We start from the raw sequence: 57,671 nt of genomic DNA, 5'->3' as shown, positions 1-57,671 counted from the left end.
AAATTTCGAAACGACGTCGTGGCCATCTATAAGTTGGCGCACCAGGTCGGGGGGCAAAACCAGCAACACGGATGGCGTATGTGCCCGCGCTTTGGTCGCGGCCTTGCCGTCCTTTAGCAGGCCGCGCTCTCCGAACGAGTTTCGCAGGCCAAGATGGGACACGACCGCGTCGTTCTCATCGGTAATCTCAACTTGCCCCTCGTAGATCACAAAGACGCCGGGCAGGGTGTGCCCCAATTCGTATACAGGAAAGTCCTCGTCGACCTCCCATACCTCAATCTGCTTTGCGATCTGATCCAACGTTTCCGGGGGCAGGGCATCATAGGGATGTACGGACTTTAGAAACCGGGTGATCTGGTCATGGGACAGGGGCATCAATCACTCCTTGGTTTCTGGTTTAAAAATCCCGCCCGGTGGAGTGCCGGACGGGAAAAGTTGATCGAAAAACACGGCACAGGAAAGTTAACCATATGCCGCGTCATGCTCACTTACTCTGAGCTGCGCCCGCGCCACGGGGAATGCGCACGCTTTCGACCAATTCAACGATCTCCCTCGGAGTCTCTTTTGTCATTCCGGCGACAACAAATGCGACTGCAAAGTTGATCATTGCACCGATGGCGCCGAACGAGGTCGACTTGATCGGACCCAGAAGCGGGTCAGCATCAGTGAACGAGTTTGTGCCAGGAATGAACAACCAGCCCTTGTGCAGGAAGATGTAGACCAGAGTGACGGTCAGACCAGCCAACATGCCCGCAACCGCGCCGGTGTTGTTGATGCGGGTCGAGAAGATACCCATCATCAGTGCCGGGAAGATCGAGGCAGCCGCCAGACCAAAGGCCAAGGCCACGGTTTGCGCTGCAAAGCCCGGTGGGTTCAGACCCAGGTAGGTTGCAACGACGATGGCAACAGCCATGGCGATACGAGCGGCCAGCAGCTCTCCTTTTTCAGAGATTTGCGGGTTGATCGCACCTTTGACAAGGTCGTGGGACACCGCCGACGAGATCGCCAGCAACAGACCCGCAGCGGTCGACAGAGCAGCCGCAAGACCACCGGCAGCGACCAGACCGATCACCCAACCCGGCAGGTTGGCAATTTCGGGGTTGGCCAGAACCAGGATGTCGCGGTTGAACTTGGTCAGCTCGTTACCGACCCAGCCTTTTTCTTCGGCAAGTGCCTGCATGTCGGCATTCTTGTCGTTGTAGTACTGGATTTTACCGTCGCCGTTCTTGTCTTCCCAGTCCAGAAGACCGGTTTTCTGCCATGTCTGCATCCAGTCGTAACGCGGATCATTGTCGATATCTTCGACCGAAACAGCGCCGCCCTCGATGCCACCATTGGGCCACATCATGTCGGTGATGTTCAGACGCGCCATTGCGCCAACCGCAGGGGCGGTGAGGTACAGCAGAGCGATGAAGACCAGCGTCCAGCCAGCGGACCAGCGGGCGTCAGACACTTTAGGCACGGTGAAGAAGCGCATGATCACGTGCGGCAGACCAGCAGTACCGATCATCAGCGACAGCGTGAACAGCACCATGTTCAGCGTGTTCGAGTGGTGTGCCGTGTACTCGGCGAAGCCCAGCTCGGTCACGATCGCGTCCAGCTTGGTCAGCAGAGGCTCACCGCTTGCAGTGTCGCCGAACAGACCCAGTGCCGGAACGGGCGTACCGGTCAGCTGCAGAGAGATGAAGATCGCCGGAATGGTGTAGGCGGTGATCAGCACGCAGTACTGAGCGACCTGAGTGTAGGTCACGCCCTTCATCCCACCGAATACCGCGTAGGCAAACACAACACAGGCACCGATCAGAAGACCGGAAGTGTTCGAAACCTCAAGGAAACGACCAAAGGCCACGCCCACGCCGGTCATCTGACCAATCACGTAGGTCACCGACGCAACGATCAGACAGATCACCGCAACAACGCGTGCGGTCTGGCTGTAGAAACGGTCGCCGATGAATTCCGAGACGGTGTACTTGCCGAACTTACGCAGGTAGGGCGCAAGCAGCAGCGCCAGCAGCACGTAGCCACCGGTCCAACCCATCAGGAAGGTCGAGTTGTCATAGCCGGTGAAGGCAATCAGGCCCGCCATCGAGATGAACGAGGCTGCGGACATCCAGTCCGCTGCGGTCGCCATACCGTTTGTAACCGGGTGAACGCCGCGACCGGCGGCGTAGAATTCCGATGTGGAGCCCGCGCGGGCCCAGATCGCGATGCCGATGTACAGCGCAAACGACGCGCCGACAAAGAGCAGGTTGATGGTAAACTGGTCCATTCCGCTTACTCCTCATCCACGCCGTATTCGGCGTCCAGCTTGTTCATGCGCCAGGCGTAGTTGAAGATCAGCACCAGAAAGACCAGGATTGATCCCTGCTGAGCGAACCAAAAGCCCAGATCGGTGCCGCCAACGGCGATGCCAGACAGCAGCGGACGCAGCAATATGCCGAATCCAAAAGACACCAGCGCCCAGATCACGAGGCTGATGTAGATGAGACGCAGGTTCGCCTGCCAATAGCCCTTGTCGGCCTCGGCAGTCTGCGCGGAGTTTGTTGATTGATCCGCCATTGCGGGTTCCTCCTTCGCTTCTTCCATAGGCGGCCCGTTGTCCTAAACCTCCAATGCGCGGGGCCGCTTTTCGATATGCCGAATGCCAGGGTGGCATCAGGCAAGACTTCTCCGGTCCGCCAGGGCGGGTCCTTTGAAGTTTTTCTTTAGGAATTGGGCCCTTATTCAGGGCGGGCCGTCTTCCCTTAGTTCATCGCGTCGCTGACTATCCTTTCCAGATTGCCAGCGATGTTTTCGATATTTCCCATGGCGTTCAGACCTTTCAGAACACCGTGGTCTTGGTAATAGGTAATCAGCGGCGCGGTTTGCGCATGATAGGCCGCCAGACGTGAGGCGACGGTTTCGGCATTATCATCAGCGCGGCGCTTGAATTCCGTGCTGCCGCATTTGTCGCATTTGCCTTTAATGGCAGGGATCTTGAACGTGTCATGGAACCCTTCGCCACATCCGGCGCAGGTGTAGCGGCCCGAGATACGGATCACCATTTCACCATCTTCGACTTCAAGGCTGATGGCGGCGTTGATCTTCTGCCCAGTTTCCGACAGCAACCCGTCCAGCGCCTCGGCCTGAACCGTGGTGCGTGGAAAGCCGTCCAGAATGACGCCCTTGGCGCAATCCGGTTCAGCTAGGCGATCACGAAGGATGGCAATGACGATGTCGTCGCTGACCAGATCACCAGCTTCCATCACGGCCTTTGCGGCTTTGCCTGCATCGGTTTCTGCCGCGACTGCGGCGCGCAGCAGGTCGCCGGTGCTGAGTTGAACCAGCCCGAACTTATCCTCTAGCATACGGGCCTGTGTTCCCTTCCCGGCACCCGGAGGGCCGAGAAGGATCAGAACAGCGGGTGTGGTGATCGTGGCAGCGTCCATCACATCCTCACTTGTTTGCACGGTTTTCGATCAGGTCTTCGACCACCGATGGATCGGCAAGTGTCGAAGTGTCACCCAATGCGCCAAAGTCGTTCTCGGCAATTTTGCGCAGGATACGGCGCATGATCTTGCCTGAACGGGTCTTGGGCAGACCGGGTGCCCATTGGATCACGTCGGGCGACGCAATCGGGCCGATCTCGGTCCGGACCCAGGTGCGCAGCTCTTTCAGCAGCTCATCCGACGGCTCGCGGTCATTCATCAAAGTGACGTAGCAATAGATACCTTGTCCTTTGATTTCATGCGGATAGCCGACCACGGCAGCTTCGGCGACCGCGGCGTGCGCGACCAGAGCGCTTTCGACCTCGGCCGTGCCCATGCGGTGGCCCGAGACGTTGATTACGTCGTCGACACGACCGGTGATCCAGTAGTCGCCATCTTCATCACGGCGGCAACCGTCACCGGTAAAGTAGTAACCTTTGTAATCCGAGAAATAGGTCTTCTCGAACCGTTCATGATCACCCCAGACGGTGCGCATCTGACCCGGCCAGCTGTCTTTGATGCACAGAACGCCTTCGACACCGTTTCCGTTGATCTCGACACCAGATTGCGGGTCTAGCACGACCGGCTGAATGCCGAAGAATGGTTTCATCGCTGCGCCCGGCTTCATCGCGTGCGCGCCGGGCAGGGGAGTCATCAGATGACCACCAGTCTCGGTCTGCCACCATGTATCTACGATGGGGCAATTGCCTTTGCCGACTACCTCATTGTACCAGTTCCAGGCTTCGGGGTTGATCGGTTCACCAACGGTACCGAGGATTTTCAGATCGCTCAGATCGTGCTTCTCGACCCATTCATTACCTTGCCCCATCAAAGCGCGGATCGCGGTTGGTGCGGTATAGAACTGATTGACATTGTGCTTGGCGCAAACTTCCCAGAACCGGCCCGCATCAGGAAAGGTTGGGACGCCTTCGAACATCAGTGTCGTTGCGCCATTGGCCAATGGGCCATAGACGATATAGCTGTGGCCGGTGACCCAGCCCACATCCGCCGTGCACCAGTAGACGTCGCCCTCTTGGTAATCAAAGGTGATCTCGTGCGTCATTGCAGCATAGACCAGATATCCGCCGGTGGTATGTACCACACCCTTGGGTTGCCCAGTCGAGCCGGAGGTGTAGAGGATGAACAACGGATCCTCGGCGTTCATCTCCGTGGGCGCGCAGTAGTCATCCGCTTCAAGCGCCATTTCGTTGTAGTCATAGTCGCGACCGTCGATCCAGGTGGTCTGACCACCAGTGCGCTTGACGACCAGACATTTAACGGTGTCCTTGCAGTGCAGCAGGGCGGCGTCAGCGTTGGATTTCAGTGGGGTTTTGCGACCACCACGCGGGGCCTCATCGGCGGTGATCAGAACCTTTGCGTCGCAGCCATTTACACGAGCCGCCAGAGCATCAGGCGAGAACCCTGCAAAAACGATAGAGTGGATCGCGCCGATGCGCGCACAGGCCAACATGGCATAGGCGGCCTCGGGGATCATCGGCATATAGATCACGACCCGGTCGCCCTTACGCACGCCCATGGTCTCCAGAATATTGGCCATCCGGCACGTGCGGCGGTGCAGCTCAGCATAGGTGATGTGCTGGGCTTCGTCGTTTGGATCATCCGGCTCCCAGATGATCGCGGTTTGATCGCCGCGGGTTTTCAGGTGACGGTCCAGGCAGTTGGCCGAAACGTTCAGTGTCCCGTCTGCATACCAGTTGATTCCAACCGAGCCGAAATCATAGCTGACGTCCTTGACCTGGGTGTAGGGCTTGATCCAGTCGACACGTTTGCCTTGTTCGTCCCAGAAAGCGACGGGATCGTTGATCGAGGCCGCATACATTTCGTTGTATTTTTCAGCATTTACATGCGAGCGAGCTACGGTTTCGGCGGATGGCGGAAAGGTATTGGCTTCTGCCTGGGCAGCGGTTGTCATTCTGAGGCTCCTCCCTCTGGACCATATTGAATCAGATCGATTTTGCCTGCTGAACGGGCGATGTCGATCTGTTTCCTCCTTGTGCGCAATAATACGGAGAGGTGAAAACAAGGAAATAAATTACCGTTTTTTCACGATTAGTTTGTAAATTATTTTTTTGCCCCGGGATCAATTTGTAAACAAAGTAGCTTCGATCAGGAAAAACAATTATTTTACATACTTTTGAGTGTAACGAAAATTTCAGCAGAAATCCGTCGCCTGTTTCCATCTAATTTGAATCTGCGACTCACCTTTTGGTTGTTAGCGCTCAACGAAGTCGCGACTTGCTGGCCGCGAATGATGGCCGGGGGTTGGCACATACCCATGTTGGCGCTAGCTTTGATCGCAAGCGCCCCGGCAAGGGGGTGCAGCAATGGGAGAAATCAATATGAAAAAGATTCTGAGCGGCTCTGCTGTGGCCGCCCTGTGTGTTGCTTTCGTGTCCGAGGCAGCCGCAACTGAATGGAATGCCTCGGTGTGGGGCAAACGTCGGGCGTTTACTGAGCATGTCGAGAAACTGGCCGAACTGGTCAGCGAAAAGACAAACGGCGATTTCACCATCAATGTCAGCTATGGTGGCCTGTCCAAACCGCGCGAAAATCTGGATGGCATCGAAATCGGCGCGTTTGAAATGGCTCAATTCTGTGCCGGTTACCATCGCGACAAAAACCGCGCGATCACCGTTCTTGAACTGCCGTTCCTGGGCGTCGGTAATCTTGACGAGGAAGTTGCCGTCAGCCACGCGGTCTACGACCATCCCGCCGTTAAGGATGAGATGGCGCAGTGGAATGCGCGTATCATCATGACCTCGCCGATGCCTCAATACAATCTCGTTGGTACCGGTGATCCGCGCGATGAACTAGCCGAGTTTGAAGGGATGCGCGTCCGCGCTACGGGCGGTCTTGGCCAGGCATTCGAAGCCGTTGGTGGTGTGCCGACCTCGGTTCCCGCAACCGAGGCGTTCAATGCTATGGAATCGGGTGTTGTGGACACCGTCGCCTTTGCGCAGCACGCGCACCTGTCCTTTGGCACGATCAACGAAGCGGACTGGTGGACAGCCAACCTGAACCCTGGAACCGTGAACTGCCCGGTTGTTGTCAACATTAACGCCTATGAGGCACTACCTGCCGAGCATCGCGAAGCGTTGGACAGCTCGATCGATGAAGCAATTGATCACTATCTGGCCAACTACGGAACGCTGCTAGACCAGTGGGACAGTGTTTTGGATGAAAAGGGCGTCAAAAAAGTACAGATCGACGACGCCGTGATCGCCGAGTTCCGCACAAAGGCCGCTGACCCGATCCGCGAGCAATGGATTGCGGATATGTCCGCTCAGGGTCTGCCTGCGCAGGACCTGTACGACCTGGTCCAGTCCACGCTGGAACAGCAACGTAGCGGCAACTAAGCACTAAATCCGGGTGCCTATCAGGGCGCCCGGACACCAATAAAATACAGGGGAACACCGCAATGGCAGGACAGGCCACGGTGCTTGAGGACAGCAGCCTCCTGAGTTCTTTGGATCGTAAGTTGCTGAGGTTGGAACGGTTTCTGGCTCTGATCAGCGGTATCGCCGTGTTCAGCCTTATGGTTCTGGCAGTGGTCTCGGTCAGCGGACGCAATGCGATCAATGCACCTTTGCCCGGGTATGTCGACTGGATCGAACAGGCGATGCCATTGATAGCGTTTTTGGGCATTTCATATGTACAGCGCGATGGCGGTCACATCCGGATGGACATTGTCATCTCGCGTCTACATGGACGGGCGCTTTGGTTGTTCGAGCTTATCTCGGTTCTTCTGATCCTGCTGCTAATGCTGGCCTTAGTGTGGGGCAGCTGGTCCCATTTTGACCGCTCGTTTGATTTTGGAGCGCCAATGTGGAGCCGGGATAGTTCAATCGACATCGGTATCCCGCTTTGGCCGGCCAAACTGCTGGCACCTGTGGCGTTCTCGGTGCTTTGCCTGCGCCTGCTGCTTCAGGTTTGGGGATATGGTCGCGCGCTGATCGTAGGGGCGGAAAGCCCCGTAGCCGTTCCACTGATACAGGATGCGGCCGCTCAGGCCGCTGCCGAAGCCGAACAATTCGAAGGGCAGGATTAGCGCATGGACTCGATAGAGATTGGCCTGTGGGTCACGGGTGGCCTGCTGGTTCTGGTTGTGACGGGAATGCGCGTGGCCTTCGCGGCGGGGCTCGCGGGTCTTGTTGGGCTGGTTTGGATTTTCTGGGCCAAATTCGGTTACGACCCAGACCGCTTTGGCAAGGCAGTGACGGTTGCCGTTAAGACTGCCGGGCAGGTGCCTCATTCCAAGGTCGCCGCCCATACGCTCAGCCTGATCCCCACCTTCATTCTGATTGGCTATCTGGCCTATTACGCAGGCCTGACGCGCGCGTTGTTCGAGGCTGCAAAGCGTTGGGTTGCATGGGTGCCAGGGGGACTCGCGGTTTCGACTGTGTTCGCTACAGCCGGTTTTGCGGCCGTTTCCGGTGCTTCGGTCGCGACTTCGGCTGTGTTTGCCCGGATCGCAATCCCCGAGATGCTGAAGGTCGGTTACAACAAACAATTCGCGGCCGGAGTGGTCGCGGCAGGCGGTACCTTAGCGTCATTGATCCCGCCATCCGCAATCCTTGTGATATATGCAATCATCGTGGAACAGGATGTGGGGAAATTGCTGCTCGCCGGCTTTATCCCTGGTGCGTTCTCGGCTGTTGTTTACGGCCTGTTGATTGTCGGTATCGCGGTTGTTTTTAAATCCGTTGGTCCGCCGGTCACGGGATTCACCTGGAAGCAGCGATTTGCGTCGCTGCCCGGCGCGTTCCCGATTGTCGCGGTGATTTTGATCATCATCTGTTTTGTCTATAATCCGTTCGGAGACCAAGCCTGGGGTACGCCAACGGAAGGCGGGGCAATCGGCGCGTTCATCGTCTTCTGTTTTGCTCTGTTCCACGGAATGCGGTGGCCCGAGCTTAAGTCGGCCCTGCTGGAAACCGCCAAGCTGACCGCGATGATTTTTACCATCATCTGGGGCGTATTAATTTACGTGCGGTTTCTTGGGTTTGCCGATCTTCCGGGTGCGTTTTCAGACTGGATCACCTCATTGGAAATGTCACCGATGCTGATCCTGATCTGTATCCTGCTGGCCTACGCCGTCTTGGGCATGTTCATGGACGCCATCGGGATGCTGTTGCTAACGCTGCCAGTAGTCTACCCAGCGGTCATGGCCCTGAACGGGGGTGAGACGGTCAGTGCAGCAGAAAGCGCCTTTGGCATGTCAGGTCCGATGTGTGCGATTTGGTTCGGTATTCTGGTGGTGAAAATGGCCGAGTTTTGCCTGATCACGCCGCCTATTGGTCTGAACTGTTTCGTGGTGGCAGGTGTGCGTCCGGATCTGAGCGTTCAGGACGTGTTCAAAGGCGTAACCCCGTTCTTCATCGCCGATGGCGTGACGATCGCGCTGCTCGTGGCGTTTCCCGGTATCGTACTCTACCTACCGTCGCTCGCCGGATAGAAAAAACCCCCGGTGGTGAACCGGGGGTTAGTTGATGCGAAGTGCGGGTTCTTCAGCTCGCCCGCATCAGCATCCCATACAGATCCCGTGGATCATCCGGATCGGCCAGCATGTCCAAAGGTTCAAAGAAATCAGTGCCTTTGATGGCGGACTGGATGTAGCACAAGGCCGAGAAATCTTCGATCGCGAAGCCGACGCTGTCGAACAAGGTGATCTGGCGATCATCGCGTCGACCTTGGGCCTGACCGGTCATAACTTGCCACATCTCGGTCACCGGGTGGTCGTCTTCCAACGCCTGAATCTCGCCCTCGATGCGTGTTTGTTCGGGGTATTCGACGAAGATCTCAGACCGCAGAAGGATGTCTCGGTGCAACTCGGTCTTGCCGGGACAGTCTCCGCCAATGGCGTTGATATGCACGCCCGGTCCAACCATGTTGTCGGTCAGGATCGTTGCATATTTCTTATCCGCTGTGCAGGTGGTGATGATTTGCGCGCCTTCGATGGCGTCTTCGGGCGTTTTGCACAGCACGACCGTCAGTCCGGTGTTCTTGAGGTTCGCTGCACACTTCTCGGTCGCTGCGTGATCGGTGTCATACAGACGTACGGTGTCAATTCCACACATGGCCTTGAACGCCAAACATTGGAATTCAGACTGCGCGCCGTTGCCGATCATCGCCATGACGCGCGAGTTTTTCGGGGCCAGATAACTGCCCACCAACGCTGAAGTCGCGGCGGTGCGTAGCGCGGTCAACATTGTCATCTCGGTCAACAGGGTCGGGTAGCCGGTGTAAACGTCAGCCAGGAGGCCGAAGGCGGTGACGGTCTGCAGCCCCTCGGACGTGTTCTTTGGGTGGCCGTTGACGTACTTGAACCCGTAGGCCTCGCCATCCGAGGTCGGCATCAGCTCAATCACGCCATGGGGTGAGTGGGCCGGGATGCGGGGGGTTTTGTCAAAGCTCTCCCAGCGTTTGAAGTCGGATTCAATCTGAGCTGCGATCTGAGTGATCATCTTTTCAAGCCCGATGTGGTGCACCAGCCGCATCATGTTGTCGACGGATACAAAGGGCACAAGCGCCTTGTCAGAAGGTTGCATCATGGTCTCCTATCGGCGGGAAAGGTGGATGCCGGCGATCATGCAGCGTACTGACCCCCCGGCTGTTTCTATGGTTGGAACTGACAATGGCAGCAGAGTGGCGCTGTCTTCGATAATGTCGGTCTGTTGGGGTGTCAGCGCATCTTTGGCGCGGCTGGAAAGAGCCAGCACGAGCCCATCACGACCACTAAGCTCGATGGTGTTTCCGGCAAAGTCTGCGATCTGGTCATGGGACAGATCAATTACGGTGCGACCGGATTCTTCCAATCGCGCCTGTACGGTCGCGCGGCGTTCGGCATCGATGATCATGTCGAGGCAGATCAGTGCATAATGTGTGCCGATCCCCATCAGGACATTGGTGTGATAAACGTCTCGGCCTGCGTCGTCCCTAGCTTCGAACGCGATGGGTTCGTAGTTGAAGTTCGTGCAGAACCGCTCCAACAAAACGGGATCAGCGCGGTTTGACTTGACCGTGTAAGCGATGCGGCCGACGTGATCGAGAACCATTGCTCCGGTACCTTCCAGTGCGAGATCGTCCTGTTCCAGCCCCGAATAATCGATCACGTCCTGAACGCGGTATTCCTGTTTCAGCAACTCGATAACATCTGTGCGGCGTTCGCGTCGACGCGACGGAACAAACATAGGATAGATCGCAACGTGCCCGCCGGGATGTGTCGAGAACCAGTTGTTGGGAAAGACACTGTCCGGCGTGTTCTGTTGACCGTGATCATCGAATACATGAACTGTGACGCCTGCATCGCGCAGTTGCTCGACTGCGCGATCATGTTCATCGCGCGCGGCTGCTGAAGTCGCTTCAGCGGATCGGTGTGCCAGTGTCTGAAACGCATTGTCATGGCGAGTCTCTGGGTTCGACACAAACTCGTGCGGTCGAACCATGACGACAGCGGAAGGAGATTGCAGAGAATTCATCAGAAACTCCGGGTCGGGCGGTCGAAGATTCGGCGCCCAAGCAGAGATGCGGCCAGATCGACCATCAGTTTTGCAGTACGTCCACGCTCATCCAGAAACGGGTTCAGTTCGACCAGATCCAGTGAACAGACCAGACCGCTTTCGTGCAGCAGTTCCATCACCAGATGGGCTTCGCGTTCGGTTGCGCCGCCGGGAACGGTGGTGCCCACGGCAGGGGCAATGGAGGGATCAAGAAAATCGACATCAAGCGACACGTGCAAAATACCATTTGCTGCGCGAACGCGGTCAAGGAAGGCGATCAAGGGCGTTTTGATGCCGTGCTCGTCAATGCTGCGCATGTCAGCCAGCATGGCTTGATCCTGTTCCAGCCTTGCGCGTTCTGCAGGGTCCACCGATCGAAGGCCAATCATGCCCACGCGATCCGTTGGAACCGGGGCAGGTAAGGGCGGGAAGGCGTCAAAGCCCTGCTGCCCGGTGAAATATGCGACCGGCGTTCCGTGAAGATTGCCGCTGCCGGTGCTGTCGGGCGTGTGAAAGTCGCTATGAGCATCGAGCCAAAGTACAAATAGCGGTCGCCCGATCCGGTCGGCGTGCGCGGCCATGCCTGCAACCGTACCCATGGACAAGGCGTGGTCGCCGCCCATGAAAATCGGCAGACCCTTTGGCGCGGTTTCCTGCGCAGCGCGGCTCAGGGCGCTGGTCCAGCCGATGCACTCGGGCAGGGCTACTAGGTGGGGGTGTTCCGGTACATCTGACGGGTCGGCGCTGATATTGCCGATATCCGTCACTTGGTGCCCAAGATCTGTCAGAGCTTGTTCCAGACCGGCCACCCGATAGGCGTCCGGTCCCATGCGGCAGCCCTGGCGACGTTTGCCCGCATCCATCGGCGCGCCGACCAGTGTTATGTTTTGAGTATCCATATGATTATCTACCCATTCGTGATGGCTTGCGAAAAGGCAGCAAAATGTTCAAAATGGCATCCTGATAAACGAATTGAGAAGTAGTTATGGACGATTTGGATAGCAGGCTGCTCAGCGCCTTACATCGGGACGCGCGCGCATCGCTGTCTGAACTGGCCGAAACGTTGGGTGTGACACGCACCACTGTCCGCAGCCGCCTGCAGCGCCTCAAACAGTCCGGCGAGATTGTTGGCTTTACCGTTCTCACCCGCCAGGACGTGGCGCAAAGCCCTGTACGCGGGTTGATGATGCTGGAAATCGAAGGCCGCGGGACTGAGCGTACAATGGCCAGAGTAGCCGCCATGCGTCAGGTGCGCGCCGTGCATTCCACCAATGGAAGTTGGGATCTGATTGCGGAAATCTGGACAGAAACCTTGGCCGAGCTGGACGAGGTTCTGTTCCAGATCCGGCGTATGGAAGGGATTACCAAGTCCGAGACTAACCTATTGCTGTCCACGCGCAAAGGTCGGGTCTGACGCCCGTAGCGCTTTGAGCTTGAACGAAATTGTGCGAAAGTCGGCCTGCGCGTTTCTATCGTGCAGAGTGTGATCGCGCCTGAGAGCAGGGACAAAGCATGGCAACTCATGAAAACGCCGAAGAACTCTGGGCTGTGCGCCTGGCCGAGCGGGTATCGGGATTTCTTGAAAAGCCCGTAGTCCGAATCGCGATACCGATTCTGGTAACCCTTATTGCCCTGACTGTCCTTCATGAACTGTCTTCGCACGTCAAATGGGCCGATGTAAAAACGGACGTCGCGAACACATCGTGGAAGCTGATGTTTTTCGCCCTGTGCTGGACGGCTGTCAGCTTTTTGTCCCTGTCACTTTACGATGTATTTGCCGTTCAAAGCGTGGCGGATGGCGAAGTCCCTTTGCCTGTTGCCGGTATGGCGGGAGCCTGCGGTTATGCCGTGTCCAATTGCCTGGGTTTTTCATACATCACTGGCACGGCAATCCGGTACCGGATCTATGCGTCTCTGGGCCTTGATCTGGGGCGTGTCGCAGGAGTGATCGCCACATCGTGGATCGCATTTTGGTCGGGTTTCATTCTACTGCTTGGCGGGTTGCTGACCTTTCACCCAGACGGGGTGTCCAAGGTTCTGCCGATAAGTGACACCGTCGAAACCGTTATTGGGCTGTGCCTGCTTGTAGGTTTTTCAACTTTGTTCATTTGGCTGTCCAAGGGGGGGCGCAGGCTGGCCACCGGTGGATTGGGGTTTAACCTACCGGGCGGCAAGTTGCCCGGATTGCTGACGCTGGCCGCGGTGGGTGACCTGTTTGGCGCATCAATGACGCTGTATGTGTTGATGCCGGATGATCTGGGGATCGGGTTCCCGTTCTTCTTCACAATCTACATTGGCGCAATTGCAGTCGGAATCCTCAGCCACGCTCCGGGCGGGATTGGTGCGTTCGAGGCCACTCTGATCGCCGGGCTAGGGGCCTCGGGTCGGTCTGACGTGATCGCGGCCCTGTTGCTTTACCGGTTGATCTATACCTTCCTGCCATTTGCAATCGCGACGTTATCCATCGCAGTGGCCTCGGCCCTGACGCACCGGCATCACATCAGCGGAGCTGCCACGTGGGTTTATCGTGTGATCCGTCCGATTGTGCCGATGGTCGCGGCCGGTGTCGCAGCTGTGGCGGGCGTCATTCTGCTGGTGTCCGGGGCGTTGCCTGCAGGCAGCGAGAACCTTAGCGCACTACGGGACTTTCTGCCTTTGTCCTTCGTCGAAGCTTCGCATCTTGCCGGAAGCGCTGTCGGCGTCCTACTGATCCTTGTTTCTCGCGGCCTGTTCCGCAAGCTGTACCGCGCATGGATAGTGGCGATGCTGCTGATGGTTGCCGGGTTCGTCGCGTCGCTGACCAAGGGCCTCGATACCCATGAGGCGATTAGCATGTTGGCGACGATCGGTTTGCTAGCCACGTTTCGCGGGGCGTTTTACCGGGTCAGCGGGGCGTCGATTTTCCGTCTGAACATCCCGTGGTTGGTCAGCGTAGTCGCCTTGCTGCTGGTCGTCTTCTGGATCGGGCTGTTTTCCTATTCACATGTCGAATATCAGAACGCCTTATGGTGGGAATTCGCTTGGAACGGCGACGCCTCGCGCTTTTTGCGATCCAGCCTTGTGGTGGCGGTTATCCTTGGCGTGGTGGCGGTGAACTCGCTCTTTGGACGCGAAGTTCCGGAACCGGTCCGGACTGAAATACCCGAAGTTGTTGAGCGCCTGGTCATGGAAAGCGAAGACACCGAGGCGCAGATTTCACTGACTGGCGACAAACAGTTCCTGATCTCGCCAGATGATGATGCATTTCTGGCCTATGCCGACACAGGCAATGCGCTAATCACCAAGGGTGAACCTGTTGGAGATGAAGCAGCCGGAAAGCAACTGATCTGGCAACTGCGTGAAATGGCGGATCGCGAAGGCAAGTTGTGCGCGTTCTACAGCGTCTCGACCAAATACCTTCCGACGTTTCTGGATCTGGGCCTGTCCATTCTGAAAATCGGAGAGGTCGCGCGCGTGCCTCTGAAAGATTTCTCTCTGGACGGCAAATCCCGCAAACGGTTTCGTCAGGCCAAGAACCGGGCCGAACGCGAAGGGTATGTGTTCGAGGTCATTCCCAAGGACAAAGTGGGCCCTTTGTTACCCGAACTGCGCAAGATTTCGGACGACTGGTTGGAGCACAAGGCGGGCGAGGAAAAGGGTTTCGCGTTGGGCGGGTTTGACGATGAGTACCTGTCTTACTTCGATTTTGCGGTCCTGAAAAAAGCGGATACCGGAAAGATCGTGGCCTTTGCCAATCTCTTTCAGGGTGGGCATAAGTCCGAGCTCTCGCTGGACCTGATGCGGTATGAGCCTGACGGTTCGAACTTTATCATGGACGCTCTGTTTGCCGAGATGATGACTTGGGGCGCAGAGCAAGGGTTCCATTGGTTCTCATTGGGTGCAGCACCGTTTTCGGGGATTGAGAACCGGCAGCTGGCGTCATTCTGGAACCGTGTCGGCGGGTTCGTGTATGAACACGGCGAGCAGTTTTATCACTTTGAAGGACTGAGGTCTTTCAAGCAGAAGTTCGATCCGGAATGGAGCCCGAACTATCTGGCGAGCCCCGGCGGTCTTGCGGCGCCGCGAATCCTGTATGAGGTTAACATCCTGATTTCCGGCGGCTTGCGCGGGTTGACGAAGTAAAAGTCAGTTCAAGCTGGCGCGGGTTGGTGTTTTTTCCAGCAAATCGCCCCAATCTGTGCGGTACGCCATTTCGGCCAGAACGGTTTCGGGCAGGAATTCCTGATTCTGCCGGATCTGCCATCCGCCACCCAATCCCTTATAAACAGCGACCAGATTACTGGACACCTGCTGGCGCGCCTGGATCAGGTTCGCCTGCGACCGCAGCAGGGCCGTTTGTGTGTTCAGAATTCGGGAATAACTGGCGATGCCGTCCCGGTACTGGTCAATGGCGATTTCCGCCGCCTTGCGCGACGCGGCCACACTGTTTTCATAAAACCCGACCTGTTTGCGGGACTGCGCATAAGCGACCATCGCACTTTCGACTTCGGAATAGGCGGTAAGAACTGTGTTCTGGTAATTGGCGATCAGCGCCTGATAGGCCGCATCCTGCGAGCGCACATTGTTCTTGATCCGGCCATAGTTCAGTACGTTCCAGACAACGCCGGCATTTGCCAGTCCCGTGGTGCTGCCCGAGGAAAACAGATCCTGCCCGCCGGAGGCTTGCAGACCAATTGCACCGGACAGGACGAACTGAGGGTATAGGTCGGCCAAGGCGATCCCAACCTGCGCCGATTGCGTAGCCGCTGCCAACTCGGCCGCGCGTACGTCCGGACGGCGACGCAGAAGCTCCGCAGGGACACCTACGGAGACGTTCGAACGCGCAGACGGTATGCGCCCGGAATTGCCGAGCAGGCTGGTCATGCGGGACGGCGTGGTTCCCAGCAACACGGCCAAAGCGTTCTTGGCTTGCTGAAGATCACTTTCAATCTCTGGGACCAAAGCCTTGGTGTTGTTCAACAAGGCCAGCGATTCCTGAACGTCCAGTTCGGTCGTGACGCCGTTGTTAAACCGCAATTGGGTCAGATCCGCTGATTCCTGTTGCAGTTTGATGTTGTCGCGCGCCACGGCCAGCGACTCCTGCAAAGCACGGATGTTGACATACAGGGCGGCAACATCGCCGGTCAGAGTAACAAGCGCGTCGTCATAGTTGGCCACTTGCAAAGCCAGATTGGACCGGGCGGCCTGAACACCGCGACGTTGCTGGCCCCAGACATCCAATTCCCATTGGGCATCAAACCCGACCTGCGAGGTCGAAAACTCGGTATCCAGCGGGATGATCCGACGGATATCGGAAATCGGCCCGAGGTTATCGCTGACCTGACGGCGTTCAATAGAGGCACCAATGGCTTGTGATTGAGGATAAAGCTCGCCGAACGCGATGCCCAACTGCGCGCGCGCCTGCAAAACGCGGGCACCGGCGACCTGTAGGTCAAGGTTCTGGGCATAAGCCTCAGCGATCAGCTTGTTGAGGGTGGGGTCGTTGAAGGTCTCCCACCATTTTACCACAGGCGCGCTGCGCGAAGTCAGTCCGCTTTGACCCGCACTTGGGCTGTTGACCTCGATCCACTGTTTTACGACCGGAGAGTTCGGGCGCACGAAATCCGGGCCAACTGGCGTGCAGCCAACCAACAGGGCGGCGCATAGGGCCGCTCCCATCAGTCGGCGGTATAGTCTGGCCCGGGTCATCGCAATTGTCCTTAGATATCCAGTGGTCGAATGAAGTTGGCGAAGGAATACAGCCGGATGTTGATCCGCCTCAGGAACTCAAAACTTTTCCCCTGCCCAGTATAGATCGCCACGGCTGCGTGGCCACCGGCGGGAAAGGTATGCCCGTCCGGGATGTCGACCGAAATCTGGACCGCGATGCGTCCGGGCAGTTTGGGCAGTTCAAAACCGGGCAGGCGGCCCGATGGCAGGTACTGACCCTGTCGGGTTGCCCACCAGATAGCCTCGACCTTGCCGGTCAGAATTTCTCCAGGATACAGATCAAGGGCAACCTCAACGGGTTGGCCGACCTCGACAAATTTCAGGTTCTGCTGTCGGTACGTGGCCAGAATGTACGGATTGTCCTTGGTGACAAAGCTGGCGATGGCGCCCAGACGGATATCGCCGACGACCAGACCGGGACGCGCCTGTTGAGACACGATCATCCCGTCTTCGGGGGCGTAGATTGTTGTGTTGTCCAGAAAGTACTGGGCTTTGTCCAATTGCGCTTGCGCCTGAAGAATACCCGTGTTCACCCCGTCAATCTGAGAATCCAGCGCCAGTTGCGCCTTTTCCAGATTTGCCGTGGCCTCTTTGACCTGAGCCTGATCCTCGGTGACCTGTTCATTCCAGCGATCCAGCTCGTCCTGACGGGCACCGCCAGCGGGTACAAGGTTTTCGTATCGGGCCTTTTGAGTTCTTGCATATGCCAGCTGCGCGTTGGCACGTTCAATCGCTTCGGCCGCGGCAATAACGTCCTGTTCGAGTATCTTGGCGTTCTGCTCTGCCGCCACAAGTTGCGCTGTGGCTTCCTCAACCTCCAGCGCGAACACCGTGTCATCAAAGCGGTACAACGGATCACCCTTCTTGACCTCGGCATTGGGTTCAACCAGCACCTCGGTCAGGATGGTTGGTTCCGTCAGACGGGGCACGATCTGGATGGTCGAACGCACAACATGGCTATCGATGGAAAACGGCTGAAAGAACCGAAGGGCAACCAGAAATATCAGCAGCAGATGCGCGCCCACCCAGAAGGATACGATGCCCCACATGATGTTGAACTTCAGCCACTGGAACTTGAAGAAGATAAGCCAGACAAAAATGATGTAGAAAAGCGTAATGCCTAGGGCGACAAACATATTCGGTAGTTTCCTTTGGCCTTAGCTCTTTTTCGTCTCTTCCGGATCAAGCGGGTCGCGGTATTCTTCCGTCAACTCACCGCCCAAGCGTTTGATTTCTTTGCGAACAGCTTCACGTTCATCATCGGGCATCCGGCGGATATCGACTACCGTGCCGTCGTGGAAAGCCCAGATAAACGCATGCACCCATGGCACTATGGCCAGAAACCCCATCCATCCCATTATTTTTATGGCTTCGGCATGCGGGTGATTGCGTTTAATCGCGATGCGGCCTGGCAGGCCCATCACAAACAGAAACAGCGCCATTACGGCGGCCAATAACAAAATCAGCGCAACAAATGTCAGGTAGTCATAGTAGCCCAGCGGCTGCCCAAGTAGCCCCATCTTCGTGCCTCCGTTCGGGAAGGTTTCCCCATCCTCAGTTGTTGGTGCCCAGTTCGTCAATCAATTTGTAGCTGGTTGGCGGGTCGGCGCAAATGCCTGGACCACACTCAAGCAGAGTTGAGCCGGCATTTAGAACCGCCAGGCCCAGCATGACGAAAAAGGCCGTTTTGGCCAGAGTGCTTCCACCAAAACGCGGCTGATCTGAGGTATCGTCAGCGTATTGGCGATCAAACAGCAGCATGACCGCAGTTCCCAATAGGATCAGGAAAAAGCAGATAGCCGCCCAGGTGTAGTAATGCAGTCCCAATACGGGTGAACCGTAATGGCCGGTGCCCGGAACGATATGCAGAAGGATCTGACGCACAGATACGCTTCCGCCGTAAAGCGCAGCGATCAACATCAAGGCATAGTGCTGCGGCCGCGCGCCGTAGAGCAGATTCAATCCCAGACCAACCCCCACGGCAACAAAACCAACGCGCTGCAGTAGGCAAAGCGGGCAGGGCAACTCGTAAAGCGAGAGTTGGTAAATATAGGCCAACAGCAGCACGAGGCTGACGGCCAGCATGCCGATGGCATTCAGGGTTCTGGACAGTTCCGGTGTCATCATCACCCCTACAGTTGGATTGTCAGTTGGGAAGTGGCGTGGAATTTCAGCCAGTACACACTCAACGCCAGCGTGATAAAAAACAGCGCATTGGCTGCAGTTTTTTGTCGAAAATAATTCAGCCCCATGACGGCTGTAAGTAACGCAAATAAAAGCGCTATCATGGCCCGGTTCTCCCATTCCATGCTACGAACGCAATACAGGGATACTGTCAGGCACAAGGAAGGCTGGCAAGAAAAGTTTCACCAAGTTCGCCTTTTGCGCGAAACACTTAGAAGGCTATTTGCAAACGCGCAGGGTAGTCTTCCACTCCTGACACCTGTTGCTCAAACGGTCCGGCAAAGGCTGGTCTGTGTAGAACGTGTCGATCTCAGCCAATGAGGTGATACGGGCCGGCGCGGCACGCTGGAACTTTGAGTGGTCGGCTACAAGAAAAGTGCGCCGCGTCTGAGCTAGGATCGTTTGGCTGACATGCACCTCTTGAAAATCGAAGTCTAGCAGATCGCCGTCAGCATCCAGTGCGGAGCAGCCAACGATTGCATAATCGAATTTGAATTGCCGGATGGTCGAGACCGTCAGATTACCGATTAGCCCGCCATCCGACCGCCGCAACACACCACCGGCGACCACGATTTCGCATTCGACGTTCTCTGCCAGAATATTGGCGACGTTCATATTGTTTGTGACGACCATCAGGTCCTTATGTTTCATCAACTGGCGCGCGACAGCTTCGGTCGAGGTGCCGATGTTCATAAAAACGGATGCACCATCGGGGATGTCTTTTGCACAGGTCGAGGCAATGCGCGCCTTGGCTTCATCGTTCAGGGCGCGACGGTCCTCATAGCCAATATTCGACACACCCGAGCGTATGACGGCGCCGCCGTGAACCCGATCCAGTTTGCCCATATCGGCCAGTTCGGACAGATCGCGACGAATAGTCTGAACAGTGACCCCGAATTGTGCAGCCAGCTCTTCTACCATGACGCGGCCATCCTGTTTGGCGATGTTCAAAATGTCTGACTGACGGAAGGAAAGGGACATGGTGAGCTCCGAAGCGAAGATTGTGTTCGTTTTTGTTCTAAAATTCAGCTTTCTCCAAGAGCGTTGTTCGAAAATCCCTATAAAATAATTAGATGTGTGGCGCCAAAGCGAAAAAAAACGAAAGAATACGTTGACGAAACGCGGGTTCATCGGGTTAATGAACCCGTTTTTTTCAACAAAGAGAATCATCCGGACATGGAACGGCACACGGACAAGGTCACGGACCTCTTCATCATTGGCGGCGGGATCAACGGTTGCGGTATCGCGCGCGACGCTGCCGGTCGCGGATTGTCCGTGACATTGGCAGAGATGAACGATCTTGCCTCGGCGACCTCATCGGCTTCGACCAAGCTGTTTCACGGCGGCTTGAGGTATCTGGAATACTTCGAGTTCCGCCTTGTGCGTGAGGCGCTGATCGAGCGTGAAACACTCTTGCGGGCAATGCCGCATATCAGTTGGCCAATGCGTTTTGTGTTGCCCTATCACAAGGATATGAGGTTCGATTCTGAAACGCCGACTTCTCGTCTTCTCAGCACGGTGATGCCGTGGATGCGTGGACGCCGCCCGGCTTGGCTGATCCGTTTGGGCTTGTTCCTGTATGACAATCTGGGTGGACGTAAGATCTTGCCAGGGACAACCTCTCTGAATTTGCAAAATGCACCGGAAGGTGGGCCGCTGCAGGACAAGTTCCACACAGCTTACGAATACTCGGACTGCTGGATCGAGGATTCCCGGCTGGTGGTGCTAAACGCCCGCGACGCCGAGGCACGCGGAGCACTTGTCCTTGTTCAGACCGAAGTACTGTCGGCTAAGCGTGCGGACGATCTGTGGGAGATCACGATCCGCGATAAGCAGACCGGTGACACGCAGATGGTGCAGGCTAAAATGCTGATCAACGCTGGTGGGCCTTGGGTTGGGGACATCATCCAGAACAAGATCCACGTTGACTCTCGCGAGGGCGTGCGACTTGTGCGCGGCAGCCATATCGTGACGCCCAAGCTTTTTGATCACGACAAATGCTATTTCTTTCAGGGCGAAGATGGGCGGATCATTTTCGCCATCCCCTATGAACGGGATTTTACACTGATCGGAACAACAGATCAGGACCACCCGGACGCCGATGCGCCGCCGACCTGTACAGAGGCAGAGCAGGACTATCTTTGTGCCTTTGCTTCGAAGTACTTCGAAAAACCGGTCACCCGCGATGACATTGTGTGGACTTACTCCGGGGTGCGCCCATTGTATGACGACGGGGCCAGCAGCGCCACGGCCGCGACGCGTGATTATACGCTGAAAGTTGACGCACAGGGTGGGGCGCCCGTGCTGAATGTCTTTGGTGGTAAGATCACCACGTATCGTCGTCTGGCCGAAAGCGCGATGGATAAAGTGTCGGAACATTTTCCTGATCTTCCCGGTCCCTGGACCGCAGGTGTATCACTTCCGGGCGGGGACTTTCCTGTAGGCGGTGTGCAGGGCTTGGTTGAGGCACTTTTGACCAACTACACCTTCCTGGATCGCGGTTGGGCAGAACGTCTGGTGCGTGCCTATGGCACTGAGGCCAAAGTGATTTTGGGTGATGCCAAATCGGCATCCGATCTGGGAGAGGATTTCGGTGCTACGCTGACGGCGCAGGAATTGGAGTGGCTGATGGACAAGGAATATGCGCGTTCGGCTGAGGATGTTGTTTGGCGCAGAAACAAGATGGGCCTGCGGCTAAACGCCGATCAGATCGCGCGCATTCAAAGCTGGATGGATCACCGCCAAGTCCCTGCCGCGGCGACAGCCTGACCCAAGAAAAAAGCCCCGCCAGATTGGCGGGGCTTTTTGTTTCAATCAGGCCGCTTCTTCTGAAGGACCCGGATCGTCCTTGGTTCCTTTGATCCATTCCCGGAACCCTTGCAGCAGGGCGTAGAGAACCGGCACGAGGATCACGCCCACCAGAGTGGCCGCCAACATCCCGCCGAACACGGCGACACCAATGGCTTTTTGGCTGGCTGCGCCCGCGCCGCTGGCCGCCAACAATGGAACAACACCCAGCAGGAAGGACAAGGCCGTCATCATCACCGCGCGGAAACGCTGGAAGGCGGCCTCGGCAGCGGCATCTTTGACCGACAACCCCTTGGCACGTTGCTCCATCGCGAATTCAACGATCAGGATGCCGTTCTTCGATGCCAACCCCACAAGCATGATCATCCCGATCTGCGTATACAGGTTGATATCACTACCCACGATGGCCACGGCCGCCACCGCCCCGAACAGGGCGACGATCACGGATAGCAGAATCGAGACGGGTAAGGTCCAGCTTTCGTATTGCCCAACAAGGAACAAGTAACCGAACAGGATCGCGAGCCCCAGGATGATGACCACAAGACCACCGGTTGCCAATTGTTGCTGCGCGGTTCCGGTCCACTCAAAGGCATAGCCCGGCGGTAGGGCGGTCGTGGATTCCTCGGTCATTACGTTGATCGCGTCACCGGTGGAAAGCCCCGGAGCGGGAACCGCCGTCACGGTTGCTGAACGGAACAGGTTGTGACGTTTCAGCAAGACCGGACCCAGTACGTTTTCAACGTCGATGAGCGTGCCCAGAGGCACCATCTCACCCTTGGTCGATCGCACATACAGGTTCGCGATATCCTCGACATTGTCACGATAAGACCCGTCGGCCTGGATCATCACGCGATAGACCCGACCAAAAAGGTTGAAGTCGTTCACGTAGTATGAGCCCAACTGTGCTTGCATAGTCTGGAACACCTCGGCCACCGACACCTGTAGCGTCTTGGCCTTTTCCCGGTCCAGATCCACGAAAAGCTGCGGAACGTTGGCCCGGAATGTGGTGTAGGCTTGCCCGATTTCCGCCCGTTGATTTGCCGAATATACAAAGGAACCGACCGCAGAAGCCAAATCCTGAGGCGAGCCGCCGCCCGTCTGCTGAACCTCCATCTCAACACCGGCTGACATACCGAGACCCTGAATGGGTGGTGGGTTGAAGGCCACGATCGAGGCCGCGGATTCGCCATTTGCAATGGCCAAAACCTTGGCGAGGATGGCGTTTGCACTCAGGTCGTCTTCCTGCCGCAGATCCCAGTTGTCGAGGTTGACAAAGATCGCCGCGCCGTTGGTGGTTGTGCCGTTCAACAACGAGAAGCCGTTGATCAGAACGGTACTGGACACGCCTGGGATCTGTTGAATCTGTTCGTCGACCCGGGCTGAAACGGCCTCGGTCCGCTCCAGGGTCGCCGCGTCGGGCAACTGGATGTCAACAAACAGATAGCCGTTATCCTCAAGAGGAAGAAATCCGCTTGAGGTGTTGGACATAATTGTGCCTGTACCTACGGCGAAGGCCGCAATCATACCCAGCCCGACAATGGGAAGTATAAGCAGCTTACGCACAATGGCGACATAACCGCTGCGGATGGTGCCGATAAAGCTCTCGAACACGGCCAACAGTCCTTTGGGCGGGCCGGAACGGGCTTTCAGAACCAATCCGCACAACGCCGGCGACAAAGTCAACGCGTTGATCGACGAGATCACCACCGCGGTCGAGATCGTCACGGCGAACTGTGAGTACAATCGCCCCGAGATGCCGGGCATGAATGTCACGGGGACGAACACCGCCAGCAGAACCAGCGTGGTGGCAATCACCGGACCGGTGATTTGCCCCATGGCTTTGCGCGTCGCCTCGGCAGGGGGCAACCCTTCGTCCGCGATGATCCGTTCGACGTTTTCAACCACAACGATGGCGTCATCCACCACGATCCCGATAGCCAAAACCAGGGCGAACAGCGAAATCGTGTTCAACGACATGCCGAACAGCAGCAGGAAGGCGAATGTCCCGATCAATGAGACCGGGATCGCAACCGCCGGAATGATCGTTGCGCGCCAGCTTCCAAGGAAAACGAAGACGACAGAGATAACTAGGATAAAGGTCAGGATCAGGGTCGAGACCACATCATTCAGCGACTGCTCAACAAAGTCCGTTGTGTTGAAGGGAACATCATATTCCACATCTGTCGGGAAGGAACGAGACAAACGTTCCAGCTCGGCCTCCACTCGGTCCGACACGGCCAGCGCGTTCGCACCGGGTGCCTGATAGATGCCAATAACAGTTGCAGGGACGCTATCAAAGTAACCCGAGGCCGCATAGTACTCGGCACCCAGCTCGACCCGCGCAATGTCCTTGATGCGCACGATTGAACCCGCATCTCCGGTACGGATAACAATGTCGCCGAATTCGGCGGCCGAGGTCAGGCGGCCTTTGGTCTTGATCGTGTACTGAAAGGTCTGCCCCTCCGGCACCGGAGGCGCCCCGATTGAACCGGCCGAAACTTCGACGTTTTGTTCCCGAATTGCGTTGATCACGTCACCCGGAGTGATGGACAAAGCGGCCATTTGGTCCGGGTCCATCCAGATCCGCATTGCGTATTCCAGATTGGTCAGAACGTCCGCTTTACCTACACCCTGAACACGTGCCAGAGCGTCTTTCAGGTTGATCGACGCATAGTTCGACAGGAAGACACTATCATACGTCTCGTTCGGTGAGGTCAGCGTTACCAGCAACAGCATGTTTGTTGAGGCTTTTTGTGTGACCACACCAGAAGATGTCACTTCGGCGGGCAGGGATGACATGGCCTGTGCCACGCGGTTCTGCACGTTGACTGACGCGATATCCGGGTCGGTCCCAACTTCGAACGTGACATTCAGTGAATAGGACCCGTTGTCGGACGACGTTGACGTCATGTAGATCATGTCGTCCACACCGTTGACCTGCGCCTCAATCGGGGCGGCGACGGTGTTTTCCACGGTTTCGGCGTTCGCGCCGGTATAGGTGGTCGTCACACTGACGACGGGTGGAGTGATGTCAGGGAACTGGGCGACTGGCAGAACTAAATAGCCGATGCCGCCCATGATCGTAAGGACCAGCGAAATGACAAGTGCCAGCTTTGGCCGGCTGATAAACAGGGCAGAGAACATCTGTTACTCTCCCGGCTGCTCAGATGCGACAACGGCATCCACCGCAACACCGGGACGAACCCGCTGCAGACCTTCGACGATAACGCTTTCTCCTTCGCGAAGCCCATCCAGTACAATTATCGCCGTGCCGACCACGTCACCGGTTGTGATATAGCGCTGTTCGACCATTTGCTTGTCATTCACCACCAGCACAAATTCACCACGCTGGTCACGCTGCAATGCGGCCTGTGGGATTAGCACCTGAAGCGTCGGCTCCAAGGCTTCGATCTGAACACTCAGGAATTGGCCGTCAATAATATAGCGGTCCGCGTTGGGAAACTCGGCGCGAAGGGTTATCGCACCTGTCAGCGGATCAATGCGGTTGTCCACGAAAACAATCTCACCAGTTTCGTCCAGCTTGGTTCCGTTGGGCAGGGTCAGGTGCACATTCGGGCTTTTGTTGCTTTCAGCCAGTGACGCTGCACTCTCTCCAACCTGTTCGAGGACCGAGGTGAATTGTTTTTCGTTTAACGAGAAATTCACATAAATCGGAGCTTCGCTGACCAGGTTGACAAGCGGGGGGTTTGTGGGCCCGACAACGTCACCTACGCTGGTTTCTACACGCCCAATCCGCCCGTCAAACGGAGCGTGAATCTCTGTGTAGCTTAGATCCAGGTTAGCTTGCTGAATGGCAGCATTGGCCGCCTTCACCTCGGCTTCGGCAACCAGTTCGTTGGCGCGCGCGGTGTCACGCTCAGCTTCCGGCGTCGCATCGCGCTGATAAAGCTCTTCCTTCCGGGCCAGATCAATCTTGGCCAGTTCCAGATTAGCCTCAGCACGTTCGAGATCGGCTTTGCGTGCTTCTACGTTCGCCTGATAGAGGTCGGGCTCAATCGTAAATAACAGGTCGTCTTTCTTGACCAGTGCGCCGTCTTCTACGTCCTTAGTTTCAAGAAAGCCATTTACGCGGGCGACGATGTCGACCTTGTTAATAGCCTCGGCACGCCCGATGAAGACGGCCTGATCGGTGATTTCTTCGGTATAGGCGGCTGCGATCGAAACTTTTGGTGGTGGTGCATCGCTTTGGTCCTGCGCCAGCGCCGCATATGAGACGCCCAAACTGGTCAGTGCTGCAATGGCCAGGACCGGACCGCTGTGGCGAAAAAAGGAATTCTTGATTGCAAGGGACATGGCAGGCGCCTCGTTAAACTTATGGATATTGCGCCGGGGCAGGTCGGTTGCCGCGACGAGTCGTGCAAATTCCTAAGCAGGATGGCCGTTTTGAAACTTTATCTCAAGCTTCTTGAATGCGTCAGTCGGTTGACTTGCTCGGAAATTTTCCCGTTCGCAGGCGGACTTACGCGCAGGAGCCTGAACGGATTGTGAGGCAAAGCTAGGATTTTCCCTCGTTTCAAACGAAAACGGAGGCCACAGGGCCTCCGTTGCAATGGCATATCGATCTGATGATCAATCGCGGATTCCAGCGAACCGGCATTGCCAGTCTTCGCGTTGCTCGTCAGTGATTTTGGCGAACAAAACGTCCGGTACCGTGAATTCGTGACCGGCGGGCAGGGCGTCTAGCGCGGCTGCAACATCTTCGGGCCAGCCCGTGTCCAATGTGTTCATCGCGCTTAGCATTTTGGCCGAGGCTTCAGGGATGAAAGGCGCGCTGAGCACTGCATAGAGACGGATCAGGTTCAGGCCCAGGCGCACCTGCGCGGCAGCCTGCTCTGGTTCTTCCTTGAAAGTCGACCATGGCGCGGCGGCTTGAAGGTATTCATTTCCGGCAACCCAGATCGCACGCAATTCTTGCGCGGACTTTCGAACTTCCATCGCCTCCATATGCCCCTCATAGGCCCGAACGCGTTTGGTCAATTCATTAATCAGCGCCTTTTCGCGTTCGCCATAAGCGCCGCCATCGGGCACAGCCTCGCCGAATTTCGAACGGCAGAACTTAGTGATGCGGCTGACGAAGTTACCCAGAACGTCCGCGAGGTCCTTGTTCACCGACTGCTGGAAGTTTTCCCACGTGAACTCACTGTCGCTACTTTCCGGCGCATGGCTCAGCAGCCACCAGCGCCAGTAATCGGCAGGCAGGATTTCCAGCGCCTGATCCATGAACACGCCACGGCCTTGCGAAGTCGAGAACTGACCGCCGTCATAGTTCAGATAGTTGAACGATTTCAGGTGGTCGACCATTTTCCACGGCTCACCCGAGCCAAGAATGGTCGCGGGGAAGCTCAGCGTGTGGAAGGGCACGTTGTCTTTACCCATAAACTGGACATAGCGTACATCGTCGGCGCCTTTGTCAGTGCGCCACCAGCGTTCCCAGTCTGCGTCGGTCTTGCCGTTGGCATCCGCCCACTCCTTGGCGCAGGCGATGTACTCGATCGGCGCATCGAACCAAACGTAAAAGACCTTGCCCTCCATGCCGGGCCAGTCCTGATCGCCTTTCTTGACCGGAACGCCCCAATCCAAATCGCGGGTGATGCCGCGGTCTTGCAGGCCGTCGCCGTCATGCAACCACTTCTTGGCAATCGAAGTGGTCAGGATTGGCCAGTCTTTCTTGCTGTCGATCCATGCGTCCAGCTGATCCTTCATCGCCGATTGACGCAGATACAGGTGCTTGGTCTCGCGCACCTCCAGATCGGTCGAACCGGAAATGGCCGAGCGCGGATTGATCAGGTCGGTCGGATCCAACTGCTTGGTGCAGTTTTCACACTGGTCGCCCCGCGCGCGCTCATAACCACAGTTGGGGCAGGTACCTTCAATGTAACGGTCAGGGAGGAAACGACCGTCGGCGTTGGAATAAACCTGTTTTTCCGTGACCTCACGGATCAACCCGGCCTCATCCAGTTTACCTGCGAAATGCTGGGTCAGCTTTTTGTTCTGTTCGCTGGATGAGCGGCCAAAGTGATCAAAGCTCATTCCAAAACGCTTGGCGATGTCGGCCTGAACTTCGTACATGTCCGCGCAGTATTCAGCCACTGGCTTACCGGCTTTCGCAGCAGCCAGTTCGGCCGGCGTGCCGTGCTCGTCGGTGGCGCACAGGAACATGACCTCGTTCCCCCGGCCACGCAGGTAGCGTGCGTACAGATCAGCCGGCAATTGCGAACCGATCAGGTTGCCGAGGTGTTTGATCCCGTTGATGTAAGGGATCGCCGAAGTGATGAGAATTCGAGCCATGTTCCGTTTCCGCGTAACTGTCTGCGCGCCCGTCTACATTATGTTACCCGCCAGCAAAACCCCGGCTTTCGTCAGGATGTCATTTTAGGTACGGCCAGGCGGGAAAATTGACCTGAGTTGCAGCCTTGGATTGCGTGTCCTTCAATTCCTGCAATACCCCTGAGTTGTAAATTAGAATCACAACCTCTTGAATTTTCGCAATGACTCCCCATCTAGTATGTATACCAAAGTATACAATAACGAGGGCAAACAACTGATGTTCGACTTTCTGCTCGAGGGTGCATTTGCACCCTTTACCTTGGCGCTCGCGCTTCTGTTCGGCCTGTTAGGGCTGGAACTGATTGCGCTGGTTCTGGGTGGAAGCCTGATGACGGGCGAGGGCGAGGTTGATCTGGACGTTGTTGACGCCCCGGATCTCGACGTTGGTGATTTCGATCTGGATATCGATGCCGATGTGGACCTAGGTGACTTTGAGTTGGCCGAGGTCGAAGCGGACGCGCCTGGCGCAGCCCCTTCGGGACCCTTGGCGTGGCTTGGGATCGGCAAAGTGCCGTTCATGATCTGGCTGGTCGTTCTGCTGGCGGGTTTTGGCCTGTCTGGTATGGGCCTGCAGTTGGCGCTGCGCGATCTGCTGGGCTTCGACCTGCCTGCTTGGGTGGCCGCTATCCCTGCAGGTGCCTTCGGCCTTTGGTTTGCTCGTGGCTTTGGCGGGGTCTTTGCCCGCTTGCTGCCCAAGACCGAGACCGAGGCAACGTCGGAACGGCTGCTTGCCCGCCGTCGCGGCGTAATCACCCAGGGTACCGCATCGCGCGGACGTCCCGCCGAGGTGCGTGTCATGGATCGGTTCGGCAACACCCACTACCTGCGCGCAGAGCCGTTGCAGGACAAGGACGCGCTGAAACAAGGCACCGATGTGCTGGTGCTGCGCGACCGACGGCGCGACCGGTTCGTTCTGGTCGGTTTGTCTGAATAACCAAAATTTCTAACCCCATCATGGAGGATATTGCATGGAACTTCCATTCCTTGCCGTCACAGTTGTGACCATTTTAGCAGTAGTCTTGTTTATTGGCCTTGTGCTTGGCCGTCTCTATAAACGCGCGACCCGAGAGATCAGCCTTGTGAAAACCGGTGCGGGCGGCAAGAAAGTCATCATGGATGGCGGCGTCATCATCGTGCCGCTGCTGCATGAGGTCAGCCCGGTCAACATGAAGACTTTGCGCCTAGAGGTTCAGCGCAGCGGCGAGGCCGCGCTGATCACCAAGGACCGGATGCGTGTCGATGTGGGCGTCGAGTTCTACGTCTCGGTCATGGCGACCGAAGAGGGCATCGCGCGCGCCGCCCAAACACTGGGTGATCGCACTTTCGACGTCGAGCAACTGCGCGAGATGATCGAAGGTAAGCTGATCGACGGTCTGCGCGCTGTTGCTGCTCAGATGACGATGGACGGTCTGCACGAAAATCGAGCTGACTTTGTGCAAGAGGTGCAGAATGCGGTATCCGAGGACCTTCTGAAAAACGGTCTGTCTCTGGAATCCGTCTCGCTGACGGCGCTGGACCAGACACCGTTTGAGGCGCTGGACGAGAACAACGCATTTAACGCCGTCGGTATGCGCAAACTGGCCGAGGTGATTGCGACCTCAAAGAAAGAACGCGCGCAGATTGATGCAGACGCCGAGGTTGAGGTGCGTCGTGCGTCGATGGAGGCCCAGCGTCAGAAACTGTTGATTGAAAAGGACGAGGAACAGGCGCGCATCGAACAGGCGCAACAGGTCGAAACTCTGCGCGTCGCACAAGAGGCCGAGATCGCCGCACGGACCGAGGACTCAGTTCGTGAAACCGAGCGGGCCCGGATTGCACGGGAAGAAGCGATCCGTTCGGCGGACATTGAGCGTGAGCGCAAAATCCGCGAAGCCGAAATCTCGAAAGAACGTGAACTGGAAGTGGCTGAACAAGAGCGCCAGATCATCATCGCGCAGAAATCGGAAGAGGAAAGCCGCGCGCGTGCATCAGCCGATCTGGCCCGCGCCGAGGCGACCAAGGCGACCGAAGCCGTGGCCACAGCGCAGAAGGTTGCCGAGGCCGAGCGTATCAAGCAGATCGCCCTGATCGAAGCCACCCGCGAGGCCGAGCGTCAGGCGACCGCAATCCGTCTGGCCGCGCAGGCCGAGAAAGAGGCTGCCGCTGATCGTGCCGAAGCCCGCCGTGAGGAAGCGCAGGCTGAGGCTGACGCACTTAACATCCGGGCCGAGGCTAAGAAGAACGACATGTTGGCTGAAGCCGAAGGTAAGCGTGCAATCGTCGAAGCAGACAATGCGTTGTCGGTGGATCAGATCCGCATGAAGGTTGATCTGGCACGGATTGAGACCATGCCGTCGATCATCTCGGAAATGGTCAAGCCGGCTGAGAAGATTGACTCGATCAAAATCCACCAAGTTGGTGGCATTGGCGGCGGCAACGGCGGTACTGCGTCAAGCGGTGACAAGCCGGTCGTCAATCAGGCTCTGGACTCGATCATGGGTATGGCCGTGCAGATGCCCGCGCTCAAGAAGCTGGGCGAAGAACTGGGCTTGTCGATGGAGAACGGCGTTGGCGGTGTCGTGAACGGCGCGCTGGAACCGACGGTCGAACCAGTGGAAGAGGCTGAGGTGGTCGAACAAGAACCCCGCACTGAACACTAACCAGAAGGGCCGGGTGTTTCCCGGCCTTTTTTCTATTTCCCCTCGCGGGACCGTTTGAGCAAACGGCCAATCGTGAACGATGTGCGTGGCGCGTAGACATAGTTGGTTCTTTCTTCCGGCGTCGGGCGCGACCGCATTCGGGCAAGACCAAAGATGATCAGGAAAATATGCCCCAGTGCAACGAACGCGAAGAGGGCTCCGGGCCCGAACTGTTGGATCAAAGTCGATGAAATATAAGGCGAGGCAATCGCGCCCAGGGCGTACCAGAACATCAGTGCGGCTGATAACTCGACGCGCTGTTCGGTTGTTGCGAAGTCATTCGCGTGCGCCGATGACACCGAAAAGATCGGGAAGGTTGTAAATCCGAACAAACCTGCGGCAAGCATAACCCCGACCGTTCCGGTTCCGCTGGCAGCCATCGTTATTCCGCAACTCAGAACCGCTGCAATCGAGAGCCAGATTAAGACCCAGCGTCGGTCGTATTTGTCGGCAAGCCAGCCCATCGGATACTGAGCAAGCGCGCCACCCAGAACAAAAGAGGCCAGGAAGAAAGCAATCTGGTCCACGGCAAGGCCAACTTCTTGACCGTAAACGGGGCCAACCATCCGGAATGACGCTGAACTCAACGCAGCCACAATCACACCGGCTACTGCCAGCGGCGAACTGCGCCATGCGAGTTTCGGGCGCAGGCGTGGAGCGTCCGGTGTTTTAGGCTGGCTGGCGCGTGTTAATGTCAGCGGCAACAGCGAAGCACAGCACAGAATGGCCAATAGGTTGTACGAAACGTACGACGCAGGCGGAAGAACTGCGATAATCAGCTGAGCCCCGAGTGATGCCCCCATATCGACAATGCGATAGGTTCCCATCGCTCGGCCACGTGTTTCATTGGTGACTTTGGCATTTAGCCAAGCCTCGATAACGGTGTAACTTCCGGCCACACACGTTCCGGATGCGATACGCAAGGCGGCCCAGATATATGGATTGTCTGTCAGTGTGTGTCCGATTAGCCCCATCGCGCCCAAAGCAGTGCAAACGGCAAAAGCACGCGAGTGTCCTACAGTTCCCATAAGACGAGGGGCCCACCAGCAGCCAACAAAGAAACCTATGAAGTGTGCCGAACCTAAGAGACCGATCTGTTCCGTCGAGAAATCAAGCGTAATGCCGGAAATGGCATCCAATGGTCCGACGCCGCCCGTCGAGAGCTGCAGAAGAATGACAGAAAGAAACAGGGCGGCAAAAGAAATGATCGTGCGCATAGTGCGCCCAGCATTACCGCATCAGCCAGCGCTGCGCGTGATAATTCGACCTCTATGCGTCGTTTTTTGTCCTTTGGCATTCAGGTCATGCGGATCAGTTCGGCCCGGATGTTCAGCGAGACCATGTCGGCAACCAGTTCGGGATAGCCAGAGGCGCCGAAGTCATTGCGGTTCAGCGCACCGGACAGCCGAATGGACAGCGCGTTCAAATCGTCTGCTTCGGATCCGGGTTCGCGGTACAGATTAGCCTGCAGAGTCACGGGGCGTGTGACGCCGCGAACCGTCAGATCACCGGTAATGGTTGCGCCTTCTGAAATACGACCGGTCGGGCCAAGCTGTATCCGGGTGGATTTGAACGTGATGGTCGGAAACTCCTTCGCGTTCAGTACGCTTTCGCTAAGCATCGGGCCGCGGGCAAATGGTAGCCGGGTGCGCGCTGCGGCGACGTTCAAAACGACGGTGACACGGCTGTTTTGCAACTGATCCGTGTCGACCTGGATATCTGCCGATTGGATCGGCATCTTGCCTGACTGTGCGACCCCCGAAAGCACGAAGGAAAACCCGACGGAGGTTCCAGCCCCTGACAGAATATACTGGACCAATGCAGCTTTCGTTGGCCGTGCCAATGGAATGGCCGCCAGGCTCGCAATCAGAAAGCGTCGCGTTAGCGTTTTCATACCGGAACCTCTTGTTTGCGGAGGCGCGATCGGCTGAGAAGGAACAGCAGAATTCCGATGTTCAGGCCGTTCCACAGGATGCCATTCACGAAAGCCAGTTGATAATTGCCGGTGACGTCGTAAATCCATCCCGACATCCATCCCCCCAGCGCCATACCCATGATCGTCATCATCATGACAAACCCAACGCGCGCACCGGCTTCCTGCGGGGGCATGTACTCGCGGACGACAACTGCATAGCCCGGCACGATGCCGCCTTGTGACAAGCCAAACAGCAGGCTTATCACATAGAGTGACACCATCCCGTCATATGGCAGGAACAATAGCAGCGCGAGGCATTGCAGGACCGAGCCGATCAGAACCGTCGGAACGCCGCCCAGTTGGTCGGCAACAAGGCCCGAGATTACGCGGCTGATTACACCTCCGAACAGCATCAGCGACAGCATTTCCGCTCCGACGGTGGGTCCATATCCCAACCCGACGCAATAGGGCACGATGTGTACCTGAGGCATCGACATTGCAACGCAGCACGCAATCCCGGCCAGACCGAGAATGTATTGAAGCGAACGGGGGGAAATGCCAACACTGCGCGCCTTGATTTGTGCCGCAGTGGCGGCGGTTCTGTGTGCCTCGGCCGGAACCTGTCGGCGCAGAAGCAGGGACAGGGGGATAACGACAAGCAGCGTGATAACCGCCAGCGTAAGGTAAACCTGCTGCCAGCCTTCGCGCGCAAGTATGCCGGACAGCAATGTCGGCCAGATAGCCCCTGACAGGTAGTTTCCGCTTGCCACCAGCCCCACGGCGATCCCGCGGCGTTTCATGAACCAGTGCGAGATGTCAGCGATCAGCGGTCCAAATCCTATTGATGCGCCGAGACCCAAGGAAAGATGTGCGACGGACAACGTCATAATGCTGGGTGCCAGTGTGGCCATAAGGTAGCTGATGGCGCTGAGAGTTGCCGCCCCGATCAAAGCTTTGGTGACACCCAGTCGATCCACCAATTGCCCCATCCACAGGTTGCCGAGGGCGAATCCGATCATGGCCAGCGTATAAGGCATTGCGGCCTCGGCGCGACTGGCACCGAATTGCGCCTCGACGGCAGGCATTACAACAATGACGGCCCACATTCCCACATTTGCAACGGTTGCGATGATCAAGGTGATCGCAAGCCGCAGCCAGGAGTATCGACTATCATGGATCGCGTGGCTCATCCCGGAACGCTAGGGCTCGTCCCTGGTTTTGGCCAGTCACAAACCCCGTGAGGAGGGGATGATCACACGGGTGTGTCCTCTGTGGCGATCTGCTGCAGGTTCAGACCGGCGCGCGGTTTGGTCTGCGTGGCGTGCCAGCTGACCGGGGGCAGGGCGCGGGCACGGCGGCGGGTCAGGGTCCAGCGTCGGGCCTCTGCCTGATGGTCTGCGGCCATGTGCCAGCGCGTCTCGACCCCTTGCGCGCCACCGTCACCAGGGGTCAGCAGCACCCCAAGCGGAGCCCGCCCCATCGCACCACCTTGTTCGGCAGCCAGATGCATGCGCCGTACCGGCGTCAACCCCGGCGCACCCGGCAGATCACCGATGACCAACGGGATGGCCCCGCTGCGTAGCGCCTCTTCGATGCACCATAACAGGTCTTCGGATCGGGTTGGGCGAACAAAGATGAACCGGGCGGGATCGGCAAAGGCCATCATACCATCGGGGTTGAGTTGGCCGGGCTCCCATGCGGGTGCGATCCATAGCACGGGACCCTGCGCCTGACCCGCCAGCCACATGGCAAAGCTGCGCCGGGCGGGGCCGCAGGCCTCGTGCACGCGGGCCAGTTGCAGTCTGATCTGCGGATGAAGATCTATTCCCGGCACTTCACGCGCGGGTTTGCGACCAAGAAGATGTGTAGACATGCTGTCAGATTAGCATGTTCCTATTTTGTTCTCAATTGGGGAGTTGTAGAAAAAGATGCCTTAACGCGACAAAAGCAGGCGACCGTTGGCGAATTGAATGTTCGAAAACCGATGCAGGTAATCCATACCCAGCAAGGATTTGTCCAACTCTCCCTCATTGACCCAGGCCGGGACGTTACTATCGGCGATTGGTCCCAATTCCATCGTGTCCAGGCGCACAGGCGCGGTCCGAACAACCCCATTGGCCGTGTTTGCCCGGCCGAAATAGTTCAACTGATCGGGGTCGATGCCAAGACGTTCAGCGTCACTTGAGCTTAGGACAATCTGGCTTGCGCCGGTATCGACCAGAAAAGAGATCGGTTCTCCGTTAACCTGCACCGGCAGGTAATAATGGCCGTCGGCGGCACGCGGAACTTCGACCGTTTGCCCTGTGACAGTCATCTGCGGGGCTGGGCCAACGGTGGTGCGGATGTCTTCCCACAGGCCGACAACAGCAATGACACCGATAAAGATAAAAACCCATGCCATGGCCTGTTGCATGGTTTTATTCAGAGACTGCCGGTTCTGTGCGACAAACCACGCGACAACGGCCGTACCAAGCACAGCCAGATATACCAAACGTCCAATGCTGTCGCCGTCCATAGCGTTCCTCACCATATCTACTGAGAGGTATATGGGGATTTACGACGCAAAACCAAAGGCCTTGAGGCCGTCCAGGATGAATTGAACGGACAGCGCCGCCAGCAACATGCCCAGCAACCGGGTCAATACGTTCAGACCGGTTTTACCCAACAGGCGGGCTATCAAGCCGCCGGACAGGAATAAGGTCAAAACAACTGCCATGACCGCCAGCATGACGATGCAGGCCTCGACAATGCCAAGAATACCGGGGTGCTGTCCGGCCAGCAGGATAATGGTCGCGATTGATCCCGGACCGGCAACCAGCGGAATGGCCAGCGGAAACACAGACGGGTCGTGGTGTTCTTCTTCTTCCTCGACCCGGTCTTCGCGGCGTTTGGTGCGGCGTTCGAACAGCATATCAAGCGCGGTCAAAAACAGTAGTGCGCCACCGGCGACCTTGAAGGCCTCCATCGAGATTCCGACAAAGCCCAGCACCGCCTCGCCAAAGGCGGCAAATGCAATCAGGATCCCAGACGCCGTAGCGCAGGTGCGCAAAGCAACCTTGCGGCGCGCGCGGGCATCCATGCCCTGTGTCAATGCGACGAAGATCGGCGTCGTGCCGAACGGGTCAATCACCACGAAAAGGGTGGTGAAAGCGGTGATGAAAAAGGCGATGTCGATCATTTTCCAGCACCTTGTTGTAGGTCTAACAGAACGGACACAGCTGTTTCCGCCAGATTGCTGGGAACGTAAACATGATCATGGTGAAACCCTGCGACCACATTCGCCGGAATGTTGCTTTGGGCCAGAGCGCCTGACACAGCAGCAGTAAGACCGATGCCTTCCAGCGAAGAGTGAACTTGCAAGGTGATGCACTTCATGCTGACTGCATCAACTGGCGCGGCTTCGATCGGCACGATGAGGGAGAGACCTTCGGCTTCCACACAGCTTGCGCGCGTTCCTTTGGGCCAATCGCGTCCCTTCGGCCAGACGACAAAGGCGAATTCGCCGTCCTGCAGTTGCGGCCTCATGCCTTGGATCATGGCATTGGTTTCGACCACGGGTATCGTCATGTCGTTTCAGCCTCTTCCAGACGTTCGGCGGCAGTGACCCACAGGGCCTCGGCCTTTTGCATGGCTTCAACGACTTCGGTAAATTTCCGATTCCATGTCTCAAGATCGTTGATCTTGTCGTCCTCGTAAAGCGCAGGATCCGCCAGTTTGGCTGAAAGTTTGTCGTGCATATCCGTCAGCTTTTCGATCCGGTCTTCGCATTTTCGAAGGTCTGCCCGAAGGGCCAGCACTGCCTCGCGCGATGGTCGCTTGGGCTTGATCTGCTGCGATTTCACTTTGACCGGCTTGTCGCGGGCCAGAAGCATGGCCCGATAGGATTCGAGGTCGCCGTCGAAGGGCTTCACAGTGCCGTTCGAGACCAGCCACAGCCGATCCGCAACCAGCGACAAAAGGTGCATATCGTGGCTGACCAGAACCACTGCGCCGGAATAGGCGGTCAACGCCTCGACCAGGGCCTCGCGACTTTCGATGTCCAGGTGGTTGGTCGGTTCGTCCAGGATCAGCATATGCGGCGCGTCGATGGTGGCTAGCAGCAGCGACAGCCGCGCTTTCTGCCCCCCCGACAAGCGCCCAACCCGTGTCTCGGCCTGATCCGAGTTCAATCCGAACCCCGCCAGACGCGACCGCCATTTGCCCGGCGCCTCATTCGGGCGCAGGCGGCGCAAGTGGTCCAGCGGTGTTTCGTCCACATACAGCTCATCCACCTGATGCTGTGCGAAATAGCCAATCCTCAGCTTGTTGCTGCGGGTCATCTTGCCCGCCATCAAAGGCAGGCGGTCGGACAGCAACTTGGACAGGGTTGATTTGCCCTGACCGTTCTTGCCCAGCAACGCGATCCGGTCGTCCTGATCGATACGCAGATTCAGACGGCGCAGTACTTCTGTTTCGCCATAGCCGGTCACGCCGCCTTCGATCTGGATGATCGGGGGTGACAGTTCCTCGGGTTCGGGGAAGGAGAATGCGCGTAGCGCGGCTTCTTGCGGGGTCGAAACCAGTTGGATGCGTTCGATCATTTTCAGGCGCGACTGCGCCTGAACGGCTTTAGAGGCTTTGTACCGGAACCGGTCCACGAAGCTTTGCAGGTGGGCGATGCGAGCCTTGGCCTTGGCGTTCTCAGATTCCGCTTGTGCCAGCCGCTCGGCGCGACGTTCAGCAAATTTGTCGTAGGGCACCGCGTAATAGGTCAGCTTGCGGTCTTCCAGATGTAGGATTGAACCTACCGCACGGTTCAGCAGCCCGCGGTCGTGGCTGATGATGATCACCGTGTGGGGATATTTCGCCAGATAGCTTTCCAGCCACAGCGCGCCTTCGAGGTCAAGGTAGTTGGTCGGTTCGTCGAGCAGCAGCAGATCGGGCTGGGAAAACAGTACCGCCGCCAAGGCCACGCGCATCCGCCAGCCGCCCGAGAAGTCTGAGCAGGGGCGCAGTTGGTCTTCGTCGTCAAACCCCAGGCCTTTGAGGATCGAAGCTGCGCGCGCCTCGGCCGACCAGGCGTCGATGTCGGCCAGCCGGGTCTGGATTTCGGCGATGCGGGAGGGGTCGGTCGCGCTGTCGGCTTCGGCCATCAACGCGCTGCGCTCGGTATCGGCGGCCAGAACCGTGTTTATCAGCGAGACATCGGACGAGGGCACCTCTTGTGCGACCCCGCCAATGCGTGCGCGTTTAGGGACCGTGATATTGCCCGATTCCAGGGCCAATTCGCCCCGGATCAGCCGGAATAGGGTGGTCTTCCCCGTACCGTTTCGCCCCACGAGGCCAACCTTGTGCCCATCAGGAATGGTGGCACTGGCCCCATCGAACAGGGGACGGCCTTCAACCGCATATGTTATGTCTTCGATCCGTAGCATGACGCGCTCTTAGCAGAGCCGAGATGCCGCCGCCAGCGGCTTGGCATGTTCAATATCCAAGCAATGTGTTAGCGCTGGCCGGGTAGGCATTTTTCGACGGTTTTTATCATGCGCGCGGCACAGACGCCCCCCTCACTAATTACATTGATCTTCGCCACGGCGTTATCGGTGCTGTCGCTGAATATGTTTCTGCCGTCGCTGGCACGGATGGCTGAGGGATTTCAGGTCGATTATGGCCTGATTAATCTGTCTGTCGCCGGGTATCTGGCGGTATCCGCCGTTTTACAGCTGATCGTAGGACCATTATCGGACAGGTTTGGTCGCAGGCCGATCATATTGATTTGTATGGGTATTTTCGCTATTTCCTCGGTCGGTTGCGTACTGGCCGAGTCGATCTGGATGTTCCTTGGCTTCCGTTTGCTGCAAGCCGCGGTGGTGGCCGGACCCGTGCTGTCCAGTGCCTCGATCCGGGATCTCTATGCTCCGAACGAGGCCGCTAGCAAATTGGGATATGTCGCAATGGCAATGGCATTGGCGCCGATGCTTGGCCCGATGCTGGGCGGTGCGTTGGATATGCTGTTTGGCTGGCGGGCCGGGTTCGTCCTGTACTCGGTGCTTGGGGCGGGAATGCTGGCGCTGCTATGGGCCGATATGGGTGAAACGAATACGAACCGGTCGGCAACCTTTTCGGCTCAGCTAAAGGAATATCCCCACCTGCTGCGCGCGCGTCGGTTCTGGGGCTACGCGCTGTGCGCGGCATTTTCGATCGGCGGTTTTTTCAGCTTCATCACCGGCGCGCCGCTTGTCGCTGCAGAGTGGTTCGATCTGAGCCCCGCCATGCTGGGGTTGGGGATCGGGATTATCACCGGTGGTTTCATGGTGGGCAACTTCATCACCGGGCGCATCGCGGCGCATACACAGCTGACGACGATGATCCTGATCGGGCGGGTTGTCGCCTCAACCGGGCCTTTGTGCGGATTGCTACTGTTCATAGCGGGTCTGGGCTCGGTCTGGGTATTCTTTGGGTCTGCTATTTGCGTGGGTTTCGGCAACGGTTTGACCAACGCCAACGCCTCTGCAGGGGTCATGTCCGTGCGGCCCAAACTGGCGGGCAGCGCGGCTGGATTGTCCGGTGCGATGATCGTCGCCTTGGGAGCAGTTCTGACCTTAATGACTGGCGCGTTTGTCAGCCCCGAAAATGGACCGTATCTGGTGCTGGGCATGATGTTCGTCTGTGGTTTTGTCGGTCTGCTCGCCGTGGTTTATGTTCGCCGGGTCGACGCGTCGGAGCCATTGCCGGACACAATCTGATCGCCAAATCCCAAACGGTGCAATCATTCCACTTTTCATGAGGCTGATACCATGTTAGGCGGCGCGCGATGGATTTCGGCGCGGACCCCGCGCCATATAGTAAGGAGAGGCCGACATGGCACTGGAACGCACATTCTCGATCATCAAACCCGATGCAACCCGCCGCAACCTGACTGGCAAAATCAATGCCAAGTTTGAAGAAGCCGGCCTGCGCATCGTTGCGCAAAAGCGCATCCACATGACCAAAGCTCAGGCTGGCAAGTTCTATGACGTGCACGCCGAGCGTCCGTTCTATGACGAGCTGTGCGAATTCATGTCGTCGGCACCGGTTGTTGTTCAGGTTCTGGAAGGCGAAGGCGCCATTGCCAAGAACCGCGAAGTCATGGGCGCAACCAACCCTGCAGACGCAGCCGCCGGTACCATCCGCGCCGAGTTCGCTGAATCGGTTGGAGAAAACTCTGTCCACGGTTCGGACGCGCCGGAAACGGCAGCTGTTGAGATCGCATACTTCTTCTCGGGTATCGAACTGGTCGGCTAAACCGCCACTGGACGAACTTTAGGGCCGTATCCCATCGGGGTGCGGCCTTTTTCGTTTCAGACCTGTTTTAGGTCTTTCGGTGCGATCCTTACGCCTATCGCATCCAGATCAGAAATCAGCTGGTTTTCTGGGGCGATGCTGACACTGGATTTGATCGCGTCAAACGTTTTGCGTAAAGCCTTCTTTTCCTCGCCCTTGCAATCGTTCCAAGGGCGCCCCTGCAATCCCATCACCAAAACGTAGTATCCGATGAAATGCGGCCGGGTACCGGCCTGCAGCAACCGTGCATAGGCTTCATCCGCCCCCAGTGCGCGCAATTCCTGCGCAGAGTGAATGCCTGCGCGTGCGCAGGATTGTTCAAAGGCCGGGCCGAGATTGCGGATTGATGAAACGGGATCGGACATTCCCTTGTATTAGCCAAATGGCCTGGCAGAGTCATTCGGTTGTTGGTGCAAAGTCTGACGTTTGCGCCATAGCGGTTGATCAGCAGAGTTAGTCGTTGATTGGATTGAAGGAATATGAATTCATTATGACATACTGGATACTCCGTGAAAGGGACGCGCTTAATGGTTCGGGTCAAAAGCTGTTTTGTCATCCGGGGCGCGTTTGATGGGGCGAGGTTTGCACAGTCTCTGAAAGGACTGGCGTTGCGGTTTGACGCCGCTGAACCTGCCAGACGTTTTGGTATTCTGGATTGCCACGATCAATCCCTTCGGGCATCTGGCAGGGCTTTGATCCAGATCGATGGGTCCTTGATCTTGTTGTGCGGCAGAAAATCCCAGATCCAAGGATGCAGAGGAGAGGGAAAGTTCGTTCAGGACTTACCGGACGGTCCCGTCAAAGTTGCACTGGCTGGATTTCCCAAGTTGCGGGCGCTGATGAATGTCGGGTCAGGCAGGGTCGAACACCGCTCATTTGTGGTTCTGGGTGACCAGCAAAAAACGCAGGTGCGCGGCACGATGATGCTCTTGTCGTCGGATCAGGGGCAGGTATCGGTTGTAACGGTTCGGCACATGCGCGGATATGACCGGGCGTTCAAGTCAATTTGTCAAAAGCTGAAGAAAATGGACGCTGCTGCAAGCAGCACGGAACCAGTGTTTGACGGACTGTTTCCCAAGGCGACCATTTACAAGGCGAAGCCACAGATCAGGATCGAAACCCATGAACCTTCGATCGAAGTCGCCACGGACATCATCCGCACCTATCTGGCGGTCGCGCGCCAGAATGAAGCCGGTGTGATCGATGATATCGACACCGAGTTTCTGCATGATTATCGCGTTTCATTGCGCCGTGTGCGATCGGTGATCAGCCTGTTCAAAGACGTGTTTTCGCTCGAACAAACCGCCGAACTAAAGCGTGAGTTTTCGGGTTTGATGGAACCAACTGGCCGAGTGCGAGATTTGGATGTCTATCTGTTGGAAAAAGATAGTTACTTCAATCTGATACCGGTCAACCTTCATGACGGCGTCAGGGCCATGTTTACGCAATTCGAAAACGAACGCGCCCAAGCACTTGGCCGCCTGTCCCGTCGCTTTTTGACGCAAGGCTATGACACGCAGATGCGAAAGCTGACCGAACTTTTCGCAGATCCGGCCAATCTGCGGCCTGGTCCAAATGCGGATCGGCCGGCCTATGATTTTGCATGTTCTCTGATTTGGAAACGCTACCGTAAAACCTGCAAACTGGCGCGGCGGATCACGCCGCACACGCCTGACGAAGTTGTGCATAATCTGCGGATCGACTGTAAGAAGCTGCGTTACCTTATGGAGTACTTTGCACCGTTGTTCGACGCCAAGGCGTTCAAAACGATCATCAAGCCGTTAAAAAAGCTGCAGGATAATTTGGGTCTGTTCAACGATTTCTCGGTACAGCAAGAAGCACTGCAAAACTTCGTTAAACAGAACAGCAATACCCAAGGCCGCGCTGACGCGCAGATGGCTTTGTCGGTTGGCGGTCTGATTGCGGTTCTGGATCAACGCCAAAGGGCGGAACGTGACTGCGTCATAGCAAAATTCAAACAATTCGACAGCCCGGATATCCGGCACCTGTTTCGGAAGTTGTTTCACCACAAGGAGGGCTGAGGAATGAAAATCATTGCCTGTTACAGCAACAAGGGCGGTGTGGGTAAAACCGCGACCTCGGTCAATTTAGCCCATGCCTACGCGGTGGCGGGGCACAAAGTTCTGTTGTGCGATTTGGATCCGCAGGGCGCGTCTGGGTTTTATCTGCGCGTTAAGCCATCCAAAAAGCTGACAGATGCGCGGTTTTTTGATGATGTCGCGCGCTTTACCAAGTCCATTCGCGCCAGCGATTTCGAAGGGCTGGACGTGCTCCCGGCAAACATGACATTCCGGGATTTTGACGTCTTCCTGTCGCGGATGCGGAACAAACGATCCAGGCTGAAAAAGGCGCTGATTGCAGCAGGCAGCGATTACGACGTGATCATACTGGATTGCCCACCCAACTTTTCGACCCTGTCGGAAAACGTCTTTAAAGCCGCGGATCAGATCGTGGTTCCGGTGATCCCGACGACGCTGTCGGAAAGAAGTTTCGATCAGTTGGTCGGGTTTTTTGATGCCAACAAGTTGTCGAAGAAGAAGCTGAACGCATTCTTTTCCATGGTGCAGCAACGCAAGACCCTGCACCATGAGACGATGGATGAGATGCGAAAGCGTCATCGCAAGCGGTTCCTGCAAAGCTCAATCCCGTTTGCGGCGGATATTGAAAGGATGGGGCAAAACCGTGCGCCGGTCAGTGAATACGCCCCACGCAGCGCTGCCAGCACGGCCTATCAAAAATTGTATGACGAGATAGAAAACAGATCGGCTTCAAAGCAATGAGCACAGAAATTGAACGCAAATTTCTGGTGGCGGAACTGCCAGACCTGAGTGACGCGGGTAAGGCCGTCGTCCGCCAAGGCTATTTGACGGCTCCGGACGATTCCACCGAACTGCGTCTGCGGCAGAAGAATGACCGCCATTTCCTCACTCTAAAAGGGGCGGGTTCGCTGGTGCGCGTGGAACGCGAGGCCGAGATCACCGTCGAGCAGTTCGAGACCTTCTGGCCGGAAACCGAAGGGCGCCGGGTCGAGAAGGAACGCTATACCGGGACGCTGCCGGATGGTCGGGTGTTTGAGCTGGACATATTTCTGGGGGACCTTGCACCGTTGCGGCTAGTCGAGGTTGAGTTCGACACTGAGGCCGAGGCAAGGGCATATTTGCCGCCGGCTTGGTTCGGAGCGGATGTGACGGCGGATAAACGCTATAAAAACAAGATGATGGCGATCAATGGCTTGCCCAACTAGGGCTTGCGGGCCAGTTTGATTATGGCCTCAAGGCCCGGATCGCAATTGCGCGCTTCGAATGCGCCGTCATGCATGTGGGAAATCGCTGCGACCAAAGCCAAACCCAACCCCGAGTTTCGCTCGGTCCTCGCGGGGTCGAGCGTGACAAAGGGCACCTGAAGGCGTGGTAAGTCCTCTTCTGGGACACCCGGGCCCCGGTCACGTACGCTCAGGCAGGTGAAGGGACCGCTTTCTGACAGGGTGATCGTGATCGCCGTGTCTTCAGGGGCGTAACGCATAGCGTTTTCCAACAAGTTCGATAGAGCTTGCGACAGAAGCGGGCGATGTCCCTGAACAGTGTGAGCGGTGCCTACAACTTCTAAAGAAATTCCCTGATCGGTCGCAACAGGATCATAAAGTTCGACAACGTCGCCAATCAGTTGCTGCAGGTCCACAGATTCGAACTGTTCCCGCCCAACACCGGCCTCGGCGCGCGAGATTTCGGTCAGCTGCCCAAGAACACGTAGCACATGGTCGATTTCCGCCGTCGCGCGGGATACGTCGACCTCGCGGTCCAATTCGCTTTTGGCTGGGTCAGACAGCGACTCAACCCTTTGACGCAGGCGGGATAGGGGGGATCGCAGGTCATGGGCGATTGAGTTTGAGGTCGTGCGCAGATTGCTGATCAGTTCCTCAATTCGGTCCAACATGCTGTTCAGGGTTCCGGCCACCTGATCCAGCTCATCCCCGGTTCCGCGTAACGGCATGCGGCGGGACAGGTCGCCCGACACAATGTTTTCTGCCGTGCCCGCAAATTCAGACAGGCGAGTGAAGACCAGCCGTGTGAAAAGCCAACCAGTTAAAAGGCTCAGTGCCAACGCGATTGCAAGCGCCAAGCCAACCGCGCGCAACAGCGCTCTGTCGAATTGTTGCCGCGCAAGGGCATCGCGTCCAACCAGCAGGCGTTCGCCGCCGGGCAAGCGCACCGAGGCAGCCGAGATCGGCACCAACTGGTCGTTATCGGCGCGGCGAAGATCCAGATCGACCCAACCGCTGCCCGCTGTGACATCCGCAGGCCAGTGCTTGAGGTTACCGGCCAGCTTCACGCCGAACCGGTCGGTCAAAAGATACAGGGCATCCCGCTCGGACGCGGTTGGGATCCTGCGCTCAATGGCTTGTAACAGGCCAAACAGGCCGCGTCGTTCGTATTCATCTGCCAGGCCTGTCAGTTCGGCGGACACCACCGAGCGGGTCTCACCCTCGATACTGCGATTGGCGGTGAAGTAGACCAGCCCCAGCACGATTGCGGTCAGCAAAGTGCTGAGAACCATGCTGGCCAGAACGAGGCGGGTGCGGGAATTATTGAACGAAAGTCGCAGGTTATCCATCAGATATCATGTAACCTGCGCCTCGGACTGTTTCGATCAACGGCTTTTTGCCGCCCTCATCAAGCTGACGGCGCAGTTTGGAGATATGGACGTCGACGACGTTGGTATTCGGGTCGAAATGATAATCCCAGACGCCTTCCAGCAGCATGGTGCGCGAAACCACGCGATTCTTGCGACGCAAAAAGAACTCAAGGATCTGGAACTCACGCGGGGTCAGGGAAATCTCTTGTCCATCGCGTGTGACTTTGCGTGTCAGCAGGTCCATCTCAAGATCGCGGCAGGTCAGTGTCGCGGTTTCCTCGGATTCCTGCGGGCGCCGCAACAGGGCTTCGATCCGCGCGTGAAGCTCCTGAAACGAAAACGGCTTCACCAGATAATCATCCGCACCGGAACGCAGGCCTTTAACCCTTTCGTCAACCGCGCTCATCGCGGTCAGCATTAGGGTAGGGGTCTTAACCCCGGCCGCCCGCAAGGAACGGATCAACGACAAACCATCCAGCCCTGGTAGCATCCGGTCCAAAACGATGGCGTCAAACCCACCATCGGTGGCGTGGTAAAGGCCCTCGCGGCCATCTGCGGCCTGCTCGACCACATAGCCTTCTTCGCCAAAGCCCTTGGCGATGAATTCACGGGTGTCCTCGTCATCTTCGACGATCAGCAGGCGGCGGCTCATGTTTCGGGTTCCTTTCTATCGGGATTTAAACACAAATTTCCGGAAAAGCACATAATTTGCGTAAACTACGTGCCGGGTGCGTTGCAGCGCACCCGGCAGTCCCGGCGGAATGCGGACAATTCAATCCGCCAGGGAGGCGCACGCCAGAAATCCCCATCAAATGGCGTACGCGGACTTCGGGTCAGGCGATTTCCACCGCCACGAAGATCTGGTTTCCGCCCCGGTTGATCAGCACCAGTGCAGGGTCCGTCTTTTCGCTGTCCAGCGCGGCTTTTAGCGCGTCGGGTGATGCGGTTTCCTGGCTGCCCAGTTTCACGATCACGTCGCCGCGTTGCAGTCCGGCCTTGGCGGCGGGACTATCGGGTTTCAGGTCAGTCACAACGACACCGTCGACATTTTCGCCGACGCCCATTTGCGCGCGGTTACTTTCGGTCAACGGCGCAACGGTCACACCCAGGGCAGTGCCCGAGATGCCTTCGTCCACGGATTTGTCGACCTCGGCTGAGGCGCTCTGGTGCTGGCCGATTGTCAGCTCAATCTGCTGCTCTTTGCCATCGCGCAGAACAGTCATGACACTGTCGGTGCCGACTTTGGTTGTTCCGACGAGGATCGGCAGATCGCTGCTGGAGCCGACGGCTTCATCATTGAAGGTCAGGATAACGTCACCCTGTTCCAGTACACCTTCCGCCGGGCTGCCTTCAACGACATCCGATACCAACGCGCCGGTTGAGGCGTCGATGCCCATGGCCGCTGCGATTTCCGGGCTGACATTCTGGATCGACACACCCAGCCAGCCGCGGCTGACCTGACCATCGTCACGCAGATCGGCGGCGATATGTTCAACGATGTTCGATGTCACGGCAAAGCCCAGACCAACCGACCCGCCGGTGGGCGAGTAGATGGCCGAATTCACGCCAATCACTTCGCCGTCCATGTTGAACAGCGGACCGCCCGAATTGCCCTTGTTGATGGCAGCGTCGGTTTGAATGAATTCTGCGTATGGTCCGGCCGAGATATTGCGGCCTTTGGCAGAAACGATACCGGTGGTCACGGTTGAATGCAGGCCGAACGGGTTGCCGATGGCGACCACATCCTCGCCCACACGGATAACTTCGCTGTCGCCCATTTCTACGGCTTGCAAGGTTTCTCCGGCGTCGATCTTTAGGACGGCGATATCGGTCAGCGGGTCGGTGCCCACGATCTCGGCCTCAAAACTGCGGTCGTCGCTCAGGCGGACGGTCACGGTTGAGGCATTGTCGACCACATGGTGGTTGGTGATGATGTATCCCGCTTCGTCGAGTACGAAACCCGATCCCAGCCCCTGGGATGGTCCGCGTTGGGGTGCCTGAAAGCCTTCAGGCGCGCCGAAGCGTTTGAAAAATTCACCGAACGGGTGGTCTTCGAAATCAAAGTTCTGTCCCTGTCCCGGTGCTTGCACGGGCACAATGTCCTGTTCGGCGATGATGGTCACCACCGAAGGGGATACGTTTTCGACAAGGTCAGCCAAGGCTTCGTCGGCCAGCGAGGGCAGCGCAGTCGTTGCCAGCAACGCGGCGCTAAGCGCGGATGTACCTGCCCAACCAGTGGCGCGTGGTAAAAGCAGAGAGGATTTACGGATGCTCATTTTGGTCTCCTGTTTATATCGCGCGATTGCAGCCGCGCGTTAACCGAGGAGATGAGGCATCAGTCTGTGCGTTTCCTGTTCCTAGGATTAAGAAATCTTAATTTCGCCACAAACAGATCGTTCTATGTCGGCGAAATGCAGAGATGCGTGGCGAATCGATTGGCGCGAATCGGCTGATTGTTGCCAATTCGAAAGTCAAACCCTGAATTGACGTGAATTGATTCAGTTTTGGTAACAAAGGGTCGCTGTAGAGCTTCGGCAAATAACCGCTCACCTTTTGGTTGTGGTGTATTTTTGCGACCTGATCATATCAAATGCATATGCTCCCAATAACCTTTATATATGCTCAATAAAGAATATACATAATGGCGGTATTGGTCCAAAGCGGTAATTCATAGATCTTCTATAGGTAGATTCGGTCTCGGCGGGTTGTTGCGCAAAAACCATTCCGAAACTCAGAAAATTAACCGGTCTTTCCAATTTTACGTTGTTTGGAAGCACTGTTTGGGTGACGATGAACTTGCCCAAGCGAAGGGGGAGCCGACGGCACTAGGGGGTGCCAACGGCTTGTCACAGTCACTGGAAGCGCTGAGCGGCATGTTAACGAGGGGGTCTTGTTTAGGTTCAGCGGCGGAATAGCCAGGGTGCCATAGGCATTTTTGGCAGCGTTTTCAGGATTGGTGAAAAGTGGTAGTCCTGTTTTGGGCAAGCGGCCTGGTCGGTATCGACCGGGCCGCTTCTATTTTAATAGTCTGCTTATTTAGACTTCTTGGCGCGCCAGCGCGCCCAATCCTCAGGTGTGTCCAAGTCCAAAAGCGCGTTTTCGCCGGGTAGCTGCTGGAGATGCACCGCATCCTTGAAGGCACGCACAACAGATTGCGCACCCTCATCGCCCGTTAAGTGGCTGAGTTCTTCGAATAGCGAACGATCGAACACGACCGGATGGCCGGGTTTTCCCGTGGCGGTTGCCCCACGCCAGATCAAACATTCGGGGTGCTTTTGGACAGAAGTTGTGACTTGTAACAGGTCACTCTCCGTGATTTCGGGCAGGTCGGCCAGTAAAACCATGACGGCATCGGCATTGGGGGGGACATGCGCCAAGGCGCCGCGCAAACTGGCATTCATCCCTTCGTCTGCGTCTGGAATGCCAACAACCAAAACGTTCAACCCTTTCACCGCATCATGGCGTGGATGCGGTGCAGGGGGTAACGCGACAATTACCGGGCCAGCCTGCATCGCAGTTTGAGCCGTTCGCCGCAACAGGGGGGCCCCGTCGACCATTTGCATTAACTTGTCCGTTCCTGCCATGCGGCGAGATTGTCCTGCGGCCAGAAGGATGATGGGGATGTTTTTCATGCCGTCACAGTGCCGCCTGAGCGATCCCTTGTCATCCCCGCATACGATTACCTTCCCTATCGAATAGCGGGGTGGAAATAACATGGGCTTTGCGCATCTGGCCCAGTATCTCAATTTCGACCTCTAGCCCATCGCGCGCACGATCCGTGGGTAAAAAGCCCATGGCGATGGATTTCCCGGCATAGTGCGAATATCCGCCCGAGGTGCAGAACCCGACGACGACGCCATCGAGCCAAACAGGTTCATAGGCATTCACGTCGGCGTCGTCAGCATCCACCTCGAACGAGACCAGCTTGCGCGCGGTGCCCTCGGACCGCTCCAGCTCGGCCGCAGCGCGACCGATAAAGTCCGAGTTTTTGGAAAACGCGATAAAACGATCCAATCCGGTTTCGGCGGCCGTGTAATCAGGTGAGAACTCGCGCATCCAAGACCCAAAGAACTTGTCCAGGCGCAGGCTCATCATTGCGCGCATGCCGAAGGGCACCATTCCGAGAGGTTGACCAGCTTGCCAAAGTGTCCACCACAGCTGCCGTTGAGCCATCGGACTGCAATATATCTCATACCCCAGATCCCCGGTGTAGCTGACCCTTTGAACGATGCAGTCGGTCATGCCGATGGTCATGCGCCGAACGTCCAGGAATTTCAGGTCGGTGATGTTCGCTCGGGTGCAAGCTTCCAGAACCTTAGTCGCCTTTGGACCTGCGATCTGAAGCCCGTTCAAATGATCGCTGACGTTTTCAATAGTTACGCCTTCGTCCTGATGCTGCAGGAACCACCGCATATGGAAGGCCTGACTGCCGTATGACGCAGTCACTTGGAATTCAGTCTCAGCCAAACAGGATACGGTGAAATCCCCGATCAACTTGCCTTTGGGGGACAGCATTGGTGTCAGCGATAGCCGTCCCGGCTTTGGTATGCGTCCAGCCATGATGCGGTCCAGCCAGTCGCGTGCACCCGAACCGGTAATGCGGTATTTCCCGAAATTGTGGACCTCGTTGATCCCGACACCGTTTCGCACGGCGCGCACTTCGCGCCCCGTTGCCGCGAACGCATCCGAGCGCCGGAACGAGGGCGTTTCATAGCCCGGCTCGCCCTCTTGCGCGAAGTAATTCGCAACTTCCAAGCCGTATTGCTGGCCCCAGACCGCGCCCATATCGCTGAAAATGTCGTACATCGGTGTCGTTCGATTTGGGCGCGCGGCTGGCAGTTCCTCGTTGGGGTAGGCGACGCTGAACCGCTTCTGATAGTTCTCAATCACTTTTGGGCGCGTATAGCCGGGGCTGATCCAGTCGCCAAAGCGGGCGACATCCATGGCAAAAACATCGCGTTCCGGTTCACCTTCGATCATCCATTGTGCCAGCGTTAGTCCAACGCCGCCGCCCTGGCTGAACCCTGCCATCACGCCGCAGGCTGACCAATAGTTTCGCATGCCGGGCACCGGCCCAACCAGAGGGTTCCCGTCCGGCGCAAAGGTAAACGGTCCGTGGATCACCGATTTGACGCCAGCCTCGGCCAAAACGGGGAAACGTTTATATGCGAATTCGATACTGTCGGTGATCTTGTCATAATCATCGGGAAGCAGTTCGTGGCCGAACTCCCACGGTGTGCCATCGACGGCCCAAGGTTTGCAGGGCTGTTCATAGAACCCAATACACAATCCACGCCCTTCCTGTCGCAAATAGCTCTCGCCGGCCGGGTCCATCACATGCGGATGCTCGCCGCCTGCGTCGATAATCGCCTCAATTTGCGGGATCGAGTCCGTAACAAGGTACTGGTGCTCCATCGGGTGCAGCGGGAAGTAGACACCTGCCATCGCGCCGACCTCGCGCGCCCAAAGACCGCCTGCGTTGACGACGTGTTCGGCGTGAACGGTGCCTTTATCAGTTACCACATCCCAGGTGCCGTCGCTGCGCTGGATGGTTTCGCGCACCATGCAGTGGGTTTCGATTGTCGCGCCGCCCATCCGAGCCGCTTTGGCGTAAGCGTGGGTGGTGCCGGATGGATCCAGATGCCCGTCCAGCGGGTCATAGAGCGCACCGATAATTCCGTCCGTATTGGTGATCGGAGCGATCTTTTTGATTTCGTCCGGGCCGACGATTTCGGTCTCCAGTCCCATGAAACGGTGCTTGGCGCGTTCCGCCAGCAGCATATCGAACCGATCCTGATTGTCCGCCAATGTTACTCCGCCCACATGGTGTAGGCCGCATGACATACCGGTGATCTCTTCCAGTTCTTTGTACAGCCGGATCGTGTACCCCTGCAGCGCCGCCATGTTGGTGTCGCCATTCAAAGTGTGAAACCCGCCCGCCGCATGCCAAGTCGATCCGCTGGTCAGTTCAGAGCGTTCCAGCAACATCACATCCGACCAACCCAACTTGGTCAGGTGATAGAGAACGGAACATCCAACGACTCCGCCGCCGATAACTGCAACTTGGGTTGTGAGTTTCATGTACGACTCCTGATGGCTATGCCGTCAGTCTCAATAGGAAGATCACCATTGCAATAGCGGCAGCGACAGAAAGTGTCGCGGATCGCGATCCAAGAGGCGCGGCTGCCGGTGATTCAAAGCCGTAGAATTTTTGTGTTCACCCAAATGAAAACCGGCGCTTTGACCTGAACGCCGGTGATTTGTAGCACTGTTTGGCTGGCTTCAGAGCGGGCGAACTTTCAGTTCTGTAATCCGGTTGCCCTGACGCTGTGTCACTTCAAACCGGAAGCCGTGGAAGGAAAAGACCTGACCTACAGTCGGGATCATTTGCGCCTCGTGAATGACCAAGCCAGCAACGGTGTTGGCTTCTTCGTCAGGCAGGGACCAGTCCATTGCGCGGTTGGCGTCTCGGATCGTGGTGGCCCCTTCGACCAGAAACTGCCCATCGTCGGTGCGTGTCACAGAAACGTCTTCGTCGATGTCGAACTCGTCCGCGATCTCGCCCACGATTTCTTCCAGAATATCCTCAAGCGTGATCAGGCCGCGCAGCGATCCATACTCATCCACGACCAAGGCAAAATGGCTGTGCATTCGCAGAAATTCGCGCATCTGGTCGTCCAGAGTGGTCGTCTCGGGCACGAAATAAGGGTCGTTGGCGACCTTAAGGATGTCGAACTCTTTCAGGCGGTTGTCGGCGCTCTCACTGCCGCCGGCATGGGCGTACATCGCGCGAAACAGGTCTTTGGCGTGAACCACACCAACGATATTTTCCTGTTCGTCGCGAAACACCGGCAACCGGGTGTGGCTGCTTTTCAGACATTGCTGAAGGATAGATTCAGGTGAGGCGTCCGCGTCGATCATTTCGATATTCGAGCGGTGCAACATAATCTCTTCCACCGTGCGGTCGCCCAGGTCCAGCGCGCCAAGGATACGGTCACGGTCTTCCTTTTCCACAACGCCTTCGGAATGACCAAGCTGCAACGCACCGGCAATTTCCTCACGCACGGCGAGAATATTGCTGTCCGGGTCGATCTGGACACCAAACAGACGCAGAACACCACGCACCAGCAAACGCACGGCCGCGACAACCGGCGAAAACACCGTCACGACGACGCTGATGATCGGTGCCACGGCCGCCGCCGCCTTTTCAGAATTGGTAATCGCGTAGGTCTTTGGCAGAACCTCGGCAAAGATCAGGACCAGAAGGGTCATCACCAGCGTTGCCAGCGCAACGCCGCTTTCGCCAAAAAGCCGTGTGAAAAGGGCAGTCGCAAGCGATGCCGCAAGGATGTTGACAAGGTTGTTGCCCAACAGGACCGAACCGATCAGCCGTTCGTTGTCGTCGGTGATGTCCAGGGCCTTTTGCGCGCCGCGCGACCCTTTGTCGGCCTGTGCACGCAGTTTTCCGCGCGACGAGGCGGTCAATGCCGTTTCAGAACCCGAGAAAAAGCCCGATAGGACAAGCAAAAGTAGAATGGCGCCTGTTGTAAACCAGAATGCGCCGTCGATCAGAGAAGCAGAAGAGGGTTCCATCGGTCCTTGGTTGTTCGTGATACTGCATCCGTTATGGGGGTGCGCATGCAGCGGATCAAGGGGTTAGCCTGCATCGTCGCTGTCTTTGGCCAGCGGGTGATGCTGCAACACAAGCTCTGAAAGGCGTTCGTCCAGGACATGCGTGTAAATTTCCGTGGTTGCAACATCGGCATGGCCCAAAAGGGTCTGAATAGACCTTAGATCTGCGCCATTGGCCAGCAGATGAGTGGCAAAAGCATGGCGCAGCGTGTGCGGTGTCACTTTTTCAGGGGAAACGCCGCCTTCAACCGCCAATTCCTTGACCAGCAGGAAAAACCTGTGTCGGGTCAGGTGACCGGATTTACCGCGAGAGGGAAACAGGAACTTCGAGCGCTGCGCACCGTCTGCAACCTTCTTGTCTTCGGCCTCGTCTCTGGTAACCAACCAAGCCGCCAACGCGTCGCGTGCCGGAGGCGACAGCGGCACCATTCGCTCCTTACCACCTTTGCCAAGCACCAGCAGCATTCGCGGGTCGCCGCGCGCCGACGAGACTGGCAGCGAAACCAGTTCTGTCACCCGCATGCCGGTGGCGTACAACACTTCCATCAGGCAGGTGTTGCGGATGCGGTCTGAATCTTTGCGACCAATGCGGCGCGCGGCCTCGAGCAAGCGGTCGACTTCGGCCACGTCCAGCGTTTTGGGCAGACGTTTTTGGCGGCCGGGACCTTTGATCTGAATGGCGGGGTTGGTTTCGATCCATCCTTCTTCGAAAGCAAAGCGGAACAACTGCTTAATAGCTGATAAGCGACGTGCGCGCGTAGATCGGGACAACCCTTGCGCGTCGCAGTCTATCAAGTATTGCTCGATCTGTTCCCGCTGTGTGCCGGAAAAACCGTTTTTGCGACGCTCCAGCCAAGCCGAAAACTCTTTCAGATCACGACCATAGGCCAGCAGTGTGTTGGTCGCAGCCCCCAATTCTGCGGCCTGAGCCTGCAAGAATGTGGAAATCCATAACTCCTGAGTGGCGGGCGCGGTCATGATCAGCTGTCCTGAAGGATCAGCAAGTTCAGCGCCGCACGGCGGGCGGTGTCCTCAAGACCAACACGGCGCAGCGTAGCAATGGCTGCGGTCAGGTCGACAAGGTTGCCACGCGACCCATGCGCGAACCGCTCCATGGATTCCAAAATTGCCTCACCCAACTGATCGTTGTTCAGCATTGTTTCGATATTCGACGGGATCGGAGCCGCCCATGCAAACCCCTGTGCGACTGCATCTGCCAATGGCGAAGGCGAGCGGGCGCGCCCCGGATCGCCTTGGGCCAACGCAGCCAGAAAGTGATTTTCGTCGGATTGACCAGGAACAGAAAGGGCTGCCGTTTCATACAGTTCGGACAACAACAGGATACGCCAGCGTAACTGTTCTGCAGATTGATCCGTCAGCTCGATCTGCGACAGGCGTCCTGCGAACAATTCGGCAAAGGGCACTTCTAACCCGATCAGTCGCATTTGGTTCCACACAACCGTCAAGGCGTGGGCGATTTTGTCGGGATCACGGGAATCCAGTGCGGCCTCGAACCGTTGAACGGCCGAAACCCTGTCCCAGACCGCACCGGATGCAGCCGGAGAGCGTTCCGTATAAAGGCCCAACAACTGGTTGGGGGTTAGCGCGCCGATACGGGTTAACCGTTCTGCGGCTTCGATCTGTGCCTTCCACCCGGCCACATCCCGCAGATCGGCGTTCGCAAAGGCGCGAGGCAGAGGGGCAGACGGCAAGCGCTCTCCGATCGCTTCAAACAGGCGAAAGGTCAGCGGCGTTGGATCATCAGGTTGCGGCAGATATTCGGCATCTTCGAACAGTTCGGGGCTTAGGAAACGGTCCAGTACATCCAGCTCATCTGGTGGCAATATCTGCAATGCATGCGCCGCTTCCAGAGTTAGGGCGGCTGATGGCCAGTCTCCACGTCGGGCCTTGCAGAAAATCTGTGCGGCGTAGTCCTGCGACAGGTGAGGTTTTGCGATCAACGAGGTGCAACTGCGATCCTCATCACCGGTCAGCAGGGTCGCGTCAAACCAGCGCTGAAACCTTTCTCGTGTATCAGTCGGGCCAGCCAGCTGGATCAGAGATTGCGCAGGGTCGGCCGCGCCAAGCTGCATCAACCGGTCGATGCGGGCGAGCAGCAGGGTTTCTTCAGCACCCGAACCGGCTGGTGCGCGAGCCTCGGACAGGATTAGAGTAAACAGTAATCGCTGCATCGCGGGGTTATAGCGAACGGGCACATCGTTAATCAGTTCAGCCAACCGATCGGCATCGCTGTTCTGCCACAGGTGCACCGGCAGGCCCGTCACAGAAGACGACACAAGACCCAGCGGCTGCGATAAGGCTTCAAGCGGAGTGACCTCGATATCCGGTTGAACGCCCGTTTCCGTGATCGGCGGTTCCAACAGGACCGTTCCGGGCAGGTTTTCAGGCGGGTCCGTCAGCCAGTCGATGACTGAAAGAGGGGCCTGTTGTGCCTGCGCTGAACCAGCCAGCAACAATGCAGCCAGTGCGGCTTTATTCAACATTCAGGATAACCGGCTCTCGTATCTCGTCCTGCGGGGCCGAGAAATCCACCCCAAATATCGGACCCAGATAGGCATATCCCACCAGCCCGACAAAACACAGGCAAACAATATATATCAAGAACTTGATCAGACGGCCCATTGCTCAACGCTGCCCCAATTTTGTCTTTTGTCATAGTTATAGCTGGCATTTTTCTTAAGATCACGTCATTCACGTTGAAATGAGCGAAATTAAGCATAACACCCACTCTGAAGGTACGGATGCGGTCTTTGAACTGCACAAAACCGTCGTTCTTGTTGGCATGATGGGGGCAGGAAAGACGGCTGTGGGCCGTGCATTGGCCGCAAGGTTGGGCGTTCCCTTCCTTGACAGCGACGCCGAGATCGAATCGGCGGCCAATATGACCATCCCCGAGATATTTGAGCGTGATGGTGAACCGTTCTTTCGCGCTAAGGAAAGTCAGGTCATCGGACGCTTGTTGGATGAGGAAAAGGGAATCCTGTCCACGGGCGGCGGCGCCTTTCTTTCCGATCAGAACCGCCAGATGATTACAGAACGCGGGGTCTCGGTCTGGCTGCGGGCTGACTTGAAGGTGTTGTGGAACAGGGTGAAACATAAGGACACACGGCCTTTGCTGCGCACGTCTGACCCTTATGCGACCTTGCGCGACTTGTACGAAGCCCGCGTTCCGGTTTATGCGCAGGCAGGTCTGACGGTTGAGTCCGATGGCGAGATCTCGATCGAAAATATGGTGAGCCGGGTTGTGGAGGCCTTGTTGACACGCCCCGATGTTTTGGAACGGAAGTAAATGCACCAAACCGTACATGTAGAGCTGGGCGAGCGGTCCTATGACGTAGAAATCGGACCCGACCTGCTGAAACGGTCCGGCGGGTTGATTGCGCCTCTTCTACGCCGGCGCAAAGTCGCTGTTCTGACAGACGAGAACGTGGCCAAGTTGCACCTGAATGCTTTGCGGGATGGACTGGCCTCGGCTGGGATCGAGATGACCTCGCTGGCCTTGCCCGCGGGTGAAGCCACCAAAAGCTGGCCGCATTTCGAACGCGCGGTCGAGTGGCTTTTGGCAGAAAAAGTTGAACGCAACGACGTGGTTATCGCCTTGGGCGGCGGGGTCATTGGCGACTTGGCAGGATTTGCGGCCGCCGTTTTGCGACGCGGTGTTCGCTTTGTTCAGATACCGACTTCATTACTGGCGCAGGTCGACAGCTCCGTGGGCGGCAAAACCGGGATTAACGCGCCTCAGGGCAAGAACCTGATCGGAGCATTCCATCAGCCGTCTCTGGTGCTGGCGGATACTTCGGTTCTTGGCACGATGACCCAACGGGATTTCTTGTCTGGTTATGGCGAGGTGGTGAAATACGGCCTGCTGGGCGATGCCGAGTTCTTTGAATGGCTTGAGGCTAACGGCCCCGGCGTCTCGGGCGGAGAAATGGCCGCGCGGGTGCGCGCCGTGACCCGTTCCGTTCAGATGAAGGCTGATATCGTTGCCCGCGATGAGACCGAGCAAGGCGACAGGGCTTTGCTGAACCTCGGGCACACCTTCTGTCATGCGCTCGAAGCGGCTACCGGATATTCGGATCGTCTGCTGCACGGGGAAGGCGTAGCCATCGGCTGCGCGCTGGCGTTTGAGCTATCCTCTCGTCTCGGGCTGTGTTCGCAAGAGGATCCAAGCCGTGTGCGGGCACACTTGCGCGCGATGGGAATGAAAACCGATCTGGCCGATATTCCCGGAGATCTGCCGGGTGCCGAAGCGCTGGTTGATCTGATGGCGCAGGATAAAAAGGTCATCGACGGGCAGTTGCGGTTTATTCTTGCCCGCGGGATCGGCCGGGCTTTCGTCACTTCGGATGTCCCGCGTGACGCTGTGCTGACAGTGCTGGAAGACGCTTTGGCGACAGTTTGATCAGCGCCCGCGAATTACCATCAGCTCACCAATGTTTTCACGGGTGATATAGCCCACCATTGCCCCGGCCTCCGTGCAAACTGCGACAGCAGGGGCACCCTTGTGCAGCTTTCCCAGCACCGTTTCCAACCCGGTGGTCAATTCAACGCGCGGAATCTCGGTTTCCATGATCGAGGTCGCAAGATCGGACCGTGGGGCTTCCTGCGCCAGGGCAGCAAACAACGTGCCGCGCGCCACAAAACCCAGCAAGGCTCCATCAGGGCCCAGCACCGGAAACTCGTGTTGGGTGGTGTGAATAACGGCCTGTGCGGCGGTTGCAAGCGTGTCGGCAGGCGATAGGGCATGGAATTCGGTGATCATCGCATCCCGGGCAAGTACGCGCCGCGCGACCGAGCGCATAGCCACATCGTGACTTTCCGCATTGGCCGCAACAAAAACGAACACAGCGATTAAAACCAGTAACGGGTTACCTGTACTCAGCCCGAGAAATCCAAACGCCACGGCCACAATTTGACCCGCCACTGCCGCAACACGCGTCGCCGTCACTCGGTTCATCTTTAGACACAAAAGCGCGCGGAAAACCCGGCCGCCATCCATGGGGAAGGCCGGGATCATGTTAAAAACTGCCAACAGCAGATTCACATAGGCCAGCCTGTTCAACAGCCCTGCATTGGTCGAATCTATTCGGGCCAAGGATTCCAGCGACATTCCAGCTCCCAGAGCCACCAGAACGATCCAGATCACAATGTTTACCGCCGGCCCGGCCAGAGCGACCCAAACCTCCTCCATGGGCTTCTCGGGCATCCGTTCAAGCCGCGCAAGCCCTCCTATAGGCAGAAGGGTGATGTCAGGGGTTTTAATGCCGTAGCGCCGCGCCATCAGCGCGTGGCCGAACTCATGCGCAACAACGCAGGCAAACAAGGCCAGAACAAAGATAAGGTTGTCTATCGCTGCGGGCAGCCCGCCTTTGGAATAGGCCGCGAAGGCCACCCAACCTAACAACAGAAAAAAGGTGACATGGACCCTCAGTTC

General features: G+C 57.2%; 51 protein-coding genes (2 of these 51 only partly in view). 15 read left to right on the top strand and 36 right to left on the bottom strand.

Annotated features, from left to right (window positions below; genetic code table 11):
* The 5 genes from GOW92_RS02810 to acs form a co-directional block, all read right to left on the bottom strand.
* Nucleotides 1-375: the 5' end (the start) of a DUF294 nucleotidyltransferase-like domain-containing protein gene (locus GOW92_RS02810; protein ID WP_170557785.1), read on the bottom strand. 1,449 nt of this gene lie to the left of the window's left edge; 375 of the gene's 1,824 nt are visible here — the first part of the coding sequence; its start codon is at nt 373-375; the stop codon falls past the left edge of the window.
* A gap of 109 nt (nt 376-484) precedes the next feature.
* A complete protein-coding gene (locus tag GOW92_RS02805; protein WP_170557783.1) occupies nt 485-2,269 on the bottom strand; it encodes a sodium:solute symporter family protein in 1,785 nt (594 codons plus the stop codon).
* 5 nt (nt 2,270-2,274) lie between these two features.
* Nucleotides 2,275-2,559, bottom strand: coding sequence for a DUF4212 domain-containing protein (locus GOW92_RS02800; protein WP_058274238.1), 285 nt, complete (start codon nt 2,557-2,559; stop codon nt 2,275-2,277).
* A 185-nt stretch (nt 2,560-2,744) separates the two neighbouring features.
* A complete protein-coding gene (locus GOW92_RS02795) occupies nt 2,745-3,428 on the bottom strand; it encodes an adenylate kinase (RefSeq protein ID WP_170559318.1) in 684 nt (227 codons plus the stop codon).
* Nucleotides 3,429-3,435: 7 nt separating this feature from the next.
* A complete protein-coding gene (gene acs, locus GOW92_RS02790; protein ID WP_170557781.1) occupies nt 3,436-5,400 on the bottom strand; it encodes an acetate--CoA ligase in 1,965 nt (654 codons plus the stop codon).
* A gap of 427 nt (nt 5,401-5,827) precedes the next feature.
* Between acs and dctP the strand changes: the two genes are divergently transcribed.
* The 3 genes from dctP to GOW92_RS02775 all read left to right on the top strand — a co-directional run bounded on the left by dctP (nt 5,828) and on the right by GOW92_RS02775 (nt 8,943).
* Nucleotides 5,828-6,844, top strand: coding sequence for a TRAP transporter substrate-binding protein DctP (dctP, locus tag GOW92_RS02785; protein ID WP_170557779.1), 1,017 nt, complete (start codon nt 5,828-5,830; stop codon nt 6,842-6,844).
* A 62-nt stretch (nt 6,845-6,906) separates the two neighbouring features.
* Nucleotides 6,907-7,536, top strand: a complete 630-nt coding sequence (locus GOW92_RS02780; RefSeq protein WP_170557777.1) for a TRAP transporter small permease — start codon at nt 6,907-6,909, stop codon at nt 7,534-7,536.
* 3 nt (nt 7,537-7,539) lie between these two features.
* A complete protein-coding gene (locus GOW92_RS02775; protein WP_170557775.1) occupies nt 7,540-8,943 on the top strand; it encodes a TRAP transporter large permease in 1,404 nt (467 codons plus the stop codon).
* A gap of 52 nt (nt 8,944-8,995) precedes the next feature.
* On the opposite strand, the gene GOW92_RS02770 is transcribed toward GOW92_RS02775, so the two are convergent.
* From GOW92_RS02770 to rocF, 3 genes are read right to left on the bottom strand one after another with little or no spacing between them, the layout of a single operon-like run.
* The gene (locus GOW92_RS02770; protein WP_170557773.1) at nt 8,996-10,039 is read right to left on the bottom strand and encodes an ornithine cyclodeaminase; all 1,044 of its coding nucleotides are present in this window, start codon (nt 10,037-10,039) and stop codon (nt 8,996-8,998) included.
* Between the two features lie 6 nt (nt 10,040-10,045).
* Complete coding sequence (gene ctlX / locus GOW92_RS02765; RefSeq protein WP_170557771.1) at nt 10,046-10,966, bottom strand: citrulline utilization hydrolase CtlX; 921 nt, start codon at nt 10,964-10,966, stop codon at nt 10,046-10,048.
* Nucleotides 10,966-11,886 (bottom strand): arginase, encoded by a 921-nt coding sequence (rocF, locus tag GOW92_RS02760; protein WP_170557769.1) that lies wholly within the window; start codon nt 11,884-11,886, stop codon nt 10,966-10,968. Before rocF ends, ctlX begins: the two co-directional genes overlap by 1 nt.
* Nucleotides 11,887-11,972: 86 nt before the next feature.
* Here rocF and GOW92_RS02755 point away from each other — a divergent pair, with 86 nt between their 5' ends.
* Nucleotides 11,973-12,401, top strand: coding sequence for an Lrp/AsnC family transcriptional regulator (locus GOW92_RS02755; protein WP_170412437.1), 429 nt, complete (start codon nt 11,973-11,975; stop codon nt 12,399-12,401).
* A gap of 98 nt (nt 12,402-12,499) precedes the next feature.
* Nucleotides 12,500-15,109: a bifunctional lysylphosphatidylglycerol flippase/synthetase MprF gene (gene mprF / locus GOW92_RS02750; RefSeq protein WP_170557768.1), complete on the top strand. Its 2,610-nt coding sequence runs from the start codon at nt 12,500-12,502 to the stop codon at nt 15,107-15,109.
* Nucleotides 15,110-15,112: 3 nt separating this feature from the next.
* Here mprF and GOW92_RS02745 read toward each other — a convergent pair whose 3' ends face one another.
* The 6 genes from GOW92_RS02745 to GOW92_RS02720 form a co-directional block, all read right to left on the bottom strand.
* Nucleotides 15,113-16,675 carry an efflux transporter outer membrane subunit gene (locus GOW92_RS02745; protein WP_170557766.1) on the bottom strand — a complete coding sequence of 521 codons (1,563 nt, stop codon included), beginning with the start codon at nt 16,673-16,675 and terminating at the stop codon, nt 15,113-15,115.
* An 11-nt stretch (nt 16,676-16,686) separates the two neighbouring features.
* On the bottom strand, nt 16,687-17,832 hold the full coding sequence (locus GOW92_RS02740) for an HlyD family secretion protein (RefSeq protein WP_170557748.1): 1,146 nt from the start codon (nt 17,830-17,832) through the stop codon (nt 16,687-16,689).
* A 21-nt stretch (nt 17,833-17,853) separates the two neighbouring features.
* Nucleotides 17,854-18,216, bottom strand: coding sequence for a DUF3302 domain-containing protein (locus GOW92_RS02735; protein WP_058273813.1), 363 nt, complete (start codon nt 18,214-18,216; stop codon nt 17,854-17,856).
* 34 nt (nt 18,217-18,250) lie between these two features.
* Nucleotides 18,251-18,823 (bottom strand): disulfide bond formation protein B, encoded by a 573-nt coding sequence (locus GOW92_RS02730; protein WP_254452878.1) that lies wholly within the window; start codon nt 18,821-18,823, stop codon nt 18,251-18,253.
* Nucleotides 18,824-18,828: 5 nt separating this feature from the next.
* Nucleotides 18,829-18,984 carry a DUF5993 family protein gene (locus GOW92_RS02725; RefSeq protein WP_170557747.1) on the bottom strand — a complete coding sequence of 52 codons (156 nt, stop codon included), beginning with the start codon at nt 18,982-18,984 and terminating at the stop codon, nt 18,829-18,831.
* Between the two features lie 115 nt (nt 18,985-19,099).
* Nucleotides 19,100-19,861, bottom strand: coding sequence for a DeoR/GlpR family DNA-binding transcription regulator (locus tag GOW92_RS02720; protein ID WP_170557746.1), 762 nt, complete (start codon nt 19,859-19,861; stop codon nt 19,100-19,102).
* A 195-nt stretch (nt 19,862-20,056) separates the two neighbouring features.
* Here GOW92_RS02720 and glpD point away from each other — a divergent pair, with 195 nt between their 5' ends.
* Nucleotides 20,057-21,649: a glycerol-3-phosphate dehydrogenase gene (glpD, locus tag GOW92_RS02715; protein WP_170557745.1), complete on the top strand. Its 1,593-nt coding sequence runs from the start codon at nt 20,057-20,059 to the stop codon at nt 21,647-21,649.
* Between the two features lie 45 nt (nt 21,650-21,694).
* Here the strand turns inward: glpD and GOW92_RS02710 are convergent, their stop codons facing one another.
* From GOW92_RS02710 to metG, 3 genes are all read right to left on the bottom strand, one after another.
* Complete coding sequence (locus GOW92_RS02710; protein ID WP_170557744.1) at nt 21,695-24,832, bottom strand: efflux RND transporter permease subunit; 3,138 nt, start codon at nt 24,830-24,832, stop codon at nt 21,695-21,697.
* Nucleotides 24,833-24,835: 3 nt separating this feature from the next.
* Complete coding sequence (locus GOW92_RS02705; RefSeq protein ID WP_170557743.1) at nt 24,836-26,002, bottom strand: efflux RND transporter periplasmic adaptor subunit; 1,167 nt, start codon at nt 26,000-26,002, stop codon at nt 24,836-24,838.
* A gap of 276 nt (nt 26,003-26,278) precedes the next feature.
* On the bottom strand, nt 26,279-27,997 hold the full coding sequence (gene metG / locus GOW92_RS02700; RefSeq protein ID WP_170557742.1) for a methionine--tRNA ligase: 1,719 nt from the start codon (nt 27,995-27,997) through the stop codon (nt 26,279-26,281).
* Nucleotides 27,998-28,214: 217 nt separating this feature from the next.
* On the opposite strand from metG, the gene GOW92_RS02695 reads away from it, so the two are divergent.
* Both GOW92_RS02695 and GOW92_RS02690 read left to right on the top strand, forming a co-directional pair.
* Nucleotides 28,215-28,970 (top strand): OB-fold-containig protein, encoded by a 756-nt coding sequence (locus GOW92_RS02695; RefSeq protein WP_254452877.1) that lies wholly within the window; start codon nt 28,215-28,217, stop codon nt 28,968-28,970.
* A gap of 34 nt (nt 28,971-29,004) precedes the next feature.
* Entirely contained in the window at nt 29,005-30,675 is a 1,671-nt protein-coding gene (locus GOW92_RS02690) for a flotillin family protein (protein WP_170557740.1), read from the top strand.
* A gap of 32 nt (nt 30,676-30,707) precedes the next feature.
* Here the strand turns inward: GOW92_RS02690 and GOW92_RS02685 are convergent, their stop codons facing one another.
* The 8 genes from GOW92_RS02685 to GOW92_RS02650 all read right to left on the bottom strand — a co-directional run bounded on the left by GOW92_RS02685 (nt 30,708) and on the right by GOW92_RS02650 (nt 38,043).
* Nucleotides 30,708-31,931 (bottom strand): MFS transporter, encoded by a 1,224-nt coding sequence (locus GOW92_RS02685; protein ID WP_170557738.1) that lies wholly within the window; start codon nt 31,929-31,931, stop codon nt 30,708-30,710.
* 80 nt (nt 31,932-32,011) lie between these two features.
* Nucleotides 32,012-32,608, bottom strand: coding sequence for a YceI family protein (locus tag GOW92_RS02680; protein ID WP_170557736.1), 597 nt, complete (start codon nt 32,606-32,608; stop codon nt 32,012-32,014).
* Entirely contained in the window at nt 32,605-33,819 is a 1,215-nt protein-coding gene (locus GOW92_RS02675; RefSeq protein WP_170557734.1) for an MFS transporter, read from the bottom strand. Before GOW92_RS02675 ends, GOW92_RS02680 begins: the two co-directional genes overlap by 4 nt.
* Nucleotides 33,820-33,881: 62 nt before the next feature.
* Nucleotides 33,882-34,502 (bottom strand): ImuA family protein, encoded by a 621-nt coding sequence (locus GOW92_RS02670; protein ID WP_170557732.1) that lies wholly within the window; start codon nt 34,500-34,502, stop codon nt 33,882-33,884.
* A 60-nt stretch (nt 34,503-34,562) separates the two neighbouring features.
* Nucleotides 34,563-35,144, bottom strand: a complete 582-nt coding sequence (locus tag GOW92_RS02665; RefSeq protein WP_170557730.1) for a retropepsin-like aspartic protease family protein — start codon at nt 35,142-35,144, stop codon at nt 34,563-34,565.
* Nucleotides 35,145-35,183: 39 nt separating this feature from the next.
* Complete coding sequence (locus GOW92_RS02660; RefSeq protein WP_170557728.1) at nt 35,184-35,807, bottom strand: MarC family protein; 624 nt, start codon at nt 35,805-35,807, stop codon at nt 35,184-35,186.
* Entirely contained in the window at nt 35,804-36,196 is a 393-nt protein-coding gene (locus tag GOW92_RS02655; protein ID WP_170557727.1) for an ACT domain-containing protein, read from the bottom strand. The genes GOW92_RS02660 and GOW92_RS02655 overlap by 4 nt, the downstream gene beginning before the upstream one ends.
* The gene (locus GOW92_RS02650; protein WP_170557725.1) at nt 36,193-38,043 is read right to left on the bottom strand and encodes an ABC-F family ATP-binding cassette domain-containing protein; all 1,851 of its coding nucleotides are present in this window, start codon (nt 38,041-38,043) and stop codon (nt 36,193-36,195) included. The genes GOW92_RS02655 and GOW92_RS02650 overlap by 4 nt, the downstream gene beginning before the upstream one ends.
* A 108-nt stretch (nt 38,044-38,151) precedes the next feature.
* Here GOW92_RS02650 and GOW92_RS02645 point away from each other — a divergent pair, with 108 nt between their 5' ends.
* Nucleotides 38,152-39,354, top strand: a complete 1,203-nt coding sequence (locus tag GOW92_RS02645) for a multidrug effflux MFS transporter (RefSeq protein ID WP_170557723.1) — start codon at nt 38,152-38,154, stop codon at nt 39,352-39,354.
* Nucleotides 39,355-39,469: 115 nt separating this feature from the next.
* Entirely contained in the window at nt 39,470-39,892 is a 423-nt protein-coding gene (ndk, locus tag GOW92_RS02640) for a nucleoside-diphosphate kinase (RefSeq protein ID WP_170557721.1), read from the top strand.
* Nucleotides 39,893-39,948: 56 nt separating this feature from the next.
* On the opposite strand, the gene GOW92_RS02635 is transcribed toward ndk, so the two are convergent.
* Nucleotides 39,949-40,296: a TfoX/Sxy family protein gene (locus tag GOW92_RS02635; protein ID WP_170557719.1), complete on the bottom strand. Its 348-nt coding sequence runs from the start codon at nt 40,294-40,296 to the stop codon at nt 39,949-39,951.
* 162 nt (nt 40,297-40,458) lie between these two features.
* Between GOW92_RS02635 and GOW92_RS02630 the strand changes: the two genes are divergently transcribed.
* Genes GOW92_RS02630 through GOW92_RS02620 form a run of 3 tightly spaced genes read left to right on the top strand, consistent with a single transcriptional unit; the run spans nt 40,459 to nt 43,196 of the window.
* A complete protein-coding gene (locus GOW92_RS02630; RefSeq protein ID WP_170557717.1) occupies nt 40,459-41,973 on the top strand; it encodes a CHAD domain-containing protein in 1,515 nt (504 codons plus the stop codon).
* A 3-nt stretch (nt 41,974-41,976) separates the two neighbouring features.
* Nucleotides 41,977-42,732, top strand: a complete 756-nt coding sequence (locus GOW92_RS02625; RefSeq protein WP_170557715.1) for a ParA family protein — start codon at nt 41,977-41,979, stop codon at nt 42,730-42,732.
* The gene (locus GOW92_RS02620; protein WP_170557714.1) at nt 42,729-43,196 is read left to right on the top strand and encodes a CYTH domain-containing protein; all 468 of its coding nucleotides are present in this window, start codon (nt 42,729-42,731) and stop codon (nt 43,194-43,196) included. Before GOW92_RS02625 ends, GOW92_RS02620 begins: the two co-directional genes overlap by 4 nt.
* Here the strand turns inward: GOW92_RS02620 and GOW92_RS02615 are convergent.
* The 9 genes from GOW92_RS02615 to GOW92_RS02575 all read right to left on the bottom strand — a co-directional run bounded on the left by GOW92_RS02615 (nt 43,193) and on the right by GOW92_RS02575 (nt 54,859).
* Complete coding sequence (locus tag GOW92_RS02615; protein WP_170557712.1) at nt 43,193-44,563, bottom strand: sensor histidine kinase; 1,371 nt, start codon at nt 44,561-44,563, stop codon at nt 43,193-43,195. The genes GOW92_RS02620 and GOW92_RS02615 overlap by 4 nt on opposite strands.
* Nucleotides 44,556-45,236, bottom strand: coding sequence for a response regulator transcription factor (locus GOW92_RS02610; RefSeq protein ID WP_170557710.1), 681 nt, complete (start codon nt 45,234-45,236; stop codon nt 44,556-44,558). Before GOW92_RS02610 ends, GOW92_RS02615 begins: the two co-directional genes overlap by 8 nt.
* A gap of 181 nt (nt 45,237-45,417) precedes the next feature.
* Nucleotides 45,418-46,860 (bottom strand): Do family serine endopeptidase, encoded by a 1,443-nt coding sequence (locus tag GOW92_RS02605; protein ID WP_170557708.1) that lies wholly within the window; start codon nt 46,858-46,860, stop codon nt 45,418-45,420.
* A gap of 756 nt (nt 46,861-47,616) precedes the next feature.
* On the bottom strand, nt 47,617-48,216 hold the full coding sequence (locus GOW92_RS02600) for a nucleotidyltransferase family protein (protein WP_170557706.1): 600 nt from the start codon (nt 48,214-48,216) through the stop codon (nt 47,617-47,619).
* Nucleotides 48,217-48,247: 31 nt separating this feature from the next.
* On the bottom strand, nt 48,248-50,665 hold the full coding sequence (locus tag GOW92_RS02595; protein WP_170557704.1) for a GcvT family protein: 2,418 nt from the start codon (nt 50,663-50,665) through the stop codon (nt 48,248-48,250).
* A 201-nt stretch (nt 50,666-50,866) separates the two neighbouring features.
* Nucleotides 50,867-52,177 (bottom strand): HlyC/CorC family transporter, encoded by a 1,311-nt coding sequence (locus GOW92_RS02590; protein WP_170557702.1) that lies wholly within the window; start codon nt 52,175-52,177, stop codon nt 50,867-50,869.
* Nucleotides 52,178-52,240: 63 nt separating this feature from the next.
* Nucleotides 52,241-53,194 (bottom strand): site-specific tyrosine recombinase XerD, encoded by a 954-nt coding sequence (locus GOW92_RS02585; protein WP_170557700.1) that lies wholly within the window; start codon nt 53,192-53,194, stop codon nt 52,241-52,243.
* A gap of 2 nt (nt 53,195-53,196) precedes the next feature.
* Complete coding sequence (locus tag GOW92_RS02580) at nt 53,197-54,720, bottom strand: hypothetical protein (RefSeq protein WP_170557699.1); 1,524 nt, start codon at nt 54,718-54,720, stop codon at nt 53,197-53,199.
* A complete protein-coding gene (locus GOW92_RS02575) occupies nt 54,710-54,859 on the bottom strand; it encodes a hypothetical protein (protein ID WP_170557697.1) in 150 nt (49 codons plus the stop codon). The genes GOW92_RS02580 and GOW92_RS02575 overlap by 11 nt, the downstream gene beginning before the upstream one ends.
* Before the next feature lie 79 nt (nt 54,860-54,938).
* Here GOW92_RS02575 and GOW92_RS02570 point away from each other — a divergent pair, with 79 nt between their 5' ends.
* Together GOW92_RS02570 and aroB are read left to right on the top strand one after the other, a co-directional pair.
* Nucleotides 54,939-55,526 (top strand): shikimate kinase, encoded by a 588-nt coding sequence (locus tag GOW92_RS02570; RefSeq protein WP_170557694.1) that lies wholly within the window; start codon nt 54,939-54,941, stop codon nt 55,524-55,526.
* Entirely contained in the window at nt 55,527-56,639 is a 1,113-nt protein-coding gene (aroB, locus tag GOW92_RS02565) for a 3-dehydroquinate synthase (protein WP_170557692.1), read from the top strand. It abuts the gene before it with no gap.
* Here aroB and GOW92_RS02560 read toward each other — a convergent pair whose 3' ends face one another.
* Nucleotides 56,640-57,671, bottom strand: partial view of a site-2 protease family protein gene (locus tag GOW92_RS02560; RefSeq protein WP_170557690.1) — the 3' portion only. Its footprint extends 39 nt past the window's final position; only the last 1,032 of its 1,071 coding nucleotides appear in the window; its start codon lies off the right edge, out of view; its stop codon occupies nt 56,640-56,642.

Source organism: Ruegeria atlantica, assembly GCF_013032505.1.
GTDB classification, from domain to species: domain Bacteria; phylum Pseudomonadota; class Alphaproteobacteria; order Rhodobacterales; family Rhodobacteraceae; genus Ruegeria; species Ruegeria atlantica_F.
This window is presented reverse-complemented; position numbering and strand designations above follow the sequence as displayed.

Coding starts and splice junctions, on each gene's coding strand:
- GOW92_RS02805 (WP_170557783.1), bottom strand. CDS start 2,269: ATGGACCAGTTTACCATCAACCTGCTCTTTGTCGGCGCGTCGTTTGCG.
- GOW92_RS02800 (WP_058274238.1), bottom strand. CDS start 2,559: ATGGCGGATCAATCAACAAACTCCGCGCAGACTGCCGAGGCCGACAAG.
- GOW92_RS02795 (WP_170559318.1), bottom strand. CDS start 3,428: ATGGACGCTGCCACGATCACCACACCCGCTGTTCTGATCCTTCTCGGC.
- acs (WP_170557781.1), bottom strand. CDS start 5,400: ATGACAACCGCTGCCCAGGCAGAAGCCAATACCTTTCCGCCATCCGCC.
- dctP (WP_170557779.1), top strand. CDS start 5,828: ATGAAAAAGATTCTGAGCGGCTCTGCTGTGGCCGCCCTGTGTGTTGCT.
- GOW92_RS02780 (WP_170557777.1), top strand. CDS start 6,907: ATGGCAGGACAGGCCACGGTGCTTGAGGACAGCAGCCTCCTGAGTTCT.
- GOW92_RS02775 (WP_170557775.1), top strand. CDS start 7,540: ATGGACTCGATAGAGATTGGCCTGTGGGTCACGGGTGGCCTGCTGGTT.
- GOW92_RS02770 (WP_170557773.1), bottom strand. CDS start 10,039: ATGATGCAACCTTCTGACAAGGCGCTTGTGCCCTTTGTATCCGTCGAC.
- ctlX (WP_170557771.1), bottom strand. CDS start 10,966: ATGAATTCTCTGCAATCTCCTTCCGCTGTCGTCATGGTTCGACCGCAC.
- rocF (WP_170557769.1), bottom strand. CDS start 11,886: ATGGATACTCAAAACATAACACTGGTCGGCGCGCCGATGGATGCGGGC.
- GOW92_RS02755 (WP_170412437.1), top strand. CDS start 11,973: ATGGACGATTTGGATAGCAGGCTGCTCAGCGCCTTACATCGGGACGCG.
- mprF (WP_170557768.1), top strand. CDS start 12,500: ATGGCAACTCATGAAAACGCCGAAGAACTCTGGGCTGTGCGCCTGGCC.
- GOW92_RS02745 (WP_170557766.1), bottom strand. CDS start 16,675: ATGACCCGGGCCAGACTATACCGCCGACTGATGGGAGCGGCCCTATGC.
- GOW92_RS02740 (WP_170557748.1), bottom strand. CDS start 17,832: ATGTTTGTCGCCCTAGGCATTACGCTTTTCTACATCATTTTTGTCTGG.
- GOW92_RS02735 (WP_058273813.1), bottom strand. CDS start 18,216: ATGGGGCTACTTGGGCAGCCGCTGGGCTACTATGACTACCTGACATTT.
- GOW92_RS02730 (WP_254452878.1), bottom strand. CDS start 18,823: ATGATGACACCGGAACTGTCCAGAACCCTGAATGCCATCGGCATGCTG.
- GOW92_RS02725 (WP_170557747.1), bottom strand. CDS start 18,984: ATGATAGCGCTTTTATTTGCGTTACTTACAGCCGTCATGGGGCTGAAT.
- GOW92_RS02720 (WP_170557746.1), bottom strand. CDS start 19,861: ATGTCCCTTTCCTTCCGTCAGTCAGACATTTTGAACATCGCCAAACAG.
- glpD (WP_170557745.1), top strand. CDS start 20,057: ATGGAACGGCACACGGACAAGGTCACGGACCTCTTCATCATTGGCGGC.
- GOW92_RS02710 (WP_170557744.1), bottom strand. CDS start 24,832: ATGTTCTCTGCCCTGTTTATCAGCCGGCCAAAGCTGGCACTTGTCATT.
- GOW92_RS02705 (WP_170557743.1), bottom strand. CDS start 26,002: ATGTCCCTTGCAATCAAGAATTCCTTTTTTCGCCACAGCGGTCCGGTC.
- metG (WP_170557742.1), bottom strand. CDS start 27,997: ATGGCTCGAATTCTCATCACTTCGGCGATCCCTTACATCAACGGGATC.
- GOW92_RS02695 (WP_254452877.1), top strand. CDS start 28,215: ATGTATACCAAAGTATACAATAACGAGGGCAAACAACTGATGTTCGAC.
- GOW92_RS02690 (WP_170557740.1), top strand. CDS start 29,005: ATGGAACTTCCATTCCTTGCCGTCACAGTTGTGACCATTTTAGCAGTA.
- GOW92_RS02685 (WP_170557738.1), bottom strand. CDS start 31,931: ATGCGCACGATCATTTCTTTTGCCGCCCTGTTTCTTTCTGTCATTCTT.
- GOW92_RS02680 (WP_170557736.1), bottom strand. CDS start 32,608: ATGAAAACGCTAACGCGACGCTTTCTGATTGCGAGCCTGGCGGCCATT.
- GOW92_RS02675 (WP_170557734.1), bottom strand. CDS start 33,819: ATGAGCCACGCGATCCATGATAGTCGATACTCCTGGCTGCGGCTTGCG.
- GOW92_RS02670 (WP_170557732.1), bottom strand. CDS start 34,502: ATGTCTACACATCTTCTTGGTCGCAAACCCGCGCGTGAAGTGCCGGGA.
- GOW92_RS02665 (WP_170557730.1), bottom strand. CDS start 35,144: ATGGACGGCGACAGCATTGGACGTTTGGTATATCTGGCTGTGCTTGGT.
- GOW92_RS02660 (WP_170557728.1), bottom strand. CDS start 35,807: ATGATCGACATCGCCTTTTTCATCACCGCTTTCACCACCCTTTTCGTG.
- GOW92_RS02655 (WP_170557727.1), bottom strand. CDS start 36,196: ATGACGATACCCGTGGTCGAAACCAATGCCATGATCCAAGGCATGAGG.
- GOW92_RS02650 (WP_170557725.1), bottom strand. CDS start 38,043: ATGCTACGGATCGAAGACATAACATATGCGGTTGAAGGCCGTCCCCTG.
- GOW92_RS02645 (WP_170557723.1), top strand. CDS start 38,152: ATGCGCGCGGCACAGACGCCCCCCTCACTAATTACATTGATCTTCGCC.
- ndk (WP_170557721.1), top strand. CDS start 39,470: ATGGCACTGGAACGCACATTCTCGATCATCAAACCCGATGCAACCCGC.
- GOW92_RS02635 (WP_170557719.1), bottom strand. CDS start 40,296: ATGTCCGATCCCGTTTCATCAATCCGCAATCTCGGCCCGGCCTTTGAA.
- GOW92_RS02630 (WP_170557717.1), top strand. CDS start 40,459: ATGGTTCGGGTCAAAAGCTGTTTTGTCATCCGGGGCGCGTTTGATGGG.
- GOW92_RS02625 (WP_170557715.1), top strand. CDS start 41,977: ATGAAAATCATTGCCTGTTACAGCAACAAGGGCGGTGTGGGTAAAACC.
- GOW92_RS02620 (WP_170557714.1), top strand. CDS start 42,729: ATGAGCACAGAAATTGAACGCAAATTTCTGGTGGCGGAACTGCCAGAC.
- GOW92_RS02615 (WP_170557712.1), bottom strand. CDS start 44,563: ATGGATAACCTGCGACTTTCGTTCAATAATTCCCGCACCCGCCTCGTT.
- GOW92_RS02610 (WP_170557710.1), bottom strand. CDS start 45,236: ATGAGCCGCCGCCTGCTGATCGTCGAAGATGACGAGGACACCCGTGAA.
- GOW92_RS02605 (WP_170557708.1), bottom strand. CDS start 46,860: ATGAGCATCCGTAAATCCTCTCTGCTTTTACCACGCGCCACTGGTTGG.
- GOW92_RS02600 (WP_170557706.1), bottom strand. CDS start 48,216: ATGAAAAACATCCCCATCATCCTTCTGGCCGCAGGACAATCTCGCCGC.
- GOW92_RS02595 (WP_170557704.1), bottom strand. CDS start 50,665: ATGAAACTCACAACCCAAGTTGCAGTTATCGGCGGCGGAGTCGTTGGA.
- GOW92_RS02590 (WP_170557702.1), bottom strand. CDS start 52,177: ATGGAACCCTCTTCTGCTTCTCTGATCGACGGCGCATTCTGGTTTACA.
- GOW92_RS02585 (WP_170557700.1), bottom strand. CDS start 53,194: ATGACCGCGCCCGCCACTCAGGAGTTATGGATTTCCACATTCTTGCAG.
- GOW92_RS02580 (WP_170557699.1), bottom strand. CDS start 54,720: ATGTTGAATAAAGCCGCACTGGCTGCATTGTTGCTGGCTGGTTCAGCG.
- GOW92_RS02575 (WP_170557697.1), bottom strand. CDS start 54,859: ATGGGCCGTCTGATCAAGTTCTTGATATATATTGTTTGCCTGTGTTTT.
- GOW92_RS02570 (WP_170557694.1), top strand. CDS start 54,939: ATGAGCGAAATTAAGCATAACACCCACTCTGAAGGTACGGATGCGGTC.
- aroB (WP_170557692.1), top strand. CDS start 55,527: ATGCACCAAACCGTACATGTAGAGCTGGGCGAGCGGTCCTATGACGTA.